We start from the raw sequence: 57,671 nt of genomic DNA on the forward strand, positions 1-57,671 counted from the left end.
TTCTGAAGATAGACTAACAAATGTTCTTGAAAAATTTGAACTTGATGAACAGGATGAGGCTTGGGCAATTGCATGTGTGGGACTGAAATTTTGGGATAGCCAATTTGGTCATAATTTTGAATGGTCAGAAAACCCAAAATCCTATAAACATGAATATTATGAAATCATATTACAAATAAAGAATAGAAGTTAAAATCCAAATATTTAAATGACAAGAGTCTATAGTATAAACATTGATCAAGGATAATTATCTCAAAACTTATACAATGTTTAAAACCTTTTAATACAATAGATTTGTTATAAATTTTGTAACAGAAACACAGTAAAAATACACATAACTAGATGGACGAGATTTATGAAAAACTAGAAAATATAAGTTTATCCAGCAAAAGCACATTTGAAGTAAGAAATTTTCTCAATCAAACAAAATTTGATTTGATTGAGAAAAATAGATTGTCTGAGGCGGAAATGATACAGTGGGAAACCGATACTTTTTTATTTAACATTAATAAAAATAAACTATCCGGATGTTTTGTAGGTACTGATGAAAAAGGCTTACAAACCGAATATCCTTCATTAAAAAATTATTCCGAAAAAATTTTTAATTATCTTAAAGAAAGATTATCTTCATGTAAGTCACCTTTTCTAAAATGTAGATATGGTCATTTCTTGTGGCTATCACCCGCTAAAAATATTTCTTTTGCAATGGTTGCAGTCGAGTCATACCTAGAGTGCATTCCATTAATTGAACGCCTTGATTTAAACTATCCCGAAAAATATTTTGGATTGCAGTTAATAGATACTTTACAAAATTTATTCACGCTTTCGTCATCAATAAATTACAGGGTGGATAAGGTAAAATCTGAAGTGCAAAGAATTGTAAAAAACTACTCTCTCGATTCAGATTCTAGCTTTGCGATGAGACTAGACTTAACAAAATTGATGTTGGAAAATAAGAAATTTACTAACGAAGATTTTAAAGGGGTATGTGGTATACTTGAAAAATTGGTAGTCATAAAAAGCAAAAATGAAAGAGAACAAGCAATAACAATATTGCAGCAAATTATAAAAATAAGAAAAAAATTAGGATTAAAATACGATAAGTATGAAAGGAAGATAGGCAATCTCTGGTATTTAAAATCTAAAGAAGAAGGGCTAGTTAACATTGTTGCGTGCAAATTTTTAGAAAATGCAATATATCACTACAAAATAGCAAAAGATAAAAATCGTATTGAATTTCTGCAAAAACGATATAATAAATTAAAAAAAGACATACAGCTTTTTGAATTTGGAGAAGAAATAGATGTCTCAGAATATCATAAAAAAATTGATATAATTTCAACGGGAATATCTTCACAAAATACTGAATCAATAATTTCTATTTTAATGCTTGATGACTCATTGTTACCAAGTTATAGTAAGATGGAACAACAAGTTGAAAATGAAAAAGGAAAATATCTTTTCAAAGAATTATTTTCAAATTCAATTATAGACGCTAATGGCAACACCGTTCAGCATTATGATGATGAAAACGAGAAAAAGTATTTTGATATTTTGAAAAATTACAATTATTATATTCAAATAATAACCCTTCCGCTATTTCATCATATATTCTATGAATGCGTCAAAAAACAAAAACTATCAGCTAAATCTATACTGCAATATTTATACGACCATTCTTGGCTTGGAGTAGAGTTAGAACTGTCAACAACAGGTCAACGCGAAAAAGCATATAATTGGCTTTCTCTAATAGCCCCGGCTTTAAACAATTTTTTTATTAATCTCGAATTCTATCTTACAAATCCTCAATCCTATCCAAATTTTATCCTGTGCATAGACAGTTTATCAACAAAGATTGAGGGGATGGTAAGGGATATTTGCGAGTTTAAAGGTATTATTCCCTTTGAATTTAAGGTTGATCATAAAGGAAGAACCATCTCCTTTCAAAAAGATATTCATAAGTTACTGAGCGAAGAGAAGATCGTAAACTTAATTTCCAAAGATGATCTGCTGTTGTTAAAATATGTGCTTATTGAAAAGGCAGGTTACAATCTAAGGCACAAAGTTGCACATTCATTAATGACATTTAATGAATATAACATTGGACAAATGTTTTTACTAATTATCTGTGTTTTAAAACTGGGTAAATATGACTTGATTAAAAAAAATAAAATTTAATTTTTTATTTGAGAGTAATTCTTAATAAATTATAACAACATTTATTTGTATCTATAAACTAAAATGGAAGAGTTTTATCAATAATATTACTTTGGAGCTTTATGCATTCGAATTTTATTAAAGACGAAATATTCGGAGATACAATTTAATATTCAAGATAACCTACATATGAATGATATCAATCCTTTAGAAGATTGGGAAAAAAACATTCCTTTCGAAATTGAAAAAAATTTAACGGTTATAAAAGATATTTGCAAAAAAATCAATTCCTTTGATTTGATTGCTTATATCTCCTTCTATAACCATCTTCAAAATCCTAAAGAATATACAGATTATAGAGGTGACAAAAACTTTTTTGTCTCTGAAGTAGTGGCATGTCAATGCTTGAAAAATGGCTATATAGAAAACACAAATATCGATCCTGCAGAAGTTCTTGAGGCTTTTACAAAGATTCAGGATGCCACTTTAAAATACTGTAGTTTAACTGACGTTTCAGATATGTTTAAGCACAATGCGATTGAAGATACCTTTAGCGAAATAATGTCAAAAATCGAAACAGAATCAAAACATGTAAGAAATCCGGGACATCCCGGTCACCACTTACTTTTTTCAAGAGAATTATTTAAACCCTTTGAAAAAGAGATTGAATCTATATTTCACTTTTCTTTAGAAGATAGTCTTATTATAAGAAATAAAATTTCAGAATTTTTAAACTTTAAATATCAGGAGTGTGTAAAATCAGTGGAAGAAAATGCAAGTTTGCATTCAAAAGAGACAATAAGGTATAAAAACAAAAAAATTTCCGCGGACGAATTAGCAATTAAAATTGAAAATATTGATGAAATAATAAAACTTTCGGATAACGAAATCCGTCATCTGTACAAAAACCACTTCTACAGCGAACTAATGACGAATTATAATGTAGGAGGAACGTTTGATGCAAGTGAATTAGCCGAATTTTTAAATTTGAATTCAATATCTGTCTTGAATTTTTTGAATGCATTTTCATGTACTTTTAATTCAATTACTGAGACTGAACCTATTTACTCAACAGATTTAATATTGAAGCGCAAACCATTAATTAAACACCATGATAAGTACATTATTCCATCAATTCCACTTTTAGTCTGGGCCGTTGAAGAAGCCTTTGAAAATGAATTTAAAAAAAACAATAAGCTTTATCAAAAATACATTTCTTATAAGCATGATTTTTTACTAAAACAAGCGGAAACTTATTTTAAAAATATTTTACCTAATTCACAGTTCTACCCTAATATGTTTTATGGCAGTGATAATAACAGATGTGAAACAGATGGGATACTAATTTTCAACGAATATATATTTATCATAGAAGCTAAAGCTAATAAACTATCAATGAAAGCTAAGGCTGGGCACAGATTAAAAACTGATGATCACTTAAATGATATCATTAAAAATTCATATGACCAGGGCATAAGAACTCTTAACTTTCTAAAGGAAAATAATGAGGTCATTTTCCTAGATAAAAAAAAACAAAAGCTTAGCCTAAAACTAGCTAATTATCGTGAAGTTGTATTAGTATCACTTACTTTAGAACAGCTAGGAAATATAGTACCAATTTTAAAAACTGATAATAACTTAAATTATTTTGAGGAAAACCACTTTCCTTGGATTATAAGTATATATGATCTTATTGTGATAAATGATTTTTTTGAAACACCTTCATTATTATTAAGTTATTTAGAGATAAGGAAAAAATTTTTAAGCTTTGAAAGTACATATATTTATGAAGAACTAGATCTTATTGGCTATTTTCTTAAACAAAAAGGAAACGAATTAAGTTATCTTATCGAACAAGAAAGAACTAAAGGGGCAAACTACTTCTATTTTGAACCAGAAACAGATTATATCAATAATTACTATATGCACTTATTTAGCTCTACTAATAAATATATTAAAAAGCCCTCTTACTTTACAGATAATGAATTTAAAGAACTCATCTTTAAGATCGACAAGTCAAGACTAAATGATAGTATCAAAACATCTGTTCAATTAATGAAATTTAATAAGAGTACTATTGTGGAGCTTTCAAAAAGGTACAAAAAAGTAAAAAAACAATTCCTAAAGGATAAACAATTGCATGACTGTTCTATATTCACAAAGGAACAAGGCGGCTTCGGATTTACATTTATGATTGCAAAAGATAAAAATCTGTTAGAAGAAAAACTAAAAGAATATATTAAATATAAAAAAAATCAACTTTTTGCTGGAACCTGGGTAGGAGTTGGTGAAATAAATGGTGTTATTCAATTCATTATGACAGTATAATTTTTCAGTTTTAGTTAGTATGAATAGTACACGACGAATAGAAAATAAAAAGAACTTCGAATCAGAATTACAATTTATTGAAAACATATGCTCTTTGGATAAGCACAAAGTCAACCTGATCGATAATGAAAAAAGTGCAGCATATCTCTCCAGAGAAAACAAAACATTTAATTTTGAAATAGAAGCAATATTTGAACAAGAAGATGATGATGAACTTTTGTTTGCTTTTGATAATATCATATTAAAATCAAAAAAGTTTGGAAATACTTCTAACAGTACTAATTTTGAGATAGACAAATCCATTAATTTGAAAACTGTTATTGAACTAAAAGAGTTCCATTCAAATGACTTTAATACAGAAAGTATATATAGAGCATATTTCAAAGTTGATATCAATGACATTAAAACATTTCATGGAGAATTTGAAACAGTCACACATCAACGGGATGGAATAGAATATTTCTATGATTGTCTTCGCATTAAAATCAAGGGCAAGGAATATGATGTTACACAATTAAAAAGAAAAGATGGGGGCTATTATATTTTTGAATGTTTCCAAAAACAAAATTATGAGGAGTTTTCAGATGCTTGCTTTTCTATCCAACAAGCAATAGGATTTATTAATAAGCTTATGGTTGGAGGAGAAAAATTTATATTTGATAACTTAGGTGGGCTTTACTACACCAATAATATCAGACCAACGATAAAAGGAATGTATGGTCCCGTCATAGCAAATCCTTACTCTCGTTTAGAAATAGGAAGAAAAACTGCAGATATTCTTTATAATAAACATGAACTGACAAGAATTTCTTTGGAAGAACTATCAGCATTAGCTCATAAAATACATACCGAACCAGAGTTTTCTGTTGCAATTCTTGTCATATTGGAAGCAACATCAATAAGATCATTACTAATAATTCCAAGCTCATTTGCTGTAATTATTGAACAACTTTCTAAACATTTTAGAACTGAAGAGTCTGGATCAGAAAAACCTATAACTGATAAAGACTTGCAACAAAAAATAGTTAAGGAGCTTCACCTTGTTATTGACAATAATTCTAATGGTTTAAGTAATGATAACATATTAAAATTAAAAAGAAGACTTAACGAAATTAATAAGCCGATCAATAAAGAGCATTTAACAAATAATGAAAAACTCACAAGACCTTTTGAGCAGCTTGGTATAACTTTAAGTTTGCATGACATTACTATTATTGAGCATCGAAATGACTTGTTACATGGTAGCATATTAATACAAACCGATAATATTGATAATGATGAAAGTAAAACCAATCTTTACCTGGCATATGTTTCTGCAAAACTATTTACACTTATAAGTAAACTTATTTTAAAAAGTGTAGGTTACAATGGATATGTTTATAATCAAGCAAAATTTTTAGAAAGATATATGTCAATTACAACGAATGAAGATTACTTCGAAAAAATCTCATAACTGTACTTTCCTATATTTGTAAACAATTAATAACATGTACAAAGCAAGCATCGAATATCTAAAGTCAAAAGCGATCTACATTGATGGCAAGGATAGAACTGATGAGATAGAATCTTATACTTTTGAGGGTAATAAGTGTGTTGTGGAATATAAAAGCAGTGAGAAAACGTATTCTTATCCTCAAAATAGAATTAAAATCGTAAAATCAGCTATTCAAAGTGAGAGAGCAGGAAATATTTTTTCTTATCTAAAGGCGATTGCAGAAAGTGTTGGTTTGAAGACAGAGGAAGGCAATAACATTCTTGCCAATAGCTATGGGAGTATTAGCTTTATTCCTGAGACTTCTATTCTGTACAATTATCTTAATGGGAAAGAACCTAGTAAGAATTACCACGCCTCTCCTATTGAAATCTTTCCTTTTGGTTTTAATCTAAGCCAGAAAGCTGGAGTTGACAAAGCGTTTTCAAATCCGCTAAGTGTTATAGAAGGACCTCCCGGAACAGGAAAGACCCAGACTATTCTTAATATTATTGCCAATGCCGTAATGAATAATCAAAGTGTGGCTGTTGTTTCAAGCAATAATTCGGCGACAAAAAATGTTTTTGAGAAACTGGAGAGCAGTGGGGTTTCTTTTATAGCAGCATTATTGGGGAGCAGTCAGAATAAAAAAGAATTTATCGATGCTCAGACTGAAATCCCGGATCTATCAGATTTTAGATTAGAGGAAGAACAGGAACAATCCCTTATGCAGTCTACTCCCCTTCTTTTTGCTGAACTTGCTGAAAAGTTGGAATTAAAGAATGAATTGGCTTTGCTTACGCTGGAAATCGATAAGATCAAAACAGAGCATCAGCATTTTACGGATGATGTCGCTTTGGTAACGGAAATCCGTTTTAAAAAGAATGTCAGTTCAGATCAGCTGCTTTCTTTATGGGTGACGTTGGAAGACTATGAGAAAACAGGTAAGAAGTTTTACTGGTGGCGTAAACTGATATTTCCTTTTCTGTATGGGGTGAGAGATAAGATTTTCTATACCTTAACGTATGAAGAAATGATCAGGATTGTTCAGTCAAAATACTATGGAGTAAAAATTTCAGAGCTTAGTCTCCGAAAGCAGGAGCTGCAAAATACGTTACAGCATTTTTCCTTCCATGATAAAATGAAAGAATATACTGAAGGATCGATGCAGCTGTTTAAAAACAAACTCTACCAAAAATATAAAGAACAAAAACGTTCAGAATATACTGAATGGGATCTTCGTTTTAATTCAGAAGAATTTATCAAAGATTATCCTGTCATTATGAGTACGACTTACTCATTGAGAAGAAGCCTTGCCGAAAATGTAGTCTACGATTATGTAATTGTTGACGAATCTTCACAAGTGGATCTTGCAACAGGTGTACTCGCATTATCCTGCGCAAAACAGGCCGTTATTGTAGGAGATCTAAAACAGCTTCCCAATGTCGTGGATTCCGAAACCGCAGAAAATACAGATCTGATCTTTAAGAACTATGATATTCCGGAACCTTATCGCTATTCTAATCATAGCCTGCTTTCTTCTGTCACAGAAGTATTTCCGAAGGTTCCTAAAACATTGTTAAGAGAACATTATCGTTGCCATCCTAAAATCATTGATTTTTGTAACCGTAAGTTTTACAATGATCAGTTGATTATTCTTTCTGAAGGACAGACGGAAAGAGAGCCTTTATTAGTCTACAAAACAACTGAAGGCAATCATGCCCGACAAAGAGAGAATCAGCGGCAGATTGATGTGATTATTAAGGAAATCATTCCACAACAAAAGCTGGAAGGTGTCAATCTCGGAATTGTAACGCCTTACCGTAATCAGACCTTAGCGCTACAGAGTGTATTTCAAGGAACAGATATCAAAGCCGATACGGTGGATAAGTTTCAGGGAAGAGAAAATGATGTGATCATTCTGTCTACAGTAGACAACGAAATCTCAGAATTCACCGACAATCCGAACCGTCTGAATGTAGCCATTTCGAGAGCCAAAGATCAGCTGATTCTATTGGTGAACGGAAATGATAATGACAATGACACCAACATCTCAGACCTGATCCGATATATTGATTACAATAATTTTAGCACGATCAATAGTGAAGTACACTCTATTTTTGATTACCTTTACAAAGGATATGAAGAAAAGAGAAGAGCCCTTTTAACAGATCAAAAAAAGAAATCTGTTTTCGACAGTGAGAATCTTATGTATGGGCTAATCAGGGAAGTTTTATCTGACGATCAATTTTCAAAATATGGTGTTATTCTTCATCACCCATTGAGAAATTTACTGTTAGATTTTTCCAAATTAACTGCTGAAGAAGAACGATACGCCAGACATCACGCTACACACCTTGATTTTCTGATCTATAATAAGCTGGGGAAAAACCCTGTATTGGCTATTGAAGTTGATGGTTATAAGTATCATAAAACGGAAAGCCGACAAGCCGAAAGAGATCGTATGAAGAATGAAATCTTGGAGAAGTATGGAATTCCGTTGGTAAGGTTTTCGACAACGGGAAGTGGGGAAAGAGAGAAGCTGATAAGCTTACTAAAAATATTAACAAACTAATAGTAAGTCCCTTACAAAAGTTGCAAACGGTTTCTTATTAGGAAGATAAAATTATATGCTTAATAGATAAGTGTTTAATAAAACCCATCTCTGTATAAATGATTTTAGACCAACGATATTACTTCTTGAGACCAATACAGCATTTCTTATACTTTTTTCCAGAGCCGCAAGGACATTGTTCATTTCTACCAATTTTTTTATGACGGCTCAAATTATTGTTAATTGGAAAATCCCTAACAGTTAATGTTTCCCGAACCATTTTTTTAGTTTCTAAGAAATTAATGTTTTTATTTGCATCCGAATAATACAAAATATCTTCTTCGGACCAATCCTTTGCGTTAAGTAGGATGAAATCCTCAGAATTGGTTTGAGTAAATTTAGGAGCGTCAATAGCAATCCCTATTATTTTTTCATATTTAGGAAATTTGTTTTTTGTAACACCACATGCAATTTCAAGCAGCGCTTGTCTTTTAGGCCTATATTCATTATCGTAATCTCTATTTCTGGGATCGTGTAATTGTAAAAAGACATAAACTTTATCTTTATAAAAGGATGGCATAATAGATAAATTACGCATAAGCGTTGTCCCATCTCCAGGAAATCCCTCTATAGCTCGTGTCATAAGATCAGACAATGTTCTTCTAAAAAATCTAGGTTCTTTGGCCATTTCACAAATAGCGCTTTCACCTTTAAAGATGTTACTATTTCCTTTAAGAGTTTGATCTAAGGCATTTTGAGTAGTATATTGAAGTAAATTATCCCACAGCTCAGATGTTTTATTTGCTTCTTTTCTCCTTTTGTACAAAGCTGAATTTTCAAAGGAGTTCCACGCGCCTTCGGAAATCATAATACTGGTTGCTTTTTCATCTATAACTCCAACAAAATGTTTTTGCTTTACCGAATCAAAGTTTTGAAAGTAATTAGCTAACAGGTCTTCTTCTCCACAATAAATAATACTATCGTAGTGTTTTAAAGCCTTCTCTTTCTCTGAAAGATATTCAGAAAAATCGTATACAGTATCTAATTCTTTAAGAATGATTTCTAAATTAAAAGTATCAAAAATATGAACAGGCTTATTACTGTCGAGCTCCACAAGAAAAGGAATATCAAGTCCTAATCTTTCCATTTTACTGTAAGTTACAGCAAGACTTCCGTTAATATTTTCGGTTGAATGCCGCAAACAAGCTTCCGCTGCTCCATGTGCAATAATAATACTGTATATAGTTAAATTTTCATGAGGTATGAGTATCGGAAAAGGTGTTGTTTTTTTACTATCCAAATATATTTTATCGCGATTTTCAAGTACATATCTTCTTGCTCCTTCCGCTGTTCTTATTTGATTCTCAATTACATTTTTGTGCCAGCGTTTCCATTGCACATCAATATCACCCTCCAAATTATCGAATTTCCTACTTTCACGATCAAAAAATAAAAAAATCTTATTGTCAAAGACAGCCATTAAATCGCATAATTCCTTTGTATCTTCTTTGTAAGGATTTGGATAAGACCATAGTTTTAAGAAAGTAGCATCACATAGTTTTGCCAATATTCTTTCTGTTTCAGTATAACCTGTAGATTTTTCAATTGCCATTAGTTTTAATCTTTAAGAGATAATGTAAGGTAGCAAATATTTAGTGAGTTTCCCATAGTTTTATTCTTTTTTATTTGTTAATCAATGTTTTAAACATTCCTAATGTAAAATTTTGAGACTACGGAAAACCGTAATTAGTTCCTTTAAAGTTCATTTAGATTTGTAGATATAAAATTAACTACAATGAAAAAATCATTACTTTATCTGGTATTACTTCTCTCTGTTATTTCGTGTACAAACTATTACACTGTTAGTCTTCAGGAAGATACACCTCTTTACTACAGCAGTGACAGCAGTAGATCAGTTACCATTATTCCTAAAGATACGGAAGTTTTCTTGTCTTCAAAAGCTGGTAAGAAAAATTACAGCAAACTTAAATGGGGAAATTATTACGGGTGGGCTTATAAACCCAGCTACACAGCTTATAGCGGCTATTCTAAAACCTCATCGTACTCTTCTCCATCAGTAAGATCATCTTCTAGTTACAGTTCTCAATCAAATTCAGGTGGTTCAGTACATGTTAAAGGTTATACGCGAAAAGATGGTACCTATGTTAGACCGCATACAAGGAGTGCACCGAGAAGGAGGTAATTGCAATCAAAATTGATTGTCTCAAAAATACCTTGTCCACCCTTTCTGAAACCAACGGTTACGGCTTTCCGTAATGAAAATGGTGACCAAAAATTTACTTTTGATCTGGTATTAATCTGTTTTGATATCAAAATAATTATTAATTAATCTTTATTTGTACTATGAATACAATCGAAGCAATCAAACCAGGGCCCAAGCCTAAAAAACCAGATGGAGAACCTGACAGAAGAAGAAGGGTAAACCCTCCCAATCAACCAAAGCATCCAAAACTAAAACCTCACGAACACGAAAAAGGGGATTAGACTTGGATAAAATGTAAAATGTAGAAGCAGCTCATTGGCTGCTTCTTTAAATTATTATTTTTTTGAAATTAATTCTTATTTCCAAATTCAAATGATGTACTGAAATCTTCTTTTAGAATGATAAAAGCATCAAACTTTTTACCGTTTTTACTTTTCATATTCTTGATGAGTGATGTTTTGTTTTGAGTTAATAATAAAATAAGATCTTTACTACTGAGTTGAACTCCGCATATGGTTCTGAAGAGAATCCAATTACATTGTTCATCTGGACATTTTACAATTTTATCCCTGATAATAAGATGATGTTGTTGGCATTTGGGACATTTTAATTGGGGAATATTTTCTTGGGGAATATGGAGTGATAAAAGTTCGTTGGTGATTTCTGCTGTGTAGTGTTGGATGTCGTTCATGAATTGAGCTTTGTCCATTTCACCTTTTTCAATTTTATCAAGTGCCATTTCCCATTCTGAGGTCATCTGGACATTGGCTATTTTTTTGTCTTTGACAAGATGATAAACCTGTAAACCTTTATCAGTGGGAATTAATGTTTTGCTTTTTCTGGTGATATAGTTTCTGCTGAGCAGGGTTTCAATAATAGAAGCTCTGGTGGCTGGAGTTCCTATGCCTATGTTGGAGAGTGCTTTCTGCTCTTCTTTGTTTTCAATAGATCGGCCAGCATTTTCCATCGCTGATAAAAGATCAGCTTCTGTGAAAAGTTTGGGAGGTTGCGTTACTTTTTCCAGTAAGTCGGTTTTTGAGATCTTCAGCTCATCGCCGATTTTGAGTTCCGGAAGTTCAGTAAGAACTTCATTTTTATTATTGGAATTTTCATTATCAGTGAGAATTCCTTTGATGGCTCTCCAGCCTTTGTTGAGTATTTTTGATCCCTTGATCTGGAATTCATAATGATGAACTTTGATGGTGATGTGGTTGACTTGTTTGGTACAGGCATGGGATAAAGATTCCAATAAGCGGTAAGCAATCATCTCGTAAATGGCTTTTTCCGTAGCGGTAAGTGCAGAAGGTGTTTTGGTTGTTATGAGTAAACCATGATGATCTGTCACTTTTAAATCATTTACAATCCGCTTGTTGAAGTTTCCGAACTTTAAAGTTGATACAGCCGTTTTGAATGAGTCCGATGTATTGAGAATTCTGACCAGTTCAGGAATTTCAGTCCATAAATCTTCAAGAATATACTTGCTGCCGGTTCTGGGATAGGTAATGAATTTTTTTTCATACAAGCTTTGGGCAATCTGTAAAACCTCATCGGCAGAAAGGCCAAGCTTTCTGTTGGCTTCTTTCTGTAATTCCGTGAGATCGAAAAGTAACGGAGACTGTTCCTGCACTGTTGTAATGGATACATCTTCTACAACAGCTCTTCCCTCCCGCTCTATGGATTTTTGGATTTGTTCTGCCTGCTTTTTTTCTTCCCATTGTAATAGTGAAAGGCTGGTGAAGTCTGTATATTCTTTTCTATGGCTCAGCTGGATTTGAAAGTACTTTTGCTTGGTGAAGTTTTGATGTTGCAGGAATCTATGACAGATGAGAGCAAGCGTTGGTGTCTGCACTCTGCCTAATGAATAAACGTCTTGGTTTCCGGCAATAGTTAATGCCTGGGTAGCATTGATTCCTACAAGCCAGTCCGCTTCACTTCTTGCTTTTGCGGCCTGATACAATCCATCAAAGGCATCGCCTGGCTGAAGGTTTTTAAATCCGTCCTGTATTGCTTTTTCTGTAAGGGAACTGATCCATAGTCTTTCAAAAGGTTTATTGCATTGTATGTAGTGATAGATATAGCGGAAGATCAACTCTCCTTCCCTTCCGGCATCTGTGGCGACAATGATACTGCTGCATTGACTGATGACTTGCTTTATGGTGTTGATTTGTTTTAAAGCCGAAGGATCAGGCTCATAGCCTTTTGCTTTCTTTAGTTTTTTGGGAGTTAGAATAAAAGGGTTCGGAAAGATAGGCAAAGAGGCTTTGTTAAAGCCTCTTATATCATAATCCTCCGGCATTCCTAATGCGATCAGATGTCCTAATGCCCAGGTGACACAATATCCGTTCCCGGATAAATAACCATTTTTCTTTTCATGGGCTCCTAACAGTTGTGCGATTTCTCTTGTGACGCTCGGTTTTTCTGCGATGATTGTTTTCATATGATGGATTTAGATGATTATTATAGTTTTTGCCCTCTTGGTTTTCTAACCTTTTTTTGCTGATCCTCCTGCTGTTTATTGGCAGGCTGCTGCTGTTTTGATTCTAAAGGCTCCTCCACATTTTTAGTAGCTTCATTGGTTCTACCATGGGTGTTAACCGCAGTTTGGGTCTTATGATCTTCTGTAGGTTTTGCTTCTTCTTTGAACTTATTAGGATGATTGAATGAAAAGTCGGTTTTGGAAGTTTCTTTGTTGAAGGTAATATAACCTTGATAGGCTTTACCTTTAGCATCGGTAAGGCCATCAACGTACACGGTTTGCCCGGCTTTGAACTTTTCATATTGTGAATCGTCCAGTTCTTTTCCTCTGAATATTTTAGGTGCTTCTTGATCAGTATGTTGAGTTTGTTGTTGGTTATGATGATGCTGTTGACTTTGTTGGAGTGCCTGGTTATTGTTGAACAGAAATTCTACATACCGCTTATCCGCGTTGAACTGTACGGTGGCATCGAAAGATTCTCCTTTTTTAGAGGTCATACCTTCAAGATATAAAGGTTTTCCTTCCAGTAAGATTTGTTTCTGATGTTCATCAAGCCTAATTCCTTTAATTTCATCAGGAATTTTTATGTACTCCGCTCTATAGGCAACCAGTTCATTGGTTAGACGGTCACGGCTGATGACAGATGGAATGATTTCATCTGTTTTAGGATTGACCAGATCTACTACCCTACCCATATTCCCGGTTTCTTTCAGGTTCTTTTTGTCTTCATCACTAAACTGATGACCCAGGAATTTATTATTGAGGTTAGGTTCTTTCCGAATACCGTGCAGATGAACGGCAACCTGTCCTGTATCTCCTGTTTGAAGAGATAATCGAACATCCATCTTGCTGACTGCTGTTCCTAAATTAATGGTGATGGGAATTAATGTATTGGTTTTAAAACCTCTGAGTAATGAATCCATAGCATTCATTTTTTCAAGCTTCTCCTGATTAAGTCCGAATTTTTCCATCGTTTTCCAGTCGATCTGTTCAGGCTGAAAACGATATTCCTGATTGTCTGTGTTGTTGTCCATTGTATTTTGATTTTTAGGATTGTTATTATGTTGAGGTAAAACTTCGTAGTCTTTCAGCTTTTCTTTTTCTTCAAGTGATGCCTGATCGAAATATTTTTGAAGATCCTTGGCGGTATTAACAGCATCGTATTCTGAAACTTTGAAAAAGTTGAAATGCGTCGGATTTTTAAGCTGCCGGTAAAAGTTGGAAAAAAAGTTAGAGAATAGATCGCCGTGTTTATCAACCCTGATCAACTGCTCATTATCCTTTTTTTCTTGTGGAGGAACTTTTTGAAGATTCCCATCTTGATCAATTCCTTTGACCATTTCAACCTGATTGGTATGAATGTTCAGGACAAGGAGTGTGTCTGTTGCCGGTTTGAGTTCATTGGGTTCATGAGGGTTTATCAATTCATTTTCCATTGTATTCCATTTAATGGAACCAAGGTATAGGCTCAATTAAGAGAATCCTAAAGATTGGAATGGTGATGAATGGTTTGGCTGTGGATGACTTTTTACTATCAAGAGTTTAAACATTCTCGGATCAATTGATGGACATCAGAAAGCTTATAATACAGCTTTCCGCTGATGGTATAGTAAGGCAGTTTCTTATCAGTCCGGTACCGCTGTAATGATCTTGAGCTTATCTTTAAAAGCTGTAAAACATCCTGGTTATCCAGAAGTTGCTCTCCGTCTACTTCTATAAATCTGGACTGGTTCTTAAGCATCTGTTCTTTCAGTAGGTCAAATCTTTCCATGATTCTTTCCATCCAGGCAATAAATTCTGTTCTTTCGATATTCATAACTGTGATTTTTATGATTGTTGGTGATGTAAAATTGAACAAGAGAAATCATATAAAATCACTACTTTTTCGTAGTAACGAAAAAAGAATATAGAATGATGGAATCTTTGACAAAAGGATTGTAACTTACAAAGCATTTGATAGTAAGGATAACCGATTATGAGTGAAATGTCTGATTTTAAAGAAAATTATATTAAACAACTTGAAAAAGAAGCGGAAAAAGCATTAAAAGACAATGAAAAAATAATTCATGATTTTATACGTTTTGCTGCGACTAAAAATGTAGCATTAAGTACTCAGGATTTTAAATACACCCAGATTTCAGGTATTGTTGTTGAATCACCTGACATCCTTTTGAAGTTAAATGAAGATTTAGTTCCTGATAAAGACGGTCTATTAGATTATAAATTGCTCAGTTTTAAATTTAAAAAACAAATATTCTCTGACGGCTATTTTTTTGCAGACAATTATATAACAATGGCTAGTCCATTATTCCGACGAAGCTATTCCTCGTTAAATGGCTTCCAGCCTAGATTCATTAATAAATTTTGGGCTATGGAGCCTACCACTTATGATGAAATAAAAATAAGCTTGGATCAACACAATTTAAAAATTGATGTAAATAATGCTGCCATCTTAGAGTTAGATACTTGGTATGGTTCTGTTTTTAATGAAAATGTAGAAAACATTTCTGATCAATTGGTAAAACTAAGGCCATCACCGGATTTTAATGAGTCGGAAATTAACTTTTTCTTTGCAGATACATACTCCTTAGATATCAAATGGGCTTTATCAAAAAATATTAAAACGTTTCAGGCAGAAGAATTTAAAAGTGAACATATTAAAGTAAAAATTGATGATATTATTTATTTCCCTGTCAGATATATCCATGCAGAATTTGATATGAATACCCTTAGTTTTAGACATTTTGATGGAGCTTTTCATTTTTATACGGAAGAAGAATATTTCCGAAGACGGGATTCTGACCTTAACTACAACAGAAAAGATGATTCCCAAATTAAGTCAAAGTCAAAAAAATTGTTTAAAATAAATGGGAAAATACCTGTCGAAACTTGGGTAGATCTGACAGGTCATTTTTTTTCTAGAAATCCCTTGATCTATGAATATTTTAATGGAGAATATCCTCCTAATATAAAAGAAATTTTAGACTTAAAACGAAAGAATCAAACCTCTTAAAAATCCTTGAAAAACTATGAAATGTTGGATATGTCAAAATAATGAAGCAAATTCCGAGGAACATAAATTTAAGTCCTCAGATATCAGGCGTCAATTTGGTAAGTCATTTGATGCCATCTATTACGATGGTGAAAATTCGCATCCATTCAATTCACCAAAAGATAAACTGATCAAATTCCCAAAAGTAATTTGCATTGACTGTAACAATAACCAGACAAGAAATGCAGATATTGCATATACCGAATTCTTTGAAAATATTGATCTTATCAATAATATGATAGAATCCTCAAACCAAATTAACTATAAAGAGATCTTTGGTAATGATTGGAAATTGTCTAAAATGAACCTCTATCGATATTTTGCAAAGCATGCGGGATGCAAAATTATGACAAGTAATTTAGTGGATTATGTAGATATTACTCCACTGAGACTCTTCATCTTAGGACAGGAGCAAATAGGTAATTTTTATATTAAAATATACTTTAATAGGGTCACAAAAGAATTTACTGATTATCTTAAACTCGATCAAAACAATAAGTATAGAAGCAATATTGCGTTCGGATCAACTATATATATTGGACAAGGCAATGATACCGGTTTTGCAGGAAGTATTATAAATGGCTCCCTTCGTATAGAATGGTTTTATGGTAATCAAAATAATTTTAATAAAATTATTGATTTCAATACACATGTTGATAATGTTGAAATATTAAATACTGATGACTTTTATCCCAAAGCCTTGAAAGATTTCCAAAATGAAGATTTCTTTTCTTATTTGAATTTTGGAAAATATCATTTAAATGAAGAAACTCTTAAAAACGATTATCAATCCGTCTTCAAAAGCTTACAGATTGGGTAATATTAAACGAAATGTCAGATTAATTCGTTCTTTCATTCCCAGGATTGATTTCGCAATGCGATGCTCCCAGTTTTCCTGAAGATCACCTTTCATGATAAGTAAAGAACCATGAGGGAGTGGTAAACTGTATTTGCTTTGATGGTGGTCTTTTTTTCTGAAATCAAAGTTTCTGGTTTGTCCAAGGCTAATGGATGCAATAACAGGACGCTTACCATATCGGCTTTCCTTATCCCGATGCCAGGCAACGGAGTCATTATGATCACGATACAGGTTTAATAGGACACCATTGAACTGACAGCTAAATTCCTTCTCAATTCTTTGTTTTAAAGAAAACAATTCAGGAGTCCATGGGTTTGTTGGCTTTTGATCTGCTTCAGAATCATTATATTTTGAATCACCATACCAAGCGGTCAATCTTGGAGTGAGCACCATCTTATCGTACATTTTTTGAGTACGCTGTTCCCAGGGAGCAGTTTCCAACAATTCGTTTTTAAGCAGGTCGGCTTCTTCCCTGTTCAGGAAATTTTCTCTGTATTCCAAAAGGTCTTTTGGAAACTCATAAAATTCTTCTGCATCAAATAAACTCAGCTGGGTCATTTAACTTTAAATTATAATATTTATCTTAGCAATATCCCGTTACTACGGGATTTTTTTCATCATTTGTGTTTACTTCCCTTCGGGGAAGTTTTTTGATTATGCTATGTACTCAAAATAAATTCAATTCTTATCTCCCATTTTTTCTTTGATCTGTCTGATATCAGTTTTAATTTCTGTGATAAAGTTTTGAATATGATGTTCTGCAAATTCATCAGGCTCATATTCTTTGGTATTAATACTACAGGCAAATTCCCAGATTTCTTTAATTTCAGACAATGGAATTTTATAGGGCTCATAAAATTGATTGTCAGCCTTCACCCATATACCATCTGCTTCATGAAACTGAAACCTTTTATAACTGATACCATCATTGGTGGTAATGAAAACATACGTTCTGTCCGTTTTCAGGTCCGAAAGATTTTCTACATATTTTCCCACGATATAGGTTCCGTTCTTATAGGGGGGCATTGAATCTCCGTCAGCTGGAAATGCCCTAAACTTACCCCCTTTTAAAAAAGGTAATGATATGGTCTCCAGGCTTTCTATGTATTCCGGATCTCCATATCCATTCAGGTAGCCCATAGAAGCTTTTTGAGGGATAATCTCAATCTGGTTGTTTCCATCCTGATCAACCTTTATAGGCAGAACAATCCTATTCTCAGGAAGCTCCATAATCTCATCAATTGAAAATTTACTGAGATCTACAGTCAACAATAAGTCGATGCTTATGTTATAGAATTTTGAAATTCTAAGCAATATTTCAATAGGAGGTTCTGTTCTGCCATATTCATAGGCTACATATCTGGATCGGGTAAGAATTAATAGATCTGCCAGTTCTTGCTGAGTCATATTTTTCTTTCCTCTCAAAAACACGATGTTATCAGAGAATTTTGACATTGTTACAATTTTAGACAACAAAAATACAAAATATGTTTCAAAACGTGACTAATTTTGTTACATGGAAAGAGCAATTGTACATATGGATTTGGATACGTTCTTTGTTTCCTGTGAAAGGCTGAAAAACTCTGAACTGGAGAATAAGCCTGTCATCATCGGAGGTGGAGACCGTGGTGTAGTGGCGTCATGCTCTTACGAAACCCGCTTTTTCGGAGTAAGAAGTGCAATGCCGATCAAAATGGCTTTGCGGCTATGCCCCGGAGCCAAAGTAATTAAAGGAGATATGGAAATGTATTCCAATATGTCCCATAGGGTAACTGAGATTATCCGGGAAAAAGTTCCTGTTGTGGAAAAGGCAAGTATCGATGAGTTTTATTTGGATCTTTCCGGAATGGATAAGTTTTTCGGATGCTATAAGTGGACCCATGAAATTGCTGAAAGCGTACAGAAAAATACAGGATTACCGATAAGTTTTGCTTTATCCACCAATAAAACCGTCTCCAAAATCGGAACCGGGGAATCAAAGCCAACCGGAAGATTGGAGGTTAAACAACGTGACATCCAGCCATTTTTGAATCCGCTTTCAGTAAAGAAGATTCCTATGGTTGGCGATGTGACCTTTCAGTTGCTGTCAAGACTGGGGATCAGAACGATACAAACGCTTTCAGAAATGCCTGTTGACGTTCTTCAGCAGCTGATTGGCAAAAATGGAAATGAACTTTGGAAAAAAGCACACGGGATTGATGAAACCCCTGTGGTTCCCTACTCTGAACGAAAATCCATTTCTACAGAAGACACTTTTGCCCAGGACAGCATAGATATTCAGGGAATCAAAAGTATTCTTTCGGGAATGGTTGAAAAGCTCTGTTATCAGCTCCGGGCAGAGAAATGGCTGGTATCGGTAGTGGTGGTTAAAATCCGATATTCCAATTTTGATACGGAAACCAAACAATGCAGGATTCCTTATACTTCAGCTGATCACACCCTGCTCAGGTATGTTTTGGAATTATTCACAAAAGTATATACTAGGCGTATGAGAATAAGACTGGTCGGCGTAAAGTTTACCGGACTGGTTCACGGATGCCATCAAATGGATCTTTTTGAAGATACAGAAGAACTGATCTCCCTGTACCAAACGATGGATAAAATTAAGAACAGGTTTGGAACTTCAAGTGTAGGAAGAGCTTCAGGTTTATTAAAATAAGTATAAGATGTTTCTGAATTGTCATTCTTATCATAGCCTAAGGTATGGAACCATTTCTATTAAAGAATTGGTAGACCAGGCTGTACATTTTAATATTAAAACCTTAGCTCTTACAGATATAAATACCATTACCGGAATCTATGATTTTTATAAGCTTTGTCAGGAGTATAATATCAAACCGATTGTCGGAGTGGAAATACGGGTTCAGAATGAACTGTATTATATTTGCCTGGCCCGAAATCAAAAAAGCATTGCAGAAGTTAACAGGCTTTTAACCGCATTTAACTGTGAAGACATTGAAATTCCTAAAGCCAATCCTGATTTTACAGATACTTTTGTTATTTACCCACTGGAGAATATTCCTGAAAAATTAGCAGATCATGAATTTATAGGCATCAGACAGAACCAGCTCAACCTTTTGATTCAACCGGAATTAAAACAGTTCATCCATAAAATGGTTATTCTTCGTCCGGTTACCTTTACAACCCCTGAAGAATATGAGCTTCATAAGATATTAAGAGCTATTGATCATAATACATTGATCAGTAAACTTACAGAAGCTGATTACTGTAAAGAGAACGAAATGTTTACTGATAAAAAAGAGCTTCTGGCTCAATTTTACCATGAGCCACAGATTATTGAGAACACAAAGTATATTGTCAATAGCTGTCATTTTGATTTTGATTTTTCAACCCCTAAAAACAAAAAGAATTTCACAGACAGCAAAGAAAATGATTCTAAGCTTTTAAAGAAGTTATCGTATCAGGGACTTTCAAAAAGATACTCCGAGGATAACCTGCAGGCCAAAGCAAGAGTGGATAAAGAACTGAGGGTTATTGAACAACTTAATTTCTGTGCTTATTTTCTCATCACCTGGGATATTATCCAATACAGCAACCGGATGGGATTTATGCACGTAGGAAGAGGCAGCGGTGCCAATTCCATTGTCAGCTACTGCATCGGCATTACCGATATATGTCCTCTGGAGCTGGATCTGTACTTTGAGAGGTTCCTCAACCTCAACCGTAAAACGCCTCCTGATTTTGACATAGACTGGAGCTGGCAGACAAGGGATATCATCTTGGAATATATTTTTGATAAATATGGTAAAGACCATGTTGCTTTCTGTGGAACTAATGTTGAATTCAAGTACCGTTCTATTTTCCGGGAAGTAGGAAAAGTATTCGGGCTTCCGAAAGATGAGCTTGATATACTGGCAACAAAACCCATCCAGAAACATGATACTAATTCGGTATCCAGACAGGTTCATTACTACGGAAAATTGTTGGAAAAGTTTCCTAACCAGAGAAGTATGCATTCCTGTGGAATCCTGATCTCCGAAGAACCTATCACCAATTATTCCGCATTAGAAATGCCTCCCAAAGGTTTTCCGATCGTACAGTTCGATATGTATACCGCCGAAGAAATTGGTCTTGAAAAATTTGATATTCTCTCACAGAGAGGATTAGGAACTATAGATGACACTGTAAGGCTGATTAAGGCAAAAAGAGGAATTGATATTGATATCCGGGATACCTCGCTCTCAAAAGACGAAACCCGATGCAATGAATTCTTAAGTTCCGGAAAAACCATCGGCTGTTTTTATATTGAATCTCCTGCTATGCGTGGATTACTCCGCAGGCTGAAATGCAACAACTACAAAGTATTGGTTGCTGCCTCCTCCATTATCCGGCCCGGGGTGGCCCAAAGCGGAATGATGCGGGAATATATTTTCAGGCATAATAATCCTACAAAATTTGAGTATTTCCATGAGGTTTTTGAAAAGGAATTAGGAGAAACTTATGGAATCATGGTGTATCAGGAAGATGTCATTAAGGTTGCCCTTCACTTCGGAGGATTATCCGCCCCTGATGGTGACGTACTGAGAAGAGCGATGAGCGGTAAAGGCCGTTCTTTATCTGCATTACAGAAAGTAAAAGATAATTTCTTTGAGTCCTGTAAAAGATTGGGACACCCTGAACAGTTATCTATGGAAGTATACCGGCAGATCGAATCCTTTGCTGGATACTCATTTTGCAAAGCACATTCTGCTTCCTATGCCGTAGAAAGTTACCAGAGTTTATATCTCAAGGTCTATTATCCAATCGAATTTATGGTTTCTGCTATCAATAACGGAGGAGGATTCTATAGAACCGAAGTCTACATTCATGAGGCCAGAATGTCGGGAGCTGCAATTCATAATCCCTGTATTAATCTAAGTGAATATCAAACAACGGTTCATGGTTCGGATGTTTATTTAGGCTTCATGCATATTGAAAGATTGGAAACAAGGTTAGCAAAACTGATTCCTGAAGAAAGAACCCTGAATGGAGAGTACACCTCTCTTGAAAACTTTGTTAAAAGGATTTCTATCGGCATCGAAACATTGCAGATTCTAATCTTTATCGGAGCATTCCGCTTTACCGGAAAACAGAAGCATGAGCTGCTCATTGAATCAAGATTTCTGTTGGGAACTCATAAAGTTGCTTTCAGGCATCTGACTTTACTGGACGAACCTCAGAAAGATTATCAACTTCCCACCATAGAAAGAAATCCATTTGAAGATGCTTTTGATGAAATAGAGATATTAGGATTTCCTGTTTCTTTTAGCTCTTTTGATTTATTACAAACCCGGTACAGAGGTTCCGTTTTAGTAAAAGATTTATTGAAGTTTCATAAATGTCAGGTTAAGATGCTTGCTTATCTTATTTCACGAAAGCATGTTCCCACCAAAAAAGGAACGATGTATTTCGGAACCTGGATCGATGCTGAAGGAGAATACTTTGATACCGCTCATTTTCCAAACTGCCTTGAAGAATATCCTTTTCAGGGCGGTGGCTGTTATCTTCTATTGGGAACCGTAGAGGTCGATTTCTATTTTCCTACTGTTACCATTCATAAAATGGCCAAAATGCCTTTTATTCCGGATCCCAGATATTCTATGGATAAAGAAAAATCCTTGGAAGCTCAACGTAATCTGCATGAGGATGTCAGTATGACCTGGAGAAAGCCTTATCCTCAGGAACATGAGATTGGATTACCAAGGCAAAAGATGTAGCATCCGAAATTACTAAAAAAAGATATCTTTAATTATTTTCAGTATTTATCTAGACTTCTCTTAATAAAAAAAGGAGTTATCTTTCGATAAGCTCCTTAATTTAAAATAACTATAAAGTATTAGTGAGAAGTAACATCTAATAAAGCCGGTAGATTCTTATCCCAACCACCACCAAGTGCCTCTATACACGGCAACACTTGCTTTCAACTGATTGACCTTTTTTCCAACCAGTTCAAATTTATTGTACAAATCTAAATTTATACTTACTTTTGTACAATGAAAGATTAGGAAGAATTGAAAAGAAAATACTGGAGATTTCCCCGGAACAATTAAACAAAGAGGGCGGAAGCAATTGCATTTATTTTACGGCTTTCGACGATGTTTTATCGTTAGGCGTATAGGAAAAGAACGAATTGATCAACCAAATGACGAGGGAACGAAATATCTATTCCCAAAACCTAACCTGGAGAAGGATTACATTAGTGGATAAATAAGACTGCAAGGTTCAACCGCTCATTTGGGTATATTGCAAACTCAAAATCGACAAGATGCCTATCTTGTCGATCAACTAATAACAATAATCGAATGAATGGATGAAAATCTTTTCCTATGGTTCGATTTCCTGGCGAAATTACAAAAATTTGAGTAAAACTATGCTTTCCACAGCCTTTCATTTCGGGTTCCAATTTATTTGAATTATCATTATACAGGAAACAGCAAATAAAAAGGCTAAATTTCACCGGTATGGCCAATGCCTTTGTGAAAATGATCCGTCTAATCGTTTATCAATCCGTACCATACCATAATGAAAGTCTATATATCAGAACAAGAATCATCACCCGAGACAGCTTTCGGCATTCTTATCCTCGATAACTTTTATCAGTTGCGGAAACATCGATATAGAAGATAATATTCCGGCAGCGATTTCCAACAGGCTTTCATCATCGGAGTCTACTCATTCCCTTATTATCCCTACGCTTCATCTTTGGTATTTTTCACTAGACCAATGCTCCCTGAAAAGAAAATTAAGCCAAGAAAACCAACGACACCCAAAGTAGTGTAGCCTGGCTTTTATTGATGAGCTCATACCCCGAGTATATTAAACCAACGATGCCAAGAACTGTCAGTATGGTTCCAAAAATTCTTTTAACGTTATAGCTTTTTATTTTAAGGATATATTGGATGTTAATCAATTATATTTTTATTGATAATGCTTGTCTACTATATGCTTTAAGTCAATCCCTTGTTTAATTTGGCTCAAAAGAACCAAATCATCGATAAAAGTGTTTGAAGATGAACTCTTTAGGTTCAAAGAACCGACATTTGAAGATCAATTCTTTGTTATTTTTTCCGCCACGCAATCATCTCGTCCCAATTATCCGCCTATATTTAATATATGATTATGTTGATTCAAAATTTTGGACAAAATCGCTCATAGCAGCTTCTACAGCATTTTTTTAGAGGCCTGTATAAAATAGCATTATATCCGTAGGAAGCTCCTTTCTTCACGATTTAAACCTACTTCTAATAATATAAGAAAAATTAGTATGATTTATAAAGTTTTCTAAAACAAAATCTAAAGCAAGAAAGAGGATTGAAACAGCTATTTTCAAATGAGGAGGACAATCTCAATCAGTAATATTCTGCGAAATTGTTCCACACGCGATTACTAGAACTGTTTCCCCAATAACAGCTGTTATAATGATCCAATATATAATTTTTTCCATTCAAAAGAAATCTGAACAAAATAAAACTAAACTTAATCTAAATACACACCTGGCTAATTTTAATAAATGTCTATTTAATATATTTATTTTCAAATTGTTTGCCATACAGTTTTCTAGCTAGTATGACAATGATGTGGCCGATCATTGGATAGATTATAATACAAATCCCTATGATTAAGCCAGTTCCAAATAAGCCAAATATAATATGTAAAACTTGCATAGAATCCTGAAACATACCAAAAGAGATCTGATCTGAAAAGTAAATCCATTTTGAACGTTTAATTCCCATCACCAGCAATATAAGCCAAAATCCTAAGAATGAAGCATTAAAGATCCGGCTTCCCAGAAAAATAGTCTTTTTAACTTTTGGTCTCATTCCTTTTACAATTTCCAGGATAAAACTTACAGAAGACAACAGAATAGTGGTATTAATCCCGATGATAGTTCCCATAGAATGAGCCACCGTAATGTGTGTTCCATGTGTAAAAAGATTAATGGCAGGAATGGAAATCAACAATGCCAAAAACAGGTTCAGAAAGATCCATAACTCTGATAACATCAGCATACGGTAAGATACTGAAAACTGTTTCTTACTTTGTGCCGGAATATCTTTTTTCCAAAGATAGATGATTCTTAGCAGGATGATCCATTCCGTCATACTGATGATATATGCTAAATAACGGATCCATTCTGCATTCGGAACGGGATAAATGTGATGTGCCCAATTGAACATCACATTAATAAGACCGAGGAAGAAAAAAAGAATCCCGTTTTTGAATGGCTGTAACCTGACTTTCCACTGTTTCTTTCCATTACATACATAGAGGTACCGTATACCAACATATTCCATGCCCCTACATAGGCACCGCCTGCTTTCCACTGCATCGTAAGGTTTTGAGTATAGTGTTCTCTGAAGTAAGGCAGGATCCAGAGGTGAGCTTCTGTAAAATGAAAAATCATCAATACGATTCCCGTTCCCCACATCCAGTAATATACAGGCCAACGGGAAAAAGTACGCCACATCACACGAAAATAATAAATTCCGAACAAGATCCATCCTAAAAGAATAGGTACATAGAAACCATGAGGAAATTCAAGGTATTCTTTTCCTTCAAATTTCTTGAATATATAACAAGCCGCTATCAATATACCCGTAAATGTAAAGACCCAAAATTGCCACTTCATAATCCCTGAGCTTGTCTTATCATTCTGGATATACCACATGATCCCGCCAATAGCTGTCATAAAGATCCATGAAAGCGCAAAAAGAGTATGTAACGGCCGAAGAACAGTAAATGGAAATATGGTTTTAGCAAAATCCGGAACCGCATACTGTACACCAGATAAAAAACCAACAAAAAGACACAGTACCAGGCTCAGCAGCCCGATCAGTATATAATAGAAAGGATAAGCGTTATTTTTCATTTTTTACTTTTTGTGGATAGTCTACCCATCCGCCATAATTGATCACAGCATTCTGCGTTGGATAATAACCCGTTCTATCAACTTCTTTTAAAAATTGTAGGATCTGGTCCTGCTGATCAGGCGAAAAATCGAATTTGGGCATGGATTTGATCCCGCTGATCATCATTACCTTTAGATATTCATCACTTTTATCAGGCCTGGACGTAACATTAGTAAGATCCGGGCCTAAATATCCCCCCAGACCATACAGTTGATGACAAGCATTACAATTATTTTCCAGCCATAGTCTCTCACCGTTCAAGGCTTTTTCTGAAAGCTTAAAATCACCGTAATCTGCCTTTTCAGTATAAATTTCTCTATTGTAGAATGCGTAGATGAAAACCATGAAAAGAAAGATGCCCGCGTAGTATTTATTCATCTTCATTGATATTATGTTGTATGAATCTAAGTCTGTAGTGATCTCCAAATAAAACATTCTTCCTATTGGGGACGTTAGGAGCCGGGATCTGCCGGAATAAGGCTGAGTAAAAATGTGTACTTTTTTTCTGCTTCTGAACATATAGGATAATTTCCATCCGCGTAATACTCCTCATAATGAATATTTTAATTACTTGAAATGATGATAATACAACCTCGAATCATATACTCCATTGATCACTTTATGTATAGAATAACATGATTTATGACACAAAAATAGAAAAAAAATCTATAATAAGACAAAAATGTCTTATTTATAATATCTTTGTGCAAGTAAACTAGATTATTAAAAAAAACCGAAACAATGAACGCAAATTTATCTTCCGCCCACAGAATTCTGTTTCTGAATACTTTGGCATTTACGATCTGTTTTGCCTGTTGGACTTTAAACGGTGTTTTAGTTACTTATCTTGTTGACAACAATATTTTCAACTGGTCTGTGGTAGAAACAGGCTGGCTTTTGGGAATCCCTATTCTTTCAGGCTCTATCATGAGACTTCCCTTAGGGATTTTAACAGATAAATATGGAGGAAAACCTGTATTCTCAACTTTACTTTTACTTTGCAGCATACCTTTATTTTTATTATATTTTGCAGATTCTTATTGGATCTATTTGTTATTAAGTGTCCTATTCGGAATGGTGGGAACAGCATTTGCCGTAGGTATTGCCTTCACTTCTGCTTGGTACCCGAAAGAATGGCAGGGACGTGCATTGGGAATATTCGGAATGGGAAATGCAGGAGCTGCTCTTACTACATTTTTTGCTCCTACTCTGCTCAATTATCTATCTGCTGATGATCCGGAAAACGGATGGAGAACGCTTCCCATCATCTACGGAATTACGTTAACGATCATCGGATTTATATTCCTGTTTTTTGTTGAAAATAAAAAAGCAGCAGTTCAGAACAAATCAGTAAAACAGCTTCTTAATCCTTTAAGCAAAATCAGGGTTTGGCGATTCGGTCTGTATTATTTTCTGGTATTCGGCCTGTTTGTTGCTTTCTCACAATGGTTATTGCCTTATTATGTAAGTGTTTACCAAACTTCATTGGTTTTAGCAGGACTTCTTACTTCCGCATTCAGTTTACCGAGCGGTGTGATCCGTGCATTTGGAGGCTATCTTTCAGATAAATTCGGGGCCAGAAAAGTCATGTACTGGGTACTCTATTCTTCTCTGGTCTTAAGCGGATTATTGATGCTTCCTAAAATGGAGATTTTGACACCGGGAAAAGGAATCACTGCAAAAAAAACAGGAACAGTTCAAACCATTGAAAAAGATAAGATCATTCTTGATAACGGGGAATTCAGCATCAGTTCAAAACCTGAAATACCTCAGCAAACCTCTGTATTACCCAAATCATTTTCATGGCAGGAAGTTTTGGTAAAACACAATGAAAAAGTACAGAAAAAACAACTTTTAGCACAGGGCATTACCCTCATCAAATTTGAAGCACATATATGGGTTTTCTCCATTCTTGTCATTCTTATTGGCATTATGTGGGGAATCGGTAAAGCGGCCGTCTACAAACATATCCCTGAATACTTTCCGAACGAAGTGGGTGTTGTTGGTGGAATGGTAGGGCTTATCGGTGGTTTAGGAGGCTTCATTGGACCTATCTTATTTGGTTATCTCCTAGATTTTTCAGGATTATGGACCAGCTCATGGATTTTCGTGTTCCTGGTTTCAACCATATCTCTTTTCTGGATGAATACAATAATCAAAAAAATGACACATAAAGAAGCACCACACATTAAGGATAGAATTGAACATGTCAATTGCAACAAAGATTAACATTAAACCCCAAAATAAACAACTAAAAAGATGAATGACTCACATTGGCTCACCAACTATGACTCTTCCAACGAAGAATTCTGGAAACGCAGCGGCAAAAAAACAGCATGGAAAACATTGACCATTACAACTGCGGCTCTCACCTTATCTTTCGCGACCTGGTTTTTATACAGCGTTATCGTTATCAAACTTCCTCACATTGGCTTTCAGTTCACAGATGACCAGCTATTCTGGATGGGAGCAATGCCCGGATTAGCGGGAGGGCTTCTAAGAATTGTCAATACATTTCTAATTCCTATCTATGGTACCAGAAAGGTAGTTTCTGTCAGTTCACTCATCAAGATCATTCCTGTGGTCATGCTTGGATTTGCCGTTATGAATCCTGAGACATCCTTTACTTATTTTATGGTGATTGGATTCTTGTTGGGAATCGGTGGTGGAGACTTTTCATCTTTTATGCCTTCAACATCCTTATTTTTCCCGAAAAAAGAAGCCGGAACCGCACTCGGTATTCAGGCTGGAATCGGTAATTTTGGAGTAAGCCTGGTACAGTTGCTTTCACCACTTGTGATCAGTTTAAGTATCTTTTCATTCATGGGGGGTGGCGAGATCATTGTGGAAACAGGAAAAACCATCTACTTGGAAAATATTGCGTTCATCTATGTTATTCCACTATTTATCATTGGAATCTGGGCATGGTTCTCATTAAAAAGTATTCCGGTAAAGGCATCTTTCAAAGAGCAATTGGACATCTTCAAGGATAAACATACCCTGTACTGTACAATGACCTATATCATGACCTTCGGGATTTTTGCAGGGTTTTCGGCATCCTTCCCTATGATGATCAAAAACCTGTATGTTCCTTTAGACAAAAACCTTGATCCGCTACAGTTTGCATTTTACGGACCGCTTATTGGTTCAGCATCCAGAGTGATCTTTGGAAAAGTTGCTGATAAGATCGGAGGTGCATTACTTACACAGGTTACCGGAATAGCATTGATCATCCTGATTTGCAGATTGATTCTCGGAGGATATTTAACACCTACTTCTCCCGATCAGTTCGAGGGTTTCCTATTTATCGTTTTAGCCATCTTTTTCTTCACAGGAATTGGAAATGCAGCAACGTTCAAGCAATTCCCAGTCATTTTCTCAGATTCTCCGAGAAAAGCAGCCGGAGTTATAGGCTGGACTGCAGCAGTGGCCGCTTTCGGACCTTTTGTGTTCAATGTTTTGATCACACAATCCAGAATGATGACAGGTGATTCAAGGCTCTTTTTCTGGTTTTTGGTAGTGGGTTGCGTAATGGCTACAGCTGTCAACTGGAATTTCTATACCAAATCTGGATGTGAAAGACCTTGTTAATAATAAAACTTAAAAAAAATGAAAAGAAACCTCATGTTACTGATGATGATGATATCCATCATCCTGAATGTTGTTCTGATCTATAAATTCTTTTATCAGGGAGAAAAAGTGATCATTAAAAAAGACAGCAGATCCGAGATAAAAATGACCAAAGAAAACCGTGAATATGTGATGGCAGAAATGCGGGGTTTCTTGGAAAGTGTACAAAAGATCAATGACGGAATTGCTAAAAACGATCCCAATATGGTCGCCGGTGTTGGTCAGCAATCCGGAGCCTGTAAGATAAATACCATTCCTCAGGGACTGGTAAGATCTTTACCCTATGAGTTCAAACAAATGGGCTTTCATACCCATGAACTTTTTGATGTAATGTCAAAAATGGCCAAGCAAAAATACAACAGACAGGAAATTCAGGTGAAAATGAATGAACTTCTCAACAACTGTGTTGCTTGTCATCAAACTTATAAAATAACCGCTGAACCTTAATGAAATGTTTAAGAACAAAATTACTTTAGGCATTTTAAGCCTCGCTTTCGGATTGGCCAATGCACAAATGGATAGTCTGAAAATGAACATTGATCTGCGAACACGAGCAGAACTGGATAATGGAGCAAGAACCCTCATTCCAAAAGGGAAATCTGCAGAGACAACTGTTCTTTCCCGTGCTCGAGTCGGAATAGATTATTATTATAAAAACCTGGAAGTTTACATCAGTGCACAGGATGTAAGAACATGGGGAGAAACAGCTTCCAATACAGGAAAAAATCAGAACTTCACCATTCACGAAGCCTGGGCAAAATATCAGTTTTCAGACCAATTTTCTTTGAAACTAGGGAAACAGATTCTTTCCTACGACAACGAACGTTTACTTGGGACATTGGATTGGATGATGCAGGGACGAAGTTTTGAAACTTTGAAAGGTATTTATACCCTAAGTCCGAATTCTAAAATCGAAGCTGCAATCACCTACAACAATGATGATAATGATACCAATGATTTGTCCGAAAAAGAGATTTACAGCATTTCGGAGGGTGGAGAAATCACAAAATCACTTCAGGTTTTGCATTATCAATTTGCCGGAAACAACAAATTCCAATTCTCGGCCATCGCTCTGAATAATATTTTGCAAAATCCATCAGGTACCCATTATGATATGTTGACAATGGGAATCAATGCGAAAAAATATTTCGAAAACATCGGTTTTTTCGGTTCAGCATATTATCAAACGGGTAAAAACACAAGCGCTCAGACCAAGTCTGCTTATCAGTTTTCAATCAATTCAGATTTTCTGATTCATCCAAAGATTAATATTGTTGCCGGGACGGAATGGCTTTCCGGTAGGAGTTATGATACTTATTCCGGAGAAAACAGATCGTTCAGCCCTTTGTATGGAACCAATCACCTGCATAATGGGTTTATGGATTATTTTTATTTTGGAACGAGCCATTTTAACGGTTTCGGGTTGAATGATTATTATCTTAAATCTACTTTTAAGTTTAATTCTAACTCCATAATTACGGGTAACCTGCACATTTTCACTACAAACGGAAAACTGGGTGAGAATAATCTGGAAAAAAAATATTCATCTTATTTAGGAAGCGAACTGGATCTGGTTCTCATCCAAAAATTCTGGAAAGTGATCACGGTAAACCTAGGTCATTCCTTTATGTTTGCAAGTGACAGTATGAAAGTCCTTAAAAATGTTTCAGAACCAAAAGATCTGCAAACGTGGACGTGGCTTGCTCTGAAAATTGCGCCTAATTTCAAACTGAAATAATTTGTCTTAATCGATGAAAGTCATTAGAATTTTAGTGGCTTTCATTTTTTTAAGCTTCACTTCAACTTTATACCAAATATGAATCTCCTAAAATCTGTGGTTTCGGCGAGGTTTTTGTATTTTTACAACCAAGTTAGTAGTTTAATCATTAATAAGAATAAATGTTGATATTTTCGAATACATGTCAGTATGCAATAAAAGCATGTATTATACTTGCCATTGAAAGGCGGAAGATTGGGATCGCAGATATTTCGGAAAAAATAGGCACCCCTACCCCTTTCACTTCCAAAATTTTACAGCATATGACCAGAAAAAAACTGATTTCTTCAGGAAAAGGAAAAGGTGGTGGTTTTTATCTCGATGATGAACAATTTGAGAATCTGACAATCAAAGACATCTATGAAAATTTTGAAGGTAAGGAAGTTCTTACCTCATGTCTTTTAGGGTTATCCTTATGTAATGGGGAAAATCCCTGTCCCATTCATCACCTTGCTGTTGCTGTAAAGGAAAAAGTGATGATCATGTTCCAATATAAGATCAAAGATCTGAAAGATCTTGGAAGTGTAATGAAGCTGATGAATGAGCCAGGAGTATTTTAAATTCTACAGCTTATAACTGCGGAATCTGGATCTGATCAATTTTTGATCTGTATGATTTCAGTTCAGAAAAAATACGGTCTACTTTTGATCTGAAATAGTTTGTATGGGCAAAAAGATCTTCATAATAAGCAATTCCTTTCAGTAAATTAGCTTTGAAGCTCTCCCATTTTTTCACCTGAGATTTGGTGATCTCTTCAGAAAAATCGGCTATTTCGTTTTTAAGATGATCCACATACAGTTTCAATTCGTTGATAAAGACATTTGGACGGCGTTCATCCGGCAAAACATTTTCGTATCCGTAAATATGGCGAACCATTTCCGAAAGTGAAAGTTCTCTGTCGAAAAAGCTAAGATTAGGTCCCGGGCAAATAACAACTCCCTGTTTCTCACCTTTTATCGGCAATCCGTGTTCCAGATAAGCGGAATTGACAAGACCTACACAAAGGCAGGATTTATCGGTGATATTTTTTCTGCTTTTTTCGTATTGTTTATCTGTAAGATTTGCTCTGTTATTTTCCAGCTCATCCATTTTGATATCCTGATATTTTTTTGAAGCGGTACAGGTTCCTTTCGGATCAAATTCTTTGCTTAAAGCCAAAAGTTTTTTAGGACATGAACTCCCGAACTTACTTTTTGCTATATTTTTTTCCTTGATGATCTCATTGCTTGTTCCTTTGATTGTATTGAACGGAACTCCCAATGGTGATATGTTGCTCAGATAGAAGTCTTCTTCTTTTCCTTTCACCAGAAGATCTCTTGTTTCCTGATCGAGAGAAGTAGCTTCCGGAACCAACAAAAACGGAGAACCCCATCCTACACTGTCTGCATTATAATTTGAGAGAAGAAATTCGTGTTCTTCAGAAGTTCCTACACCGCCTTGTACAGAAATTTTAATGTCTAAAGGCTCGGAAGGAGCCGTTTTACCCTTTTGTTTCAATGCTTCGCTCCATAAAGAATATGCCGAAAACTGGAGCTCACTCTTTTTTTGTTTGAATTCCTCCATGATTGGACCCATCAAAAGTCCGTCCGTAGCAAAAGCATGACCACCACAATTCAAACCGGATTCTATTCTGTATTCCGAAACCCAAAGTCCTTTTTTTGCAAGAAAATTTCCCTGGATCATCGCTGAACGGAAATCACTTACCTTGATGATGATCTTCTTTTTCAGTTCTCCGTTTTCATTAGGAAAAAAGTGTTCAAATTCCTCCAGATAGCTGTATAATCTGGGATTCATCCCTGCTGAAAACACTACAGATGAAGACAGTTTACTCTTCGCAAAACCACGCAGAGAAGCATGGGCATCATTATAAATCGTAGGAAGCTGTACATCCTTCACGAAGTTGTCCTTATCTACTTTGGTCATGATGTTGACATCAATTTCGCCCGGAAAAAGGTTTTCATCAATGAATTTTTTAATGTCTGCTGCGAGATCGTTTTTCTTATCGAGAATGTTCTGTAATCCTTTTTTGAAATCGGAAGTACTCGGCAACATTCCGATAAACTGTTTTAAGCTTTCTGTGTTTTTGGTAATTTCTTCTTTAAAATCTTTACATTTTTTCGTAACAATATCATCCATCATATCCAGATATGCCGTGATTCTTCTCGCTCTGTGATCTTCCGATTTTATGGAAATGGCAGAATAATCAAAATTGAATTTCTTACTGTAAAAATCTCTCATTCTTTCCACGATCTCATCATCGATAATAGACACTACGGAAGAAATTCCAAACTGGGCAACACGGATCGGACTGTCTATGGTATAAGCCAGTCCCATTACAGGAATATGAAAATTGTGTACTGGTTTTTTGTTCATTATTTATTAAATTGGTTTAGATTGATATTTTTAAATTCTTTATTGATGTAATTCTTTATTCTTAAAGCTCTGATAAACATCCCGATCGAGATCATAATGACCACCGAAGCAAAAAGCAGCCAGTATTTTGCACTTAAAAATGGAATGTAAACGATGGAAAAGAATCCCGAAAGTCCCAAAATAACCTCATTACATATGATCCCGAAGATCATGATCACAATACTGGTCTGAAGGAATTTGTTGATCTTGATATTTTCCAGATGCAGCATTTTCCAGATCAGGAAAAGACTCACTCCCATCAGTAAAACCAAGTGCAAATACCCGATCACGATATTGATATTGCTGAAAGCGTAAATTCCCAGTTCAGGAATTGCCGATAAGATCTGAAGAATGAATTTTCCTAAAAATGCAAAGCCTACAACCACAAGAAGCCATTTTTGTATGACATGCTGTTTTTTGAATAGTTTGGTTTGCTCGAACCATCTCCAAAGTTTAATTGCTCCTATAATCTGAAGGATAGAAATCACACCGAAAAAGATGTGAAGGAGCTCCGGCATATCTATCCATAAAATGGAAAGTCCATATCCGAAAAAGCATCCAACAGCCAATAAGCGGAAAATGGTTTTATTCAGTTTTTCCTGAATTTGAACGCCGTATTTTTTCAGGGAGATCAAAAACAAACCTATGGAGGAAAACAGGAAAAATCCGTTATACTGAAAATGAAGATAAAAATAGGTAGAAGCTCTGAACAGCACATCGAACTCGTCTTTCCTTGCCGAAAAATATCCCAACCCGAAAATTCCGATTGCCGACAATGTAGCAAAGAATGCTCCTGACTTCAGCCAAAAGGTTTCAGGATTCTTATTTTTCCTAAGATCAATCAGTAAAAATAGATAATAAGCAAAACCGGTAAATAAAGCTACTGAAGAAAACACGATGGAAAGCCAGAAATACCCTCCATAAAGAAAAGTAATCAGCATTCCGTATGAACCTATCTGATTAAAAATCTGCAAAAGCTGATATTTTGAAACAGCAATTCCAGCATCACTTTCAGTCAGGTATTTCGTAACAAAAAGATAAATCGCTGCCGAAACCCATCCGTAAAATGCAAAATGAGAATGCGATTCCTGCATGAATTTATGAGAAAATCCCGGAAGTGAAAATGCGAGATTATACCTCATCATAACACCGACCACCGATACTATGAAGAAATTGAACAGGCAAAGCTTCAGCCAGAAATTAAAGTTTTTCATTACTACATTATTTTCATTTAATCATCAATTTTCTACACGGAAAAGCACTGAGTTCCTCTTCGCTATGATTGGTCATAAAAACCGTCGCTCCATTATTTTGATGTTCAACGATCTCCGTCATCATTATTTTTCTCATTAAAGGATCCACTGCGGAAAGCGGTTCATCAAGGAGAATGATTTCAGCATCCTGAACCAAAGCTCTTGCCAATGCAATCCTCTGCTGTTGCCCTCCTGAAAGTTTTGATGGGAAAACATTTTCAAAGTTTTTAAGGTTAAATTTTTCCAGTAAACGATCGATTTTTTCAGTGTTTTTTTCCTTCTGTGCAAAAGTAATATTCTGTCTTACCGTCATATTAGGAAACAAAGCATAATTCTGAAACATCAATGCTGTATTACGTTTTTGCGGAGGAAGAAAAATCCGGTTTTCAGTATCCAATACCGTTTCGTTGTTGATGTTAATCACCCCAAAATTCGGAGTAAGCAATCCTGCCATGATCTTAAAAAACACAGTCTTTCCAATCCCCGAATCTCCGGAAACGTGTATAATCCCACCTGTTTCCAGCTGTTCATTAACCCCTAACATTTTACTTCCCGAAGAGGTAAAAATCTGATGTTTTAGGTGGATCTCAATCATCGGAAAGTTGTAAAGTTAATTTTGCGGTTAATACTGTAAATCAGAAGTAAGATTAAAAAAGACAGTATGAAAAGGACAAATGCATACTTATTGGCTGCTTCAAAATTAAGTGCCTGAACCTGATCGTAAATAGCCACTGAGGCAATTCTTGTTTCCTTCGGAATATTTCCTCCCACCATGATCACAATCCCGAATTCCCCTATACAATGCGCAAAAGTGAGCGCAATAGCTGTAATAACGGAAGTCTTTATATTGGGGATAAGCACGCGGAAAAGGGTAACCAATTTTGATTTTCCCATCGTGTAGGAAGCTTGTCTAAGTTCATCAGGCAACGCTGAAAATCCATTCTGTAAAGGCTGGATCATAAACGGAAGGTTAGCAATAATACTAGCCACAACAATTCCATTGAACGAAAAAGCCAACCGGACATCGAAACATTCCTGAAGATATTTCCCGAACGCATTTTCCGGACTGAAAGCCACCAAAAGATAATATCCCATTACGGTAGGAGGCAGTACCATTGGCATACAAATAAGAGTTTCCAGAACAAATTTCAGCTTGAAACGGGAATAGGTGAGCCAATATGCCACAGGAACTCCTATGATGATCAGTATCAAAGTGGTCACCAATGCTAATTTTCCTGTTAGGAATAATGTGTAGATAAATTCCTGATCTAGCATTTAGTGTCGTATTTCAGTTTGGTATCCGTATTTTTGCCAGATCTGCGCTGTTTTTCGGCTTCTTATAAAATCAAAGAACTGCTTGGCTTCTGTCTGTTTTTTTCCTTTCAGCAGGATGCCGCTTTGTGGGATTGAAGCTGCTTCGTTCTCCGACAAGAGATAATAATTCCCTTTAGCTTTCATTTCTTTGCTCATAGCTGTAGAAAGGGCTATAAAAGCGAGATCAGCATTCCCTGTAGCGGCAAATTGTGCAGCCTGACCAATGTTTTCCGCCCAGACTATTTTGTGTTCGATCTTTGGATAGATCCCTGTATTTTTCAAAGCCTGAACGGTATTTTTCCCATATGGAGCCAATTCAGGATCAGCAATTGCGATTTTTTTTATTTCGGGGTTCAATGATGTTTGCAAACCTTCTGAAAGATCAAATGCCGAGCTCCATATCGCTACTTTTCCTAATGCATATATTTCGGCTTTACCGAAATTCCTGTTTCCGTTTTTAATTTTCTCTATGAAAGAGGAATCTGCGGAGAGAAAGAGATCAAAGGGTGCTCCATTGACGATCTGCTGAGTCAATAATCCTGAAGATCCGAAGGTAAGTTCTATTTTTTTACCGGGATTTTCCGTTATATAAAGTTTTTTTAATTCTTCCAGAACATCCCTGAGGTTAGCCGCTGCTGCAACAGAAACAAATGAATTTTGTGTGCTATTTTTCTGATGGCCAGATTCTTTTTTACAGCCAAAAAAAAGTAACAAAGTGAAAATGGTAAAAAATAAATGTCCGAATCGAATCAATCTGTCCATAAGTAGCACGAAAAGAAAGATTTATAATAAGACTTTCTTATCTCTTTTCAAAGATAAGGGTATAAGTTGAATTATTCAAATAACATTTCGTGAAAAATGAAGATTAATCCAGTTTTTTCAGGGTCATGCATTTTTCTTTTTCTCCTGCTTTTATCAGAGAAATGTCAACATATTTTACCAATCGTTTGCTTGCCAATTCAAACTCTTTTGCCTTTTTATCAGCATATTCGTAGGTATACCCTACTCCCATCACCACTTTATGGCCGTTGCAGATCCCCATTGCCAAATAGAGATACTCGCCTATTCCTGTCTGTTTATAAGTAGTCATACTGTTTAAAATTAATGATAAAAATCATTTCCAGAACTGATCCGGATAGTTGTCCTGCTCTTTCTGATGGATAAGGCTCAGTTTGTTTCCTATTTCCGTCATTTCATCATCTGATAAATGGTTTTCCAGATGTGGAAAATACATTCGTTCTTCAAAACGTATATGCCCGCTCAAAGCATTTGCAAAATCTTCTAAAAGTCTGGGATTCTGAGATTGATTCACAGTATTAATCAGCTTTCTTATTTCAGAATGTTCTTTCTGCATCTGAAGCTGAAGGCTTTCATTTTCCGGTTCCGGCAATACGGTATCCTCTATTTCAAAATGTTTGCTCAGGCTTTCCTGCCAAAAATAGTTGATATATTTTTTGATCCTGTCGTAAGTAATATTCTTTCTAACCCCTTCACGGATCTTCCAGCTGCACAACAATCCGAAATGATGATCTCTTGATAGTGGTACTAAATTTTCATTCCTTTTCATATCTTCAAATTTTAAAAAGAACTGCCGCCTTTCAGCAGCAGCTCAAGTTGATTATATTATCTCTTTTCTTTTAATGACCATCCTGTTTTAAGTCCGATAATGAAAATGACGATCAACAGTTCTCCCACAGCAAGCAACACATCCCCGGGAACGCGCAGCCAGCGTAAGGTATGCATCATATCGGTTTGCATGAATTCTGCGGAACGGGCATACCAATATCCTTCTTTAATAGATGCAACAGACTGCATGATGCCGATAGGAAGTAAACTGATGGTAACCATGACCAATAAGCCGATGTTGGTAAGCCAGAATGCCCATCCAATGAGTTTATCATTCCAGTGCCTGTCCGGATACAATCCACGCAATACAAACATCATCAATCCGATTCCTAAAATTCCATACACTCCGAATAATGCAGCATGACCATGTACAGCTGTTGTATTCAAGCCCTGAATATAGTATAGCGCAATCGGCGGATTAATCGCAAATCCAAAGATCCCTGCTCCTAAGAAATTCCAGAAACACATAGCAATGAAGCAGTAGATCGGCCATTTGTAAGCTCTGATCCATTTTGTGGATTTACTGATCTTATAATTCTGCCATGCTTCAAACCCAATCAATACCAACGGAACAATTTCCAACGCACTGAATGTAGCTCCTAAAGCCAATACTGCGGTAGGTGTAGCACTGAAATACAAGTGGTGGAATGTTCCTAAGATACCCCCTGCAAGGAAAATAATGGTAGAGAACAATACGGCATTGGTAGCGGATTTTAATCCTAATAATCCCAATCTTGTAAATAAGAATGCTGCTACAACGGTTGCAAATACTTCAAAGAAACCTTCTACCCAAAGGTGTACGACCCACCATCTCCAATATTCGGCAATTGCCATGTGTGTTTGTCTTCCGTACATTAATCCTGCTCCATAGAACAATGCGATCGCTACTGCAGAAAGCGTGAATAAAAGTAGTAAATGTCTGTTGGCATCTTTTTTCTTCAAGGCAGGTAATAAGGCTCTGATCATCAATACCAACCACAAAATAAGCCCAACCAATAGTAAAATCTGCCATACTCTACCCAATTCTACATATTCGTATCCGGAATGTCCCCAAAGGAAATTATCAACATAACCTAATTTCTGCATTACTCCGAACCATTGTCCTGCCAGTGAACCTAAAACCACGATCAGCAATGCCCCGAATAAAACATTCACCCCAAGTACCTGATATTTTGGTTCGTATCCTGAAACGGCAGGTGCAATATATAATCCTGTTGCCAACCATGAGGTTGCAATCCAGAAAATAGCCAGCTGAACATGCCAGCTTCGGGAAATGGATTGTGGCAGGATCTCATCCAGCGGAAATCCATAGAAAGCACTTCCTTCTACCCCGTAATGTGCGGTAACTACCCCTGCAAGCATCTGAACCAGGATCAGAAGAGCAACAACCCAGATATATTTTAACGTAGCTCTCATGGAAGGAGTTGGCTTCATATTTCTTAAAGGATCTTCCAACGGAAGTTTCTCGCTGAGTTCTTCTTCTTTATGACGGGCATGATAAAATACGAGTAAACCTACACAACCCAACAGCATCAGGACACTGAAACCTGACCATAAGTGCAATGAAGGCGGCGGAATATTACCGATCATCTCATCATGAGGCCAGTTATTGGTATATGAAACCTCATCGCCGGGACGATCTGTGATACAAACCCACGCTGCCCATGAGAAGAAGGCATTCATTTTTGCCATTCTTTCGGGAGTCTTCACTGTATTTTTCGGAATAGCGTATTGATCTCTCAGCTTTGCCATTTCCGGATCATCCATGAATATTTTTGCATAATACTTAGCCAGTTCTGCCTGTACTTTAGCACGTTCCGGACTGATCACAATGGTGTTTGTGGCTTCGTCCAACGTATTTTTGCGGATTTCTTTTTTCAGAAGAACCTTGTATTTCGCCTGTTCATCGTCGGATAAATCTTTATAAACTTTTCCATCTTTTTTAGCCAGTTCTTCCAGAAGAAGAAGTGATTCGCGGTGAAGATAGTCGGCACTCCAGTCAGGCGCGATGTATGCTCCGTGTCCCCATATACTTCCAACGGTCTGTCCCCCGATAGATTGCCAAACATTTTGTCCGTCTTTGATGTCCTGTCCGGTTGCTATAATGGTACCATCTGTAGTTACAATTTTGTCGGGAACCGGCGGAATCTTTCTGTAGATCTCCACGCCATAGAAAATAAGTACCGCAAAGGAACCCAGAATGACCGCCGTGAGCCAGATCCATAATTTTTTAGGTGTCATATACTCTATTTTTAATGTTGTACTTTACTGAAATTCTTTTTCCAGTTTAATTGCTTTCGGGAAAAGGATGTTATTTTCCAGATGAATGTGCTTGTGAAGATCATTTTCAAAATCCTGAAGCATTGAGAAAGTTACTCTATATGTGTTGCAGGCATCAGCCGGAGGAGTGTATTCATCAGTAAGTTCTGCAATCTTTCTCAGTCTTTCCCCTTCTACGGTGTGTTCATGCTTCATCATGTTCACCGGATTTTCCACTGTTCCGAATGGCGGCTGTGGAATTGCACTTCCGTCAATCTGTGCTTTAACCATGTTTTTAATGAATGGGAAAAGCATAAGTTCTTCTTTCTTCATGTGTGCTCCCAGATCCTGTGCAGAAGCATCAAACAGCTCTCTGATCTCAAACAGTTCGGGATGACTTCCACCATGTACCTTACAAAGCTTGTCTAAAAATGCCTGAAGAACAGGTGTTTTCTCTTCCACGTAGCGGTGATGTGTCTTCTCTACATAATCTGCGAGTAAATCTAATGGCCAACTGTTGAAATCAATAGAATTGTCATCTCTTTTTGAAAGGTTTTCTATTTCTTCGTAGATGGGTTCTGTATCGATCTTTCTGTTTTCGCAGGCTTCTTCGATGGTTCTGCCTCCTTTGCAGCAGAAATCGATTCCGTACTTTTTGAATATTGCAGCAGTTCTAAAATCTTCCGCCACTATTTCGCCTATAAAATCTGTCTTTATATTCATAATTTAATACTTTTTTATCTTTTATTGTTTTAAAATTTTTTTGTTTTTTTTAAGGATTTATATTCTTATGATTTTTTTAATGAAAGAATATATTTTACCATTTTCTGTGCATTTTCTTTACTCATTCCGGCATGTGGTGTCATAGGAATATCTCCCCAAACGCCTTTACCTCCTTCAATGATTTTCTGTGCAAGCTGATCAATATCTGCTTCTGTATATTTAGCAGCCACTTCCTGATAAGCAGGACCTACTAACTTTGAGTCTAGCTTATGACAACCAAGGCAGTCTGTACCTTCCACCAATGATTTTCCTTCTGCAATTTCAGCTTCAGGACCGCTTGCTGCAGCTGTGGATGTAATCTCTGAAGAGTCTGCCGGTTTAGGTTCATCAAGCATTATATTGGATTCTGTAGCGTTTGTTGTATCTGTTGCTGCTGTTTCTTTTTTGTCTGAACAAGCGGTGATGCTAAGTGATAACAGTAATGCTGCTAATAATAATTTTTTCATTGTTAAATACTTTTCGGATTATAATTCTAATTGTTTTTTGATTTCTTTTACAAGGGCTTCATTATCATTTCCTAAGCCCTCTTTCTGGAAAGCGAGTATTCCTTCTTTAGAATAGACACTGATGATATTGGAGTGAGAAAATTCTATCGGTGAAATTTCTTTGTACTTCACGGCCATGATATTAGCCAATTCCCTTGTTTCTGCTTCTGTACTTCGGATGAAAGTCCATTCATCATCCTTAAATTTATTGATTTCCATATAGGCTTTCATAACTTCCGGTGTGTCTGTTTCAGGATCAATAGAGATCAAAACATATTGGATGTCATCACTGTCTACTTTTCCTACCATTTTAGAAATGTTTCTCATTTCATCAGCCAGTCTGGGGCAAGCCGTTTTGCATGAGGTAAAGATCATGGTGGTAACAATTACTTTTCCCTGGAAGTCGGAGAAGGTTATTTTACTTCCGTCCTGTTTTTCCCATTCAGAAGCCAGATTGTATATGGAATCAGGTTTCAAAGGTTCGTTTTTTTTGCTGCAGGAGAATAAAACCAGTGCCAGCAAAAAATATAATAGACTTTTCATTTTATTTAAACTTTAATTAATCTTTCGCACATCTAAATCCAAGGTTGTTGAGACAGTAATTGGCTTTCAAGCTTCCTCTGAGTGCATACCGGACAAATGCCGCATAATTTCTGAGATCCGTTGATGTAACTGCCGCGCCTGCACAGAACATAGATTCGTTGGTGGTATTATCTTTTCTGGATTCCCCGCTCATCATCACCGAATTGAAATCATAGGTCCATTCCCATACCATTCCATACATATCATAAACACCGTAATAATTAGGTTGTGAATGCTTTACCGGCTGTTTGCTTTTATCTTTTTTCTGATAGGATTTCAATATAAATTCTGTAAACTCCGGCTTTTGCGAAGCATCTTTGGAATCTCTGTCCGCAAGTGCTGTATATTCCCATTCATCTATTGTCGGAAGTCTTTTCTCTACACTTTCGGCATACGCTTTTGCAGCATACCAGGAAACGTTGGTGACAGGTGTGTCCAGGCTTAAATTTTCAGGAATTTCAAAATCACTCTTCCAGTTTTTCAGATAGGTTGTATCTGCATATAGTCTTAGGATCTTACTTTTGGTCCATTGGGGATTTTTCTTCAGGAATTCGAGATATTCTCCATTGGTAACAGGACTGTCGTCAAGATAAAATGTTTTAACTTTTACGATTCTCCCTGAATCTTTACCAATAAAGGCTTTATACGTTCCCCCATCTATTTTTACCATTTTTTTTGAGCTGGAGACTTTGTTCGGATGGTGTTGAACGTGGGGCTTCGTATCAGAAACATCGCGGTGACCGGAACAGGAAACCTGACTGATAACAATTATAAAAAATATTACTAATACACCTTTCATGATTTCCCTTTTTTATAATCCCCAATGAGACCTAAGTAATAACACCCTTTCAACTATATATTTACTTTAATTTAATTTTTCTTATAAATGGCCGGATTTTCAGGACCCGCCACTTTTATTTTTCCCAAAGCTCCTTTATTGAATGCTCTGAAAATGGCATGGTCTACAATCACATATTCTCCCGGAACGGTTGCTTTAAATTCTACGATTGTAGCTCCTCCAGGTGGAATCAAAGTAGTTTGTACATCTTCATTGATCTTGCTTCCTCCTTCTATGTATACTTTGTCAAAGATCTCACCGATAACGTGGAAAGAAGAGGTAAGGTTGGGTCCTCCGTTTCCTACATAAAAACGAACTGTTTCTCCAACTTTAGCCTGAAGTTCCCCTTTACCTAGCAAAGCACCTGTATGTCCGTTGAACACTACATATTCAGGATGTTCTGCAATGGCTTTGTCCATATCAAATTCCTGTAATCCTTTATCCCCGAATTTTCCTTTGGTGTAGAAATCTCCTTGCATGATGTAAAACTCCTTGTCTACTTTCGGTAAACCTCCTTCCGGTTCAATAAGGATCAAACCGTACATTCCGTTGGCGATATGCATTCCTACAGGTGCTGTTGCACAATGATAGACATACAGTCCGGGATTCAAGGCTTTAAAATTGAATACTTTCTCTGTTCCTGGTGCTACAAATGTGGCTTCTGCTCCTCCTCCGGGACCGTTCACGGCATGAAGGTCTATGTTATGAGGAAAATTGCTGTTTTCATTGTTTTTAAGGTGAAGCTCGATCTCATCTCCTACTCTTGCTCGGATAAAACTACCGGGAACTGTTCCGTTGAATGTCCAGAAGTTATATTGCGTTCCATCTGCCAATTCACCGACTTTTTCAATAATTTCCAGTCTTACGATGACTTTTTTGGCAGCTCTCTCTCCTACAGGAGCAGGTACATAAGGCGGAGCAACCAGTTTTTGTTCTTCTGATGAACCGTCTGTAGCTATTTCTTCGGCATCCACTGTTTTATCTGTGGCAGCGGATGGATTTTGTTTGCATGAATTCATACTGATGAACACAGACAAAACGGCAGTGATGAAGATGGATTTTTTCATTTTGATTGGTTTACGTTTTTTGGCTTAAAATAATTTTATTCAATTTAACAAGATATAAATACCTTTTAGTATTTTATTTGCTACTGCTTAAAACTTGATTTTAATTGATTCTGATAAATATTTTATTTTTTTAAAAAAGTCAGTTTCAAATCTAAGTTCTTGACAAACATTTTGATCTTGGAGTTTTCCAGCATATCTCTTATTTCTTTACGGATATGTTTGAAATCATTATGGATAGGACAAGGATGATCTTCCGAGCATTCTCTGAGTCCTAAACCACAACCTGAAAAAAGTTTGTCTCCGTCTATCTCTCTTACAATATCTGCTATAGATTGCTCGAGGTTATTTTCATCCATATAAAAACCACCGTTGGGTCCTTTTGCAGATTGTACAAAACCTTTTCTGCTGAGTTCCTGTAGTATTTTGGCAATGAAATACTCCGGGGAATCTATTCCTGATGAAATATCCTTGATCCCAACTCTGCTTCCGTCCTTGGACTTCTGCGCGATGAAGATCATTGCACGAATGGCGTATTCACAGGTTTTAGAAAACATTTGTTATTTTTATATTACAAAGATATATATTCGAATTTATATAAAAGAGTTTTTGGTATTTTATTTTTCATGATAATTATCACTCCCATTCCAAAAGTCTTCTTTCTCCCTCGATCTTTTTGATCCCCGAAATATCCTGAGACATTTCGATAACCCCTCGATAGTTCTTCTGTGCGTCTCTTACGGCAAAATATCGTACATAGATTAACTTGTCACGATAATTGAACCAGAACGATGCTTCATTTTGCTCTCCTTTTCTGAAAGCTTCCAATATTTTCAGAACGGTATCCACACTTTTCGGAGGATGGCAAAAACGCACTTCTCTTCCGATAATTCCTGCACTTCTCGGGAAAACACGAATGTCTCCACGGTTATAGAAAATCACTCTGTCGTTTTCATCCACATAGGTAAGATCCAGCGGCAATGTTCCAAATAAAAGATTCACCTGTTCCACTGTCATATATCCTTCATCAAAGTGTGATGCATTTTCATCAAAACTTACATCGGTTCTTATGGTTTTATCTTCGGAAGGATGTACATACTGCTCTTCTTCCGGATATTTTGCGGGTGGCTGACTCAGCATCCAGCCGATTTCATCTTCGCCTTCTCTCATTTTTATCCATTCTTCATCGGTAAGGATCTCCATTGCATTCGGGAAGAGAACCATTTTTTCCATCTGCATCAGATTTCTTAAGTTCTGACCCGCATATTCTATGTTTTGTTTTGCGGAATCCAGATCTTTTTCTTCAATATTTTTTCTGATGATCCTGAAAATATCCCGGATCGTATCATGGAAAGACCACATATTTCTGGAAGGTCCGGTCCACCTTTTTTGCTCCAGAAAAGGAAACAGTTGATTTTCTTTTCGCTCAAATCTCCTCTCAACGGTTGAAAAGTGGTTGAAAAGGTTATAAAATTTCTGAAATTCTTCCTTCGGATCTGTTTGAAGCAATTCTTCCAGTAATGTATCGATCAGCTCCTCTTCCACCAGATAAGTGTGAACGGGATGTCCTGCTTTTAATTGATTTTTATCCATTTTAGTTTTAATAGAATATTAATACCTTTTTATCTTTTACAGAACAAAGGTAAGATTTCAACTTCAATTAAAAGAGTTTTTTATCTTTTATTATACTGATTTTTATCAGCAATCTTTAATGCTTTCCGCCGTTCAGTATTTTATAGATGTGCAGAATCCCCGGGAATATAGAATCCATCGACTCTTCGGCTCCTTTTGTTGAGCCTGGAAGTGCGATCACCAGAGTATCACCGATCATCCCGGCAAGACTTCTCGATAACATCGAATAAGGAGTTCTTTGCTGACCATAATTTCTGATCGCTTCGGCAACTCCGGGAATTTCTCTGTCCAACAACGGACGAAGAGCTTCGGGAGTGACATCTCGTTTCGAAAGCCCGGTTCCGCCTGTAATCATTACCAACGAGATTCCGTCTTCTGCATACAGCCTGATCTTGCTCTGGATCTCAGCAATTTCATCAGGAATAACCACATAATCATTGATGTTTACCTTATTCTTCTCAAGGGATGAAATAATGGCTTTTCCTGCTTTATCTTCTTTTTTACCTTCAAAAATACTGTCCGAACACACAATTACAGATGCTGTGATCCCTTCACCGGAATCTTTGATATCGGATTTTCCGCCTTTTTTCTCAAGCAGCCTGATGTTTTTGATCTCAATGTTTTTATCGATCGGTTTCAGCATATCATACATGGTAAGGGCAACGATTGAAGCGGAATGCATCGCCTCCACTTCTACCCCGGTTTTATAGATCGTATGAATTTCTGAAGTGATATGAATATCCAAATCCCTGATCTCAAACTGAATAGAGGTATATTCTATAGGAAGCGGATGACAGTCCGGAATAACATCACTCGTTTTTTTGGCTGCGAATAAGCCTGCTGTTTTGGACATTTCAAAAACATTTCCTTTCGGAACTTTTTGATTCACAATAGCATCGATCGTCTCCTGTGAACTGACGCTGACAACGGCTTCTGCAATAGCTTTCCTGAGTGTATTTGTTTTATGTGTGATATTAACCATACTTTATTGTTTATTTTCTTTCCAGGAGTGAGATTTATCCTCCAAAATTTCTTTTCCCCACAACGGAACTTCCTTTTTGATCCTGTCCACCATTTCGTCACATGCATTGATGGCTTCCTTACGATGTGGAGCTGAAGTAAACACAAAAAGACAGATCTCCCCCACTTTGATGTTTCCCAATGAATGATAGATGTGAGCGCAGGTAAGTCCGTATTTGGTTATGATCTCTTCACGGATTTCATGGGCTTTTTCCAATGCCATCTCCTGATAAGCTGTGAATTCTATAGATTCAACTTTCTTATCATTGATTTTGTCTTCCCGAACCTGACCCAGGAATATGCTATGACCACCAATACTTGTTTTTACCGTGTGTTTAGCAATACTTTCGGCAACGAATGCAGGATCAATAGGATCTTCTATAAATATATTCTTAATTTTTTTCATGATAAACTGATTTTGCTCCGGTCGGGAAATGCCTGATCTCTTTTTCCGGAAAATAAGTTTTTGTGATCTCCACCGCTTTTTTGCTTCGGATTCCTGAGGCGCAAATGAAACAGATGTTTTGATAGGATTTTAATGATTGTAAATGTTGTTCAAGTGATGCCAATGGAATTTCCAGAGCGTTTAAAGCTTTCAATCTCGGTTGTTCTTCAGTTTCTCTTACATCAATAAGAACACTGTTTTTCTGATTCAGAAATTCTTCTAAAGCTGAATGCGAGCTGATGTCATCACCTTTATGGATATTACAGAACACATCATAATTGAAATTTTTGAATTCCTCTATGGTTCTCGGTCCTGATCTTTCTTTATTTTCAGTAAAATTCATTTTCAGCGACTGGTAATTTTTGGTATTAAAGATCAGTAACTCATGTACCAAAACCTCATCTGAGCCGATCAGCAATTTGATGACTTCATTAGCCTGAAAAGTACCAATAACGGATGAATGAGACGGCAAAACTCCTGCTTCATTACAGTTCGGAACTTCATTAGGATTTGGCGGTATCGGAAAAAGATCCCGGTATTGTGTCACCGAATTTACTTTTTCAACATTGAAAACCGCCACTTGACCTTCATATCTGAAGATAGAAGCATACACCAAGGGTTTTTTCAAAAGAAAACAGGCATCATTCAATAAGTATCTTGTCGTAAAATTATCGGTACAATCTACGATCACATCAAAATTATGGATCAATGAAAGAACATTTTGTGTGGTGACCAGCTCCTGAAAAGCGACTATTTCGGTTTCAGAATTCATGGTATTCAAATGTTCGAGGGCTGCAACGACTTTTGGAGTTCCCACATCTTGCTCGTCATATAAAAGCTGACGGTGAAGATTGTGCAGATCTACTTTATCAGAATCTGCTATTCCTATCACTCCGATTCCTGAAGAGACCAAAATCTGGAGAACAGGGCATCCCAATCCGCCTGCTCCAACCACTAAAACTGATGAACGGGCAAGCTTTTCCTGTGCTTCAACCCCAAAATTCGGAAGTATAATCTGTCTGCTATATCTGTTTATATTCATGGTAATGTATTTTTTAACCTCCTGAGTAGGGAGGTAATAATGCAATTTCTGCTTCACCTGAAATCAAGTGCTGGTTTTCTGCTTTCACTCCATTCACAACGACTAAAAAAGTGGTTTTCCCCAATTCAGGAAATTTTTCGAACAATTGCGATCTGAGTTCAGCAACACTGGTTGTATTGTGCAATGGAAGATCATATTCTTCTACTTTAAAGATGTCTATGAGTTTGCCAAATATTTTAAGTTTCATCTGTCCTGATTTTAAGTAATTCTAATTTATTTATCATACGTTCTGCCTCCCAAAAGCTTTCCGGTGTATTGATATTCAAAAACTGTGGTCTAAAGGATTCATCATACTGAATATAATGAGCATCTTGCTGTTCCAGAAATCGGGTCATTCTCAGGCGGTCATTCTTAATTGAATTTGCTAAAACATCAAGAACCACATAAGGATAAATGCCTAAGACCGGATATACTTTACCTTCACATTCCGCGATACTGATCTTATTTTCTGCTCTTCTTTGAAGAATATCTTTCATCAATTCCGTAGAAACAAAAGGCATATCGCAGCTACATACGAAAATATCTTCCTGACAGTGCTCTAAAGCAGACCGAATTCCTTCCATAGGACCTTTTTGCTCATATCGATCCTTAATCACATTCATTGGAACAGGATCAGCTGAACGGTTTCCGGAAATAAAAACCTCATCGAATACTTTCGACAAATTATCCACAACATGTTGTATCATCGTTTTTCCACTCATCTTCATGAGGGCTTTATCCTGTCCCATTCGGGAACTTTTACCACCCGCTAAAACAACTGCTTTCATTTCTGATCATTTTCAAATCCTCCAGATCTTTATTTTTTCACCAGGATTTATTTCGGTTATATTTTCAGGAAATTCAACCAGACAGTTTGCCTGTGCCACAGAATTCATTTTGTATGATTCCTGACCATTGAGGATGTGCACTTTTCCCTGGGAATACCAAGCTTTTAAAAACTGTGTCTGCTCACTGCTTCTTTTCATTACGAAAGATTCTGAAACCGCCACATCCTGACTTTCATTAAGGTTCTTTCTTCCGAAACATCCCAGTACAAACGGTTTTACATACTGATGGTAACAGGAAAATACAGATGCTGGATTTCCCGGTAACGCAAAAACAAATTTTTCGTTAAATTTCCCGAAGAATAAAGGTTTTCCTGGCTTTTGTCTTACTTTATAAAACAATTCCGTAACACCCAGTTTTTCCAGAGCAGGTTTTACATAATCATAATCTCCCACGGAAATTCCGCCTGTAATCAGTACAATATCTGCATTTTCAAAGGCTTCTTTAATCGCAGAAAAAGTTGTTTCTTGTGTGTCTTCGGCATGTTTTATAAACGAAAATTGATGATTGATCTCCGCTAAAGCAGCCTGTAAAGTGTATGTATTGGAATTGTAAATTTTTCCATCGGATAAAGTTTTCCCAACTTCCACCAGTTCATTGCCGGTAAAAACAAGACCGATCTTTAACCGTTTATAAACCTTAACTTTTTCTATTCCAAATCCTGCCAGAAATCCGATCACTGAATGATTGATAAGTGTGTTCTTTTCCACAATCACAGTTCCTTTCTCGGTTTGTGAAGCTTTGAGACGGATATGGTCCCCTTTTTTAATTTCATCTGCATTACATTGGATATAATCTCCGTTGCGGACTACTTTTTCCTGCATCACCACAGTGTCTATACTTTCCGGAACCTTTGCCCCGGTAAAGATCCGTACAGCTTCTCCTTTACCTAAAATAGGGTCATTTGTTGAAATTCCGGCAGGAATTGTATTGGTAACTTTTAATTTGGTAGAATCTTTCAGATCATCAAAACGAAATCCATACCCATCCATCGCAGAATTATCGAAAGACGGCACATCTAAGGTCGCCATGATAGGTTCTGCCGTATAAAAACCCAAAGCTTCCAACAGAGGCAATATCATATTCTCTGTCGGGAAAATATGGTTCTCTATGATTTCTCTGGCTTCAGAAACACTTATGTATTGATTCATTCTGATCATGCCTTGCTATTGCACTCTTGTTACTTCTATGCTTTTCAGCCATTTTACGTGACGAGGACCCGTTTTGGTATCAGACAGACTCACGAGGATCATTTCGCCTTTTTCTTTCAGGGGGTTTCCGTTCTGTTCAAATACTACATACACTTTATCTCCAGTAGGGTTATTGAACAATTCTGCCCATGAAAAGGTAGCTTTGTAATCATCTGAAGCTCTTCCAACAATGTAGAAATTCCTGTCTGTGTGATCCTTCTGTGCAATTTTTGCCTTTTCCACAATTTCTGTAAGCAGAACACCTTTAGTAGATTCTATATGACTTTTGGATATCCCCGACTGACAGACAATATCAAAATCTTTAATTTCTTTTACATTCATTTTTTTCAAAGAATCTACAGTGAGTGTCAAGGGCTTAACGACATCTCCCATTACGGTTATCTCTTTGTTTACATAGATCCAGTCATCATCATCGTGCTTATGATTTTCTTTTTCCGAAATGTTTTCTGAAATATGAGCCATACTTTGCACTTCAGGTTTTGCTGCTTCAGGTTTACTGCATTGCAACATTGGGTAGGTCATCGCTACCACCCAAATGAATTTTAAAAATTTTCTCACGGTTTGATTTATTAGTGTTTAAAATGATTACAGTTTTTTAGTTATTATTAATTTTTGTTTTTATTTTTTTCCAAATATAAAACTACCCGCCGATTTTTATCATACTCCGATTAACAATTGATTGATTTTTTACACTTCCCATTTCAGAAAACTGTCCACCTTTCTTTTTATGCTTTCTGGTGATACCTAATTGAATCAGTTCCAGAAGGTCTTCTTCGTTTCTGAAAGCCTTCAGCAAATCAAATTCATCCGCTCCGAAAAGACAGTTTTTCATTTTCCCATCTGAAGTGATCCTGATTCGGTTACAGCCAGCACAGAAAGCATTGCTCATGGTAGAGATCAGTCCGAAAACTCCTTTGCTTTCTTCACTAATCCGGTATTTTCTGGATGTATCATTTTTCTGATCCGTTATTTTTTCAAACGTAAAGTGCTGTGAAACCAAATCAAGCATTTCCGCGACCGGAATCACTTTTGCTTTTTCCCAAGAATTTCCGGTGAATGGCATAAATTCTATAAACCTCAACTCTATCGGATAATGATGGGATAAGGCAATGAATTCCGGGATCTCATCATCATTGAAACCCCGCATTACCACCATATTCAGTTTTACATTAAACCCTCTTCTGATGCTTTCTTTGATATTGTCCCAAACGGGTTGAAACAGGTCTCTTTTGGTAATGTATTTAAATTTTTCGCGATCCAGAGAATCAATACTGATATTGAGATTTTTAACGTTACATTCTTCCAGCGCATCAAAATACTTATGAAGCAAAACCCCATTGGTTGTAACTCCTGTATTGACATTTAACTTGGAAATCTGTCGGATGATATTTTCAAAATCATGTCTTACCAAAGGTTCTCCCCCTGTGATTCTGATCTTGTTAATCCCATAATGATGAACAAAAACCCTTGCAATTTCGAAAATTTCGCGGCTGCTCATCAGTTCTACGGATGATGTACTTTTGAACGGTTCATCGGGCATACAGTATAGACATCTGAAATTACAGTTGTCCGTAATGGAAAGCCTCAAGTAATCGTGTTTTCTGCCAAAAGAATCAAGCAAATCAATAGGCATTGTCATTCTCCTCTTCTGATTTTTTAATCTGTCCTGTAGGAATATCCGGTACATATCTCAAAAAGAAAAGTGTACACAGAAATATAATCACTGAGCCAATTGCCGAATAGGCTGCAAAGTCCAGGTTTTCTTTATCCAAAGCCTTGTTGATCGTTCCAAACAAAAGCCACATTTGCAGACTTACCAGCAGAATATAGACGCTGATAATGGCAACAAGCATTTCATTGATTCTGAATGTTACTTTTTTAATGGGTTTCTTTCGTACTGACATTTCGGTAATTTTTTGTGTTAAACTTATCCGTGGCTTTCTTCGGTTTCTTTTTCAAAATCCGTCACATATATTTTGTCCTCTTTGATCACGACCTTTAATTGCGGAAGCGGTCTCGGTGGCGGTCCCTGAATAACAGATCCGTCATCCGGATTGAAAAACCCGTGGTGACAAGGGCATTCGATCAGCTGTTCATTATGATTGTATAGCACAGAGCATGACAAATGGGTACATTTTTGTTCAAAAACTTTCCATGTATCTTCTGCGAGACGGATAAGCATATAGGGATTACGATGATCTTCATTGATATAGAACGTTCTCATTCCTCCCACCTGTAGATCGGTCGTTAATCCTATAAAATAGGGTTTTATTTCTTTCTCTTTTCTGAAAAAATTAAACACTGGAACGGCTACATTGGCAAATGCCAAAGTGCCTGAGAAAAAAGTGATCAGTTTGATGAATTCTTTTCTGGAAACATATGCTGCCTCACGTTTTTTAATAGGAAAATCGGCTTTCCAGGCGGGGATTTTTTTATGATTTTCTGACATGTTAGTATGATTAAAAAACTTTTAATTCTTCGCTGCCTTTCGGCATCATTATATTTACTTTTGTATTTACGACTTCTTTCCCGAAAATAAAGCGGTTCACAGGTGTGCTGTTCGGTCTTTTCTTCGCTACATTCTCTCTGGTATCAAAGGTTAAGGCCCCACTGGGACAAACTGTTGCACACATAGGTTTAAGACCCGTACTGGTCCTGTCGTAGCACATATTGCACTTCATCATTAGCATCGCACTTTGATCCGGAATCTGCGGAACTCCGAACGGACAACCAATAACACAATTCGCACATCCGATACATTTTGATGTATCTGCGGTATGCACAATACCATATTCATCTTTTGTAATAGCATCTGCGGGACATACATTCGCACAAATGGGATCTTCACAATGCATACACACCTGCACGGTAGTCTGAACAGTTTCTGCCCTGTCTACATAATGAATATGAATCATCGAGGTTTCTCCGTTAGTCTCACATTCTGCACAAGCCATCTCACACGAGTGACAGCCGATGCAGCGCTGCATATCAACGAAGAATTCCATATCATTAAATTTTTCAAACTGTTCCGCCATAATCTTTTTAAAATTTAATATTGAATATCTCTACTTTGGTTAGCCAATTCTTTTGAATTTTCTCCTTTTTTACGCCCTGTTTTCTCCAATTTGCAGGCACAAACTTTAAATTCCGGTATCTTTGAAACAGGATCTAAAGCATCAATGGTCAACTGATTGACAGAATTCACACCGCCCCAGTGATAGGGGATGAAAACAGTATCTTCCCTGATTGTTTCCACCACATTTGCAGGGAACAAGGCACTTCCTCTTCGGGTAGACACTTTGATCAGGTCATTTTCCTGAATGCCATATTGTGCAGCCAATTTAGGATGGATCTCAAGTAATGGTTCTGGATAAATATCTACCAGCTTTCCAATTCTTCTTGTCTGTGAACCACTTAAATACTGACTTACTACTCTTCCTGTTGTCAATACAATCGGATATTCTTCATCCGACTCCTCCATTGGTTTTTTGTATGGAGTCGGATTAAAATGTGCTTTTTTATCATTTGTATTGAATTGTCTATCTTCCCAAAGTCTTGGAGTTCCGGGATGTTCTTCACTAGGGCAAGGCCAGAAAATTCCCAGATTTCTTTCTATTCTTCCATACGTGATTCCGTAATAGTCTGCCGCACTGCCTTTGGAAGCTCTTCTAAGTTCATTGAAGGTTTCTTCGCTGTTTTTATAGCTGAATTTATCGCCTTCACCTAATCTTCGTGCCAGTTCCATAATGATTTCGCTGTCACGCTTAGCTTTTCCCGGAGGATCTACCACAGCTCTAATTCTAATCACTCTTCCTTCTGCCGATGTAGTGGTTCCTTCTTCTTCTTCCTGCAAGGAGCCTGCAAGAATTATATTGGCGTGACGTAAGGTTTCTGATAAAAAGAAATCGATTCCTGCATAGAATTCCAGTTTTTCCAGTGCTGCACGAACGTTATTGTTATTCGGTAAGGAAACCAATGGATTGAAACATATCGATAATAAACCTTTGATCTCTCCACGATTGATGGCTTCAATGATCTCATAAGCACTCAGGCCTTTTCCCGGCATATCTTCTTCTTTGATGCCCCAAATATCAGCAACAAATCTTCTGTGTTCTGGATTTTCAATGTCTCTGTTTCCAGGAAGCTGATCACATTTATGACCATGCTCTCTTCCGCCCTGCCCATTTCCCTGTCCTGTAATCGTTCCGTAACCGCAATACGGTTTCCCGATCCTTCCGGTTGCCAACACCAGATTGATACAGCTGGAAACATTCTGAACACCTTTAGAGTGATGTTCTATCCCACGGGCATGCATCAAAAAACTGGTTTTAGCTTTTCCCCACATTTCTGCAGCTTTGTAGATCAGTTCTGCAGGAACACCGGTTACTTCTTCTCCCCATTCCAGAGTACAGTCTTTCACGGCTTCGGCAGCTTCTTCAAATCCTGAAGTGTGATTATTGATAAAATCATAGTCGAGCCAATTGTTATCAATTAAAACTTTCAGCATAGTATTGGTAAGTGCTGAATCTGTTCCCGGTTTAATTGGCAAATGGATATCTGCAGTTCTTGCAATCGGGATCTGACGCGGATCTATCACTATTAATTTTGCTCCGTTATCGCGGGCTTCCCAGATTTTATGTGTTAAAACAGGAAAACATTCGCTTACATTGGCTCCAGTAATGATGATTACTTCTGCATGAGCCAGATCAGCCCAACTGTTGGAAGACCTATCCATCCCAAAAGCTTTTTTATTTCCTGCTCCGGCACTCACCATACAAAGACGGCCATTATAGTCAAGGTTGGCAGTTTTCAGAGCGACACGGGCAAATTTCCCTATCATATAGCTTTTCTCGTTGGTAAGGGATACCCCGGAAAGCATAGCAAAAGAATTTTTTCCGTATTGTTCCTGGATTCTTCTAATCTCTTTCACCACTACGTCATACGCTTCATCCCATTCGATCGGAACAAAACCTTTTCCATCCACTCTTTTGTAAGGTGAAAGCAAACGATCGGGGTGATTGTCCTGCATATATCGCTGAACTCCTTTCGGGCAAAGTCTTCCTTCATTGAACGGAAAATCATTCCAGGGTTCAAAGCCAACAACTTTTTTATCTTTTACTTTTAGTTGAATTCCACACTGCAAACCGCAAAAACAACAATGCGTTTTTATCAATGCATCGGGATTTTGTGGATTTGATCGTACAGTTCCTTTGTTAGGATAGTGTTGATGTGGGCCAAATATATTGATGATCTCGTCAGCTGATACGGGTAATTTTGCCATTTTATTCTATTTTAACCAAAATATTTTCCTGATTCTTGTCTTGCTTTAAGGTGTGCTTTGGCTAGCATTGCTCTTTTTCCTTCGGGGCTGTAATCCAAATAGCTTTTGCCATCTTCGCGTACTAAATCAAAGCCCATTTCTTTTGTGATTTCCTTCAGGTCATCAATATGCATTTTTGTGGTGTATTCGTCGCCTGTATGCGGACAAACCTGCATTCCCCTTCGTTTTCCTTCAATTTTATAGATATTTGCTCCCACTTGTGCTGGTCGCTGAAAGATGTGAAAGAACTTTCCAAAAGGGATCCACATAAGGAACATAGCTACCGTAATGGCATGGGTAATAGCCATAAACTGACTCATTTTTCCTTCGAGATAGGTATAATCAAACCAAATTCCCAATCCTGTCACAGAAACAGCTACCAATAAGATCAAAGGAAGCCAGTCTCTTTCAAACCATTGGGTAGCGATAAGACCTTCATCTACGAATCTTCTGTGCATCATAATGAGACAACCCACGATAACCATGATCGAGGTCCAAACCAGAATATGGAAAAAGAAAACGGCTATGGCAGTATCGAGAGGAAATGTCATCACAGTAAAGCCCATCATATGGGTTTCATACTGATCTATGGTTCCTGGTTTTAAGGTGAAATGCAGCCATCCAAATGTAAGTCCGAATGTGACCATAAATGAGATGAGACATCCTGTAGCTAAAAGGAAATGTCCTAACCAACGCGTTTTACCTCTTGGAGCGATGAATTTCTGAAAAATGATGTTACGAACAGATAAACGGATCACTTCTTTTACATAAACCGGGTAATCTTTACTGAAAATAAATTCCCAGGTACGCTTCCAGTATTTCTGTGTTGCCGGACGCTGTTTCCATACCGAATGATGATAGACAACTCCGAAAGTCATGCTGATCGTTCCGAAGAAATAAATGATCAAAGCGGCATCAAAATTCTGTAGATTTACCGATCCTATTACCGTAACGGCAATGACCACTAATGTGGCAATGATGGCATTAATAAATGCTTTTTTATTGATCTTTGTGAAAATGCTGAACATCTGTATAAGTTTTTAATGGTCATTCACTTAGTTGCATGCAGAATTAATCTCTGTAACAAAGATACAGTAATCAGATATTAAAATAAGATAAAAATATCTTATTTTAATTCATTCAAAATAATTTTTGAAGAACACACACCATATCAAACTGAAAATCAAACATTTAACATAAACATGATTTACATCATAGACCTAAAATCCAATCTAAATCCATAAAAAAGTACTGTAAAACAGTACTTTTTCGATTTATTTATTGTTAAGGAAATAACCATTCAAAATCCTTCCCGTGGTGAGATCTTTCAATACTTGATTGGTACTTATGCTGTTAAGTCCTCCCAAGTCTGCGATCCACTTCCCTGTTTTTAAGTAATCCAGATTTTCCAGTAAAATCGGATGTTTCCTTTTCATTTGTTTTTCGTTCAATCCTGTATAAAGACCGACTTTTAGCTTTTCTCTTTTTGTCATGGAAATCAGAGCAATGAGTTCAGAATCTGCCCATTCCCCTCCCATAAAAAGAACACAGGTAATCGTTTTTTTATATTTCGTGATTAAATTCCGAAAAATATCATGAGTAAGCTCTGTTCCGTTTTCAGGATTCCACAGATGTTCTGAATGGCAACCTTCACACGCTAATTGACAGCCCGTAATGGTAAGACATAGTGAAACCTCATCAGGAATTTCCTGCAGAACAATATCATAGCTATCATACTTCAGCATTTCCGTAATATCTTCTTTTTTCTTCTTTCTGGCGATCTTTAGAGAAGTTGGTGACTTTTTTCAGATAACCGATCACACGTGTAGCGTAATCAATATCATCAGACTGACATTCTGTACAGTGATCCATCGTTTTTTTGTTGATATAACCGCAACTATTGCAAACCGTCACTTTTATATTGAAGCAGAAATAATTACACCCTGTATACGCAGCCACATTCAATAGTTTTTTAAAACCTTCCTGGGTAGGATATTCTTCAAGATTGCAATGATAAGCAGAGCCTCCGTCAAGATACTGTATATACTCGTTTCCGTGAAGGA

General features: G+C 36.5%; 55 protein-coding genes (2 of these 55 cut by a window edge). 16 read left to right on the forward strand and 39 right to left on the reverse strand.

All coding sequences use genetic code 11. The features are described 5' to 3' along the window. From ACWNCI_RS08780 to ACWNCI_RS08800, 5 genes are all read left to right on the forward strand, one after another. On the forward strand, nt 1–193 hold the final stretch of the coding sequence (locus tag ACWNCI_RS08780; protein WP_336688084.1) for a phage exclusion protein Lit family protein. It extends 806 nt beyond the left edge of the window; 193 of the gene's 999 nt are visible here — the last part of the coding sequence; its start codon lies beyond the left edge, outside the window; it ends in the stop codon at nt 191–193. Between the two features lie 149 nt (nt 194–342). Further along, complete coding sequence (locus tag ACWNCI_RS08785) at nt 343–2,178, forward strand: DUF7380 domain-containing protein (protein WP_449388021.1); 1,836 nt, start codon at nt 343–345, stop codon at nt 2,176–2,178. A gap of 168 nt (nt 2,179–2,346) precedes the next feature. Next, the gene (locus ACWNCI_RS08790) at nt 2,347–4,485 is read left to right on the forward strand and encodes a hypothetical protein (protein ID WP_336688082.1); all 2,139 of its coding nucleotides are present in this window, start codon (nt 2,347–2,349) and stop codon (nt 4,483–4,485) included. A gap of 94 nt (nt 4,486–4,579) precedes the next feature. After that, nucleotides 4,580–5,938 carry a hypothetical protein gene (locus ACWNCI_RS08795; protein WP_449388022.1) on the forward strand — a complete coding sequence of 453 codons (1,359 nt, stop codon included), beginning with the start codon at nt 4,580–4,582 and terminating at the stop codon, nt 5,936–5,938. Nucleotides 5,939–5,972: 34 nt separating this feature from the next. Beyond that, entirely contained in the window at nt 5,973–8,531 is a 2,559-nt protein-coding gene (locus ACWNCI_RS08800) for an AAA domain-containing protein (protein WP_449388023.1), read from the forward strand. Between the two features lie 118 nt (nt 8,532–8,649). Here ACWNCI_RS08800 and ACWNCI_RS08805 read toward each other — a convergent pair whose 3' ends face one another. Beyond that, the gene (locus tag ACWNCI_RS08805; protein WP_449388024.1) at nt 8,650–10,122 is read right to left on the reverse strand and encodes a YecA family protein; all 1,473 of its coding nucleotides are present in this window, start codon (nt 10,120–10,122) and stop codon (nt 8,650–8,652) included. A gap of 183 nt (nt 10,123–10,305) precedes the next feature. Here ACWNCI_RS08805 and ACWNCI_RS08810 point away from each other — a divergent pair, with 183 nt between their 5' ends. Together ACWNCI_RS08810 and ACWNCI_RS08815 are read left to right on the forward strand one after the other, a co-directional pair. Next, complete coding sequence (locus tag ACWNCI_RS08810) at nt 10,306–10,713, forward strand: hypothetical protein (RefSeq protein ID WP_449388025.1); 408 nt, start codon at nt 10,306–10,308, stop codon at nt 10,711–10,713. A 161-nt stretch (nt 10,714–10,874) separates the two neighbouring features. Continuing rightward, on the forward strand, nt 10,875–11,015 hold the full coding sequence (locus ACWNCI_RS08815; protein ID WP_165690254.1) for a hypothetical protein: 141 nt from the start codon (nt 10,875–10,877) through the stop codon (nt 11,013–11,015). Nucleotides 11,016–11,083: 68 nt separating this feature from the next. Here ACWNCI_RS08815 and ACWNCI_RS08820 read toward each other — a convergent pair whose 3' ends face one another. The 3 genes from ACWNCI_RS08820 to ACWNCI_RS08830 all read right to left on the reverse strand — a co-directional run bounded on the left by ACWNCI_RS08820 (nt 11,084) and on the right by ACWNCI_RS08830 (nt 15,026). Continuing rightward, complete coding sequence (locus tag ACWNCI_RS08820; protein ID WP_449388026.1) at nt 11,084–13,171, reverse strand: DNA topoisomerase 3; 2,088 nt, start codon at nt 13,169–13,171, stop codon at nt 11,084–11,086. A gap of 20 nt (nt 13,172–13,191) precedes the next feature. After that, nucleotides 13,192–14,646, reverse strand: a complete 1,455-nt coding sequence (locus ACWNCI_RS08825) for a DUF3945 domain-containing protein (protein ID WP_449388027.1) — start codon at nt 14,644–14,646, stop codon at nt 13,192–13,194. Between the two features lie 98 nt (nt 14,647–14,744). Then, nucleotides 14,745–15,026, reverse strand: coding sequence for a helix-turn-helix domain-containing protein (locus ACWNCI_RS08830; RefSeq protein ID WP_002980966.1), 282 nt, complete (start codon nt 15,024–15,026; stop codon nt 14,745–14,747). 168 nt (nt 15,027–15,194) lie between these two features. On the opposite strand from ACWNCI_RS08830, the gene ACWNCI_RS08835 reads away from it, so the two are divergent. Continuing rightward, a complete protein-coding gene (locus ACWNCI_RS08835; RefSeq protein ID WP_449388028.1) occupies nt 15,195–16,223 on the forward strand; it encodes a hypothetical protein in 1,029 nt (342 codons plus the stop codon). Between the two features lie 16 nt (nt 16,224–16,239). After that, complete coding sequence (locus ACWNCI_RS08840) at nt 16,240–17,082, forward strand: hypothetical protein (protein ID WP_449388029.1); 843 nt, start codon at nt 16,240–16,242, stop codon at nt 17,080–17,082. Here ACWNCI_RS08840 and ACWNCI_RS08845 read toward each other — a convergent pair. Both ACWNCI_RS08845 and ACWNCI_RS08850 read right to left on the reverse strand, forming a co-directional pair. After that, complete coding sequence (locus ACWNCI_RS08845; RefSeq protein ID WP_449388030.1) at nt 17,068–17,679, reverse strand: alpha-ketoglutarate-dependent dioxygenase AlkB family protein; 612 nt, start codon at nt 17,677–17,679, stop codon at nt 17,068–17,070. The two genes, ACWNCI_RS08840 and ACWNCI_RS08845, sit on opposite strands and share 15 nt — an antisense overlap. Nucleotides 17,680–17,799: 120 nt before the next feature. Continuing rightward, complete coding sequence (locus ACWNCI_RS08850) at nt 17,800–18,576, reverse strand: XRE family transcriptional regulator (protein ID WP_449388031.1); 777 nt, start codon at nt 18,574–18,576, stop codon at nt 17,800–17,802. A 61-nt stretch (nt 18,577–18,637) separates the two neighbouring features. On the opposite strand from ACWNCI_RS08850, the gene dinB reads away from it, so the two are divergent. Both dinB and ACWNCI_RS08860 read left to right on the forward strand, forming a co-directional pair. Further along, nucleotides 18,638–19,780, forward strand: a complete 1,143-nt coding sequence (dinB, locus tag ACWNCI_RS08855; RefSeq protein WP_449388032.1) for a DNA polymerase IV — start codon at nt 18,638–18,640, stop codon at nt 19,778–19,780. Between the two features lie 7 nt (nt 19,781–19,787). Then, nucleotides 19,788–22,838, forward strand: coding sequence for a DNA polymerase III subunit alpha (locus ACWNCI_RS08860; RefSeq protein WP_449388033.1), 3,051 nt, complete (start codon nt 19,788–19,790; stop codon nt 22,836–22,838). A 1,797-nt stretch (nt 22,839–24,635) separates the two neighbouring features. Here the strand turns inward: ACWNCI_RS08860 and ACWNCI_RS08865 are convergent. The 3 genes from ACWNCI_RS08865 to ACWNCI_RS08875 are packed head-to-tail and all read right to left on the reverse strand — an operon-like array spanning nt 24,636 to nt 26,408. After that, nucleotides 24,636–25,298, reverse strand: a complete 663-nt coding sequence (locus ACWNCI_RS08865) for a cbb3-type cytochrome c oxidase subunit I (protein ID WP_449388034.1) — start codon at nt 25,296–25,298, stop codon at nt 24,636–24,638. Then, the gene (locus ACWNCI_RS08870) at nt 25,298–25,990 is read right to left on the reverse strand and encodes a hypothetical protein (protein WP_449388035.1); all 693 of its coding nucleotides are present in this window, start codon (nt 25,988–25,990) and stop codon (nt 25,298–25,300) included. Before ACWNCI_RS08870 ends, ACWNCI_RS08865 begins: the two co-directional genes overlap by 1 nt. Then, nucleotides 25,980–26,408, reverse strand: a complete 429-nt coding sequence (locus ACWNCI_RS08875) for a c-type cytochrome (protein WP_166668339.1) — start codon at nt 26,406–26,408, stop codon at nt 25,980–25,982. Before ACWNCI_RS08875 ends, ACWNCI_RS08870 begins: the two co-directional genes overlap by 11 nt. Nucleotides 26,409–26,771: 363 nt before the next feature. On the opposite strand from ACWNCI_RS08875, the gene ACWNCI_RS08880 reads away from it, so the two are divergent. The 5 genes from ACWNCI_RS08880 (at nt 26,772) to ACWNCI_RS08900 (ending at nt 31,997) form a co-directional block, all read left to right on the forward strand. Continuing rightward, a complete protein-coding gene (locus tag ACWNCI_RS08880; RefSeq protein WP_449388036.1) occupies nt 26,772–28,259 on the forward strand; it encodes an MFS transporter in 1,488 nt (495 codons plus the stop codon). A gap of 30 nt (nt 28,260–28,289) precedes the next feature. Then, nucleotides 28,290–29,621, forward strand: a complete 1,332-nt coding sequence (locus ACWNCI_RS08885; protein WP_449388037.1) for an MFS transporter — start codon at nt 28,290–28,292, stop codon at nt 29,619–29,621. Between the two features lie 18 nt (nt 29,622–29,639). Then, on the forward strand, nt 29,640–30,107 hold the full coding sequence (locus ACWNCI_RS08890; protein ID WP_449388038.1) for a hypothetical protein: 468 nt from the start codon (nt 29,640–29,642) through the stop codon (nt 30,105–30,107). Between the two features lie 4 nt (nt 30,108–30,111). Beyond that, nucleotides 30,112–31,398: an alginate export family protein gene (locus ACWNCI_RS08895; RefSeq protein ID WP_449388039.1), complete on the forward strand. Its 1,287-nt coding sequence runs from the start codon at nt 30,112–30,114 to the stop codon at nt 31,396–31,398. 161 nt (nt 31,399–31,559) lie between these two features. Next, nucleotides 31,560–31,997 carry an RrF2 family transcriptional regulator gene (locus ACWNCI_RS08900; RefSeq protein WP_050009576.1) on the forward strand — a complete coding sequence of 146 codons (438 nt, stop codon included), beginning with the start codon at nt 31,560–31,562 and terminating at the stop codon, nt 31,995–31,997. A gap of 10 nt (nt 31,998–32,007) precedes the next feature. Here the strand turns inward: ACWNCI_RS08900 and ACWNCI_RS08905 are convergent, their stop codons facing one another. The 30 genes from ACWNCI_RS08905 to nrdD form a co-directional block, all read right to left on the reverse strand. Then, nucleotides 32,008–33,810, reverse strand: coding sequence for a hypothetical protein (locus tag ACWNCI_RS08905; protein WP_449388040.1), 1,803 nt, complete (start codon nt 33,808–33,810; stop codon nt 32,008–32,010). Then, entirely contained in the window at nt 33,810–35,063 is a 1,254-nt protein-coding gene (locus tag ACWNCI_RS08910; RefSeq protein ID WP_449388041.1) for a hypothetical protein, read from the reverse strand. The genes ACWNCI_RS08905 and ACWNCI_RS08910 overlap by 1 nt, the downstream gene beginning before the upstream one ends. Nucleotides 35,064–35,076: 13 nt before the next feature. Continuing rightward, complete coding sequence (locus tag ACWNCI_RS08915) at nt 35,077–35,697, reverse strand: ATP-binding cassette domain-containing protein (RefSeq protein ID WP_449388042.1); 621 nt, start codon at nt 35,695–35,697, stop codon at nt 35,077–35,079. Beyond that, the gene (modB, locus tag ACWNCI_RS08920; RefSeq protein WP_449388043.1) at nt 35,694–36,377 is read right to left on the reverse strand and encodes a molybdate ABC transporter permease subunit; all 684 of its coding nucleotides are present in this window, start codon (nt 36,375–36,377) and stop codon (nt 35,694–35,696) included. The genes ACWNCI_RS08915 and modB overlap by 4 nt, the downstream gene beginning before the upstream one ends. After that, nucleotides 36,378–37,178 carry a molybdate ABC transporter substrate-binding protein gene (modA, locus tag ACWNCI_RS08925; protein ID WP_449388044.1) on the reverse strand — a complete coding sequence of 267 codons (801 nt, stop codon included), beginning with the start codon at nt 37,176–37,178 and terminating at the stop codon, nt 36,378–36,380. Between the two features lie 103 nt (nt 37,179–37,281). Further along, the gene (locus ACWNCI_RS08930; protein ID WP_449388045.1) at nt 37,282–37,506 is read right to left on the reverse strand and encodes a hypothetical protein; all 225 of its coding nucleotides are present in this window, start codon (nt 37,504–37,506) and stop codon (nt 37,282–37,284) included. Nucleotides 37,507–37,530: 24 nt separating this feature from the next. Further along, nucleotides 37,531–37,983, reverse strand: a complete 453-nt coding sequence (locus ACWNCI_RS08935) for a hemerythrin domain-containing protein (RefSeq protein WP_449388046.1) — start codon at nt 37,981–37,983, stop codon at nt 37,531–37,533. A 56-nt stretch (nt 37,984–38,039) separates the two neighbouring features. Then, nucleotides 38,040–40,283: a nitric-oxide reductase large subunit gene (locus ACWNCI_RS08940; protein WP_042721883.1), complete on the reverse strand. Its 2,244-nt coding sequence runs from the start codon at nt 40,281–40,283 to the stop codon at nt 38,040–38,042. A gap of 24 nt (nt 40,284–40,307) precedes the next feature. After that, complete coding sequence (gene ric / locus ACWNCI_RS08945) at nt 40,308–41,024, reverse strand: iron-sulfur cluster repair di-iron protein (RefSeq protein WP_042721882.1); 717 nt, start codon at nt 41,022–41,024, stop codon at nt 40,308–40,310. Between the two features lie 65 nt (nt 41,025–41,089). Next, nucleotides 41,090–41,530: a c-type cytochrome gene (locus tag ACWNCI_RS08950; RefSeq protein ID WP_449388047.1), complete on the reverse strand. Its 441-nt coding sequence runs from the start codon at nt 41,528–41,530 to the stop codon at nt 41,090–41,092. Between the two features lie 18 nt (nt 41,531–41,548). Continuing rightward, nucleotides 41,549–42,112: an SCO family protein gene (locus ACWNCI_RS08955; RefSeq protein WP_042721880.1), complete on the reverse strand. Its 564-nt coding sequence runs from the start codon at nt 42,110–42,112 to the stop codon at nt 41,549–41,551. 16 nt (nt 42,113–42,128) lie between these two features. Further along, on the reverse strand, nt 42,129–42,950 hold the full coding sequence (locus ACWNCI_RS08960; protein ID WP_449388048.1) for a formylglycine-generating enzyme family protein: 822 nt from the start codon (nt 42,948–42,950) through the stop codon (nt 42,129–42,131). 71 nt (nt 42,951–43,021) lie between these two features. Next, nucleotides 43,022–44,056, reverse strand: a complete 1,035-nt coding sequence (nirK, locus tag ACWNCI_RS08965; RefSeq protein ID WP_449388049.1) for a copper-containing nitrite reductase — start codon at nt 44,054–44,056, stop codon at nt 43,022–43,024. 122 nt (nt 44,057–44,178) lie between these two features. After that, complete coding sequence (locus tag ACWNCI_RS08970) at nt 44,179–44,610, reverse strand: RrF2 family transcriptional regulator (RefSeq protein ID WP_449388050.1); 432 nt, start codon at nt 44,608–44,610, stop codon at nt 44,179–44,181. 79 nt (nt 44,611–44,689) lie between these two features. After that, nucleotides 44,690–45,646 (reverse strand): DUF438 domain-containing protein, encoded by a 957-nt coding sequence (locus ACWNCI_RS08975; RefSeq protein WP_449388051.1) that lies wholly within the window; start codon nt 45,644–45,646, stop codon nt 44,690–44,692. 115 nt (nt 45,647–45,761) lie between these two features. Continuing rightward, nucleotides 45,762–46,667: a bifunctional molybdenum cofactor biosynthesis protein MoaC/MoaB gene (moaCB, locus tag ACWNCI_RS08980; RefSeq protein WP_449388052.1), complete on the reverse strand. Its 906-nt coding sequence runs from the start codon at nt 46,665–46,667 to the stop codon at nt 45,762–45,764. Between the two features lie 3 nt (nt 46,668–46,670). After that, nucleotides 46,671–47,111 (reverse strand): molybdenum cofactor biosynthesis protein MoaE, encoded by a 441-nt coding sequence (locus ACWNCI_RS08985; RefSeq protein ID WP_449388053.1) that lies wholly within the window; start codon nt 47,109–47,111, stop codon nt 46,671–46,673. Next, nucleotides 47,098–48,192 (reverse strand): ThiF family adenylyltransferase, encoded by a 1,095-nt coding sequence (locus tag ACWNCI_RS08990; RefSeq protein WP_449388054.1) that lies wholly within the window; start codon nt 48,190–48,192, stop codon nt 47,098–47,100. The genes ACWNCI_RS08985 and ACWNCI_RS08990 overlap by 14 nt, the downstream gene beginning before the upstream one ends. 13 nt (nt 48,193–48,205) lie before the next feature. Next, a complete protein-coding gene (locus ACWNCI_RS08995) occupies nt 48,206–48,439 on the reverse strand; it encodes a MoaD/ThiS family protein (RefSeq protein ID WP_449388055.1) in 234 nt (77 codons plus the stop codon). Further along, nucleotides 48,429–49,019 carry a molybdenum cofactor guanylyltransferase gene (mobA, locus tag ACWNCI_RS09000; protein ID WP_449388056.1) on the reverse strand — a complete coding sequence of 197 codons (591 nt, stop codon included), beginning with the start codon at nt 49,017–49,019 and terminating at the stop codon, nt 48,429–48,431. The genes ACWNCI_RS08995 and mobA overlap by 11 nt, the downstream gene beginning before the upstream one ends. A gap of 12 nt (nt 49,020–49,031) precedes the next feature. Next, a complete protein-coding gene (locus ACWNCI_RS09005; RefSeq protein ID WP_449388057.1) occupies nt 49,032–50,237 on the reverse strand; it encodes a molybdopterin molybdotransferase MoeA in 1,206 nt (401 codons plus the stop codon). Nucleotides 50,238–50,243: 6 nt separating this feature from the next. Continuing rightward, on the reverse strand, nt 50,244–50,846 hold the full coding sequence (locus ACWNCI_RS09010; RefSeq protein WP_449388058.1) for a molybdopterin-dependent oxidoreductase: 603 nt from the start codon (nt 50,844–50,846) through the stop codon (nt 50,244–50,246). Nucleotides 50,847–50,928: 82 nt separating this feature from the next. Continuing rightward, nucleotides 50,929–51,927 (reverse strand): GTP 3',8-cyclase MoaA, encoded by a 999-nt coding sequence (gene moaA, locus ACWNCI_RS09015; protein WP_449388059.1) that lies wholly within the window; start codon nt 51,925–51,927, stop codon nt 50,929–50,931. After that, the gene (locus ACWNCI_RS09020; RefSeq protein ID WP_042721864.1) at nt 51,911–52,192 is read right to left on the reverse strand and encodes a DUF6755 family protein; all 282 of its coding nucleotides are present in this window, start codon (nt 52,190–52,192) and stop codon (nt 51,911–51,913) included. Before ACWNCI_RS09020 ends, moaA begins: the two co-directional genes overlap by 17 nt. A gap of 23 nt (nt 52,193–52,215) precedes the next feature. Beyond that, nucleotides 52,216–52,737 (reverse strand): QcrA and Rieske domain-containing protein, encoded by a 522-nt coding sequence (locus ACWNCI_RS09025; protein ID WP_123263081.1) that lies wholly within the window; start codon nt 52,735–52,737, stop codon nt 52,216–52,218. A gap of 10 nt (nt 52,738–52,747) precedes the next feature. Next, nucleotides 52,748–53,323: a 4Fe-4S dicluster domain-containing protein gene (locus tag ACWNCI_RS09030; protein WP_042721862.1), complete on the reverse strand. Its 576-nt coding sequence runs from the start codon at nt 53,321–53,323 to the stop codon at nt 52,748–52,750. A 14-nt stretch (nt 53,324–53,337) separates the two neighbouring features. Next, a complete protein-coding gene (locus ACWNCI_RS09035) occupies nt 53,338–55,569 on the reverse strand; it encodes a molybdopterin oxidoreductase family protein (RefSeq protein ID WP_449388060.1) in 2,232 nt (743 codons plus the stop codon). Between the two features lie 11 nt (nt 55,570–55,580). Then, nucleotides 55,581–56,636: an MFS transporter gene (locus ACWNCI_RS09040; RefSeq protein ID WP_449388061.1), complete on the reverse strand. Its 1,056-nt coding sequence runs from the start codon at nt 56,634–56,636 to the stop codon at nt 55,581–55,583. 246 nt (nt 56,637–56,882) lie between these two features. Next, complete coding sequence (gene nrdG / locus ACWNCI_RS09045) at nt 56,883–57,353, reverse strand: anaerobic ribonucleoside-triphosphate reductase activating protein (RefSeq protein WP_042721859.1); 471 nt, start codon at nt 57,351–57,353, stop codon at nt 56,883–56,885. Beyond that, on the reverse strand, nt 57,340–57,671 hold the end of the coding sequence (nrdD, locus tag ACWNCI_RS09050) for an anaerobic ribonucleoside-triphosphate reductase (protein ID WP_120232205.1). Its footprint extends 1,462 nt past the window's final position; the window shows 332 of its 1,794 coding nt (coding positions 1,463–1,794); its start codon lies beyond the right edge, outside the window; it ends in the stop codon at nt 57,340–57,342. Before nrdD ends, nrdG begins: the two co-directional genes overlap by 14 nt.

It is taken from the genome of Chryseobacterium lineare (genome assembly GCF_977014045.1).

Coding starts and splice junctions, on each gene's coding strand:
- ACWNCI_RS09030 (WP_042721862.1), bottom strand. CDS start 53,323: ATGGCGGAACAGTTTGAAAAATTTAATGATATGGAATTCTTCGTTGAT.
- dinB (WP_449388032.1), top strand. CDS start 18,638: ATGGAAAGAGCAATTGTACATATGGATTTGGATACGTTCTTTGTTTCC.
- ACWNCI_RS08810 (WP_449388025.1), top strand. CDS start 10,306: ATGAAAAAATCATTACTTTATCTGGTATTACTTCTCTCTGTTATTTCG.
- moaCB (WP_449388052.1), bottom strand. CDS start 46,667: ATGGTTAATATCACACATAAAACAAATACACTCAGGAAAGCTATTGCA.
- ACWNCI_RS08845 (WP_449388030.1), bottom strand. CDS start 17,679: ATGACCCAGCTGAGTTTATTTGATGCAGAAGAATTTTATGAGTTTCCA.
- nirK (WP_449388049.1), bottom strand. CDS start 44,056: ATGAAAAAATCCATCTTCATCACTGCCGTTTTGTCTGTGTTCATCAGT.
- ACWNCI_RS08955 (WP_042721880.1), bottom strand. CDS start 42,112: ATGAAAAGTCTATTATATTTTTTGCTGGCACTGGTTTTATTCTCCTGC.
- ACWNCI_RS09040 (WP_449388061.1), bottom strand. CDS start 56,636: ATGTTCAGCATTTTCACAAAGATCAATAAAAAAGCATTTATTAATGCC.
- ACWNCI_RS08805 (WP_449388024.1), bottom strand. CDS start 10,122: ATGGCAATTGAAAAATCTACAGGTTATACTGAAACAGAAAGAATATTG.
- ACWNCI_RS08985 (WP_449388053.1), bottom strand. CDS start 47,111: ATGAAAAAAATTAAGAATATATTTATAGAAGATCCTATTGATCCTGCA.
- ACWNCI_RS08830 (WP_002980966.1), bottom strand. CDS start 15,026: ATGAATATCGAAAGAACAGAATTTATTGCCTGGATGGAAAGAATCATG.
- ACWNCI_RS08800 (WP_449388023.1), top strand. CDS start 5,973: ATGTACAAAGCAAGCATCGAATATCTAAAGTCAAAAGCGATCTACATT.
- ACWNCI_RS09025 (WP_123263081.1), bottom strand. CDS start 52,737: ATGTCAGAAAATCATAAAAAAATCCCCGCCTGGAAAGCCGATTTTCCT.
- ACWNCI_RS08865 (WP_449388034.1), bottom strand. CDS start 25,298: ATGTTCAATTGGGCACATCACATTTATCCCGTTCCGAATGCAGAATGG.
- nrdG (WP_042721859.1), bottom strand. CDS start 57,353: ATGCTGAAGTATGATAGCTATGATATTGTTCTGCAGGAAATTCCTGAT.
- ACWNCI_RS08870 (WP_449388035.1), bottom strand. CDS start 25,990: ATGAAAAATAACGCTTATCCTTTCTATTATATACTGATCGGGCTGCTG.
- ACWNCI_RS08790 (WP_336688082.1), top strand. CDS start 2,347: ATGAATGATATCAATCCTTTAGAAGATTGGGAAAAAAACATTCCTTTC.
- ACWNCI_RS09035 (WP_449388060.1), bottom strand. CDS start 55,569: ATGGCAAAATTACCCGTATCAGCTGACGAGATCATCAATATATTTGGC.
- ACWNCI_RS08900 (WP_050009576.1), top strand. CDS start 31,560: ATGTTGATATTTTCGAATACATGTCAGTATGCAATAAAAGCATGTATT.
- mobA (WP_449388056.1), bottom strand. CDS start 49,019: ATGAAAGCAGTTGTTTTAGCGGGTGGTAAAAGTTCCCGAATGGGACAG.
- ACWNCI_RS08935 (WP_449388046.1), bottom strand. CDS start 37,983: ATGAAAAGGAATGAAAATTTAGTACCACTATCAAGAGATCATCATTTC.
- ACWNCI_RS08970 (WP_449388050.1), bottom strand. CDS start 44,610: ATGTTTTCTAAAACCTGTGAATACGCCATTCGTGCAATGATCTTCATC.
- ACWNCI_RS08825 (WP_449388027.1), bottom strand. CDS start 14,646: ATGGAAAATGAATTGATAAACCCTCATGAACCCAATGAACTCAAACCG.
- ACWNCI_RS08860 (WP_449388033.1), top strand. CDS start 19,788: ATGTTTCTGAATTGTCATTCTTATCATAGCCTAAGGTATGGAACCATT.
- ACWNCI_RS08890 (WP_449388038.1), top strand. CDS start 29,640: ATGAAAAGAAACCTCATGTTACTGATGATGATGATATCCATCATCCTG.
- ACWNCI_RS08995 (WP_449388055.1), bottom strand. CDS start 48,439: ATGAAACTTAAAATATTTGGCAAACTCATAGACATCTTTAAAGTAGAA.
- ACWNCI_RS08880 (WP_449388036.1), top strand. CDS start 26,772: ATGAACGCAAATTTATCTTCCGCCCACAGAATTCTGTTTCTGAATACT.
- ACWNCI_RS08840 (WP_449388029.1), top strand. CDS start 16,240: ATGAAATGTTGGATATGTCAAAATAATGAAGCAAATTCCGAGGAACAT.
- ACWNCI_RS09005 (WP_449388057.1), bottom strand. CDS start 50,237: ATGATCAGAATGAATCAATACATAAGTGTTTCTGAAGCCAGAGAAATC.
- ACWNCI_RS08915 (WP_449388042.1), bottom strand. CDS start 35,697: ATGATTGAGATCCACCTAAAACATCAGATTTTTACCTCTTCGGGAAGT.
- ACWNCI_RS08990 (WP_449388054.1), bottom strand. CDS start 48,192: ATGAATATAAACAGATATAGCAGACAGATTATACTTCCGAATTTTGGG.
- ACWNCI_RS08835 (WP_449388028.1), top strand. CDS start 15,195: ATGTCTGATTTTAAAGAAAATTATATTAAACAACTTGAAAAAGAAGCG.
- ACWNCI_RS08820 (WP_449388026.1), bottom strand. CDS start 13,171: ATGAAAACAATCATCGCAGAAAAACCGAGCGTCACAAGAGAAATCGCA.
- ACWNCI_RS08850 (WP_449388031.1), bottom strand. CDS start 18,576: ATGTCAAAATTCTCTGATAACATCGTGTTTTTGAGAGGAAAGAAAAAT.
- ACWNCI_RS08950 (WP_449388047.1), bottom strand. CDS start 41,530: ATGAAAAAATTATTATTAGCAGCATTACTGTTATCACTTAGCATCACC.
- ACWNCI_RS08875 (WP_166668339.1), bottom strand. CDS start 26,408: ATGAATAAATACTACGCGGGCATCTTTCTTTTCATGGTTTTCATCTAC.
- ACWNCI_RS08930 (WP_449388045.1), bottom strand. CDS start 37,506: ATGACTACTTATAAACAGACAGGAATAGGCGAGTATCTCTATTTGGCA.
- ric (WP_042721882.1), bottom strand. CDS start 41,024: ATGAATATAAAGACAGATTTTATAGGCGAAATAGTGGCGGAAGATTTT.
- ACWNCI_RS08785 (WP_449388021.1), top strand. CDS start 343: ATGGACGAGATTTATGAAAAACTAGAAAATATAAGTTTATCCAGCAAA.
- ACWNCI_RS08885 (WP_449388037.1), top strand. CDS start 28,290: ATGAATGACTCACATTGGCTCACCAACTATGACTCTTCCAACGAAGAA.
- ACWNCI_RS09020 (WP_042721864.1), bottom strand. CDS start 52,192: ATGTCAGTACGAAAGAAACCCATTAAAAAAGTAACATTCAGAATCAAT.
- ACWNCI_RS08940 (WP_042721883.1), bottom strand. CDS start 40,283: ATGACACCTAAAAAATTATGGATCTGGCTCACGGCGGTCATTCTGGGT.
- ACWNCI_RS08895 (WP_449388039.1), top strand. CDS start 30,112: ATGTTTAAGAACAAAATTACTTTAGGCATTTTAAGCCTCGCTTTCGGA.
- ACWNCI_RS08905 (WP_449388040.1), bottom strand. CDS start 33,810: ATGAACAAAAAACCAGTACACAATTTTCATATTCCTGTAATGGGACTG.
- ACWNCI_RS08910 (WP_449388041.1), bottom strand. CDS start 35,063: ATGAAAAACTTTAATTTCTGGCTGAAGCTTTGCCTGTTCAATTTCTTC.
- moaA (WP_449388059.1), bottom strand. CDS start 51,927: ATGACAATGCCTATTGATTTGCTTGATTCTTTTGGCAGAAAACACGAT.
- modB (WP_449388043.1), bottom strand. CDS start 36,377: ATGCTAGATCAGGAATTTATCTACACATTATTCCTAACAGGAAAATTA.
- ACWNCI_RS08815 (WP_165690254.1), top strand. CDS start 10,875: ATGAATACAATCGAAGCAATCAAACCAGGGCCCAAGCCTAAAAAACCA.
- ACWNCI_RS08960 (WP_449388048.1), bottom strand. CDS start 42,950: ATGAAAGGTGTATTAGTAATATTTTTTATAATTGTTATCAGTCAGGTT.
- ACWNCI_RS08975 (WP_449388051.1), bottom strand. CDS start 45,646: ATGGATAAAAATCAATTAAAAGCAGGACATCCCGTTCACACTTATCTG.
- modA (WP_449388044.1), bottom strand. CDS start 37,178: ATGGACAGATTGATTCGATTCGGACATTTATTTTTTACCATTTTCACT.